Annotated in this window: 35 protein-coding genes (1 of these 35 running past the window's edge); 22 read left to right on the top strand and 13 right to left on the bottom strand. The window is 71.6% G+C overall.

What is annotated here, in order from left to right; genetic code table 11:
* Positions 1-56: 56 nt before the first annotated feature.
* The gene (locus MYF83_RS31805) at positions 57-836 is read right to left on the bottom strand and encodes a class I SAM-dependent methyltransferase (protein WP_248964449.1); all 780 of its coding nucleotides are present in this window, start codon (positions 834-836) and stop codon (positions 57-59) included.
* 99 nt (positions 837-935) lie between these two features.
* On the opposite strand from MYF83_RS31805, the gene MYF83_RS31800 reads away from it, so the two are divergent.
* On the top strand, positions 936-1,526 hold the full coding sequence (locus tag MYF83_RS31800) for a copper resistance CopC family protein (RefSeq protein ID WP_248964448.1): 591 nt from the start codon (positions 936-938) through the stop codon (positions 1,524-1,526).
* Positions 1,523-2,629, top strand: a complete 1,107-nt coding sequence (locus MYF83_RS31795) for a CopD family protein (protein WP_248964447.1) — start codon at positions 1,523-1,525, stop codon at positions 2,627-2,629. Before MYF83_RS31800 ends, MYF83_RS31795 begins: the two co-directional genes overlap by 4 nt.
* A 153-nt stretch (positions 2,630-2,782) precedes the next feature.
* Here MYF83_RS31795 and MYF83_RS31790 read toward each other — a convergent pair whose 3' ends face one another.
* On the bottom strand, positions 2,783-3,949 hold the full coding sequence (locus MYF83_RS31790; protein ID WP_248964446.1) for a hypothetical protein: 1,167 nt from the start codon (positions 3,947-3,949) through the stop codon (positions 2,783-2,785).
* A 123-nt stretch (positions 3,950-4,072) separates the two neighbouring features.
* Here MYF83_RS31790 and MYF83_RS31785 point away from each other — a divergent pair, with 123 nt between their 5' ends.
* The 3 genes from MYF83_RS31785 (at position 4,073) to MYF83_RS31775 (ending at position 9,184) form a co-directional block, all read left to right on the top strand.
* Positions 4,073-6,673, top strand: coding sequence for an alpha/beta fold hydrolase (locus tag MYF83_RS31785; protein WP_248964445.1), 2,601 nt, complete (start codon positions 4,073-4,075; stop codon positions 6,671-6,673).
* Positions 6,670-7,524 (top strand): ABC transporter permease, encoded by an 855-nt coding sequence (locus MYF83_RS31780; RefSeq protein WP_248964444.1) that lies wholly within the window; start codon positions 6,670-6,672, stop codon positions 7,522-7,524. The genes MYF83_RS31785 and MYF83_RS31780 overlap by 4 nt, the downstream gene beginning before the upstream one ends.
* A 415-nt stretch (positions 7,525-7,939) precedes the next feature.
* Positions 7,940-9,184, top strand: a complete 1,245-nt coding sequence (locus tag MYF83_RS31775) for a hypothetical protein (protein ID WP_248964443.1) — start codon at positions 7,940-7,942, stop codon at positions 9,182-9,184.
* Positions 9,185-9,256: 72 nt separating this feature from the next.
* Here the strand turns inward: MYF83_RS31775 and MYF83_RS31770 are convergent, their stop codons facing one another.
* Complete coding sequence (locus MYF83_RS31770) at positions 9,257-9,424, bottom strand: hypothetical protein (RefSeq protein ID WP_248964442.1); 168 nt, start codon at positions 9,422-9,424, stop codon at positions 9,257-9,259.
* A gap of 239 nt (positions 9,425-9,663) precedes the next feature.
* On the opposite strand from MYF83_RS31770, the gene MYF83_RS31765 reads away from it, so the two are divergent.
* The gene (locus tag MYF83_RS31765; protein WP_248964441.1) at positions 9,664-11,775 is read left to right on the top strand and encodes an ATP-binding protein; all 2,112 of its coding nucleotides are present in this window, start codon (positions 9,664-9,666) and stop codon (positions 11,773-11,775) included.
* A 51-nt stretch (positions 11,776-11,826) separates the two neighbouring features.
* Here the strand turns inward: MYF83_RS31765 and MYF83_RS31760 are convergent, their stop codons facing one another.
* Positions 11,827-12,825: a 4-epi-cubebol synthase gene (locus tag MYF83_RS31760; protein WP_248964440.1), complete on the bottom strand. Its 999-nt coding sequence runs from the start codon at positions 12,823-12,825 to the stop codon at positions 11,827-11,829.
* Between the two features lie 62 nt (positions 12,826-12,887).
* On the bottom strand, positions 12,888-13,232 hold the full coding sequence (locus MYF83_RS31755; protein WP_248964450.1) for an ankyrin repeat domain-containing protein: 345 nt from the start codon (positions 13,230-13,232) through the stop codon (positions 12,888-12,890).
* A 175-nt stretch (positions 13,233-13,407) separates the two neighbouring features.
* On the opposite strand from MYF83_RS31755, the gene MYF83_RS31750 reads away from it, so the two are divergent.
* Positions 13,408-14,313 carry a proteasome assembly chaperone family protein gene (locus MYF83_RS31750; RefSeq protein ID WP_248964439.1) on the top strand — a complete coding sequence of 302 codons (906 nt, stop codon included), beginning with the start codon at positions 13,408-13,410 and terminating at the stop codon, positions 14,311-14,313.
* The gene (locus MYF83_RS31745) at positions 14,310-15,383 is read left to right on the top strand and encodes a Gfo/Idh/MocA family oxidoreductase (RefSeq protein ID WP_248964438.1); all 1,074 of its coding nucleotides are present in this window, start codon (positions 14,310-14,312) and stop codon (positions 15,381-15,383) included. The genes MYF83_RS31750 and MYF83_RS31745 overlap by 4 nt, the downstream gene beginning before the upstream one ends.
* On the opposite strand, the gene MYF83_RS31740 is transcribed toward MYF83_RS31745, so the two are convergent.
* Positions 15,360-16,151 (bottom strand): tyrosine-protein phosphatase, encoded by a 792-nt coding sequence (locus MYF83_RS31740; RefSeq protein WP_308201528.1) that lies wholly within the window; start codon positions 16,149-16,151, stop codon positions 15,360-15,362. The genes MYF83_RS31745 and MYF83_RS31740 overlap by 24 nt on opposite strands.
* Positions 16,152-16,370: 219 nt before the next feature.
* Between MYF83_RS31740 and MYF83_RS31735 the strand changes: the two genes are divergently transcribed.
* From MYF83_RS31735 to MYF83_RS31710, 6 genes are all read left to right on the top strand, one after another.
* A complete protein-coding gene (locus tag MYF83_RS31735; RefSeq protein WP_248964436.1) occupies positions 16,371-17,246 on the top strand; it encodes a hypothetical protein in 876 nt (291 codons plus the stop codon).
* 269 nt (positions 17,247-17,515) lie between these two features.
* On the top strand, positions 17,516-19,174 hold the full coding sequence (locus MYF83_RS31730; protein ID WP_248964435.1) for an ABC transporter ATP-binding protein: 1,659 nt from the start codon (positions 17,516-17,518) through the stop codon (positions 19,172-19,174).
* Entirely contained in the window at positions 19,171-19,734 is a 564-nt protein-coding gene (locus MYF83_RS31725) for an ECF transporter S component (protein ID WP_248964434.1), read from the top strand. Before MYF83_RS31730 ends, MYF83_RS31725 begins: the two co-directional genes overlap by 4 nt.
* Positions 19,735-19,738: 4 nt before the next feature.
* Positions 19,739-20,560 carry an energy-coupling factor transporter transmembrane component T family protein gene (locus MYF83_RS31720; protein WP_248964433.1) on the top strand — a complete coding sequence of 274 codons (822 nt, stop codon included), beginning with the start codon at positions 19,739-19,741 and terminating at the stop codon, positions 20,558-20,560.
* Complete coding sequence (locus tag MYF83_RS31715; RefSeq protein WP_248964432.1) at positions 20,548-21,873, top strand: amidohydrolase family protein; 1,326 nt, start codon at positions 20,548-20,550, stop codon at positions 21,871-21,873. The genes MYF83_RS31720 and MYF83_RS31715 overlap by 13 nt, the downstream gene beginning before the upstream one ends.
* Before the next feature lie 79 nt (positions 21,874-21,952).
* On the top strand, positions 21,953-23,926 hold the full coding sequence (locus MYF83_RS31710) for a sensor histidine kinase (protein WP_248964431.1): 1,974 nt from the start codon (positions 21,953-21,955) through the stop codon (positions 23,924-23,926).
* Positions 23,927-23,961: 35 nt separating this feature from the next.
* Here the strand turns inward: MYF83_RS31710 and MYF83_RS31705 are convergent, their stop codons facing one another.
* The 4 genes from MYF83_RS31705 to ppgK form a co-directional block, all read right to left on the bottom strand.
* Positions 23,962-24,636, bottom strand: coding sequence for an HAD family hydrolase (locus tag MYF83_RS31705; protein WP_248964430.1), 675 nt, complete (start codon positions 24,634-24,636; stop codon positions 23,962-23,964).
* Positions 24,637-24,947: 311 nt separating this feature from the next.
* On the bottom strand, positions 24,948-28,838 hold the full coding sequence (gene hrpA / locus MYF83_RS31700; protein WP_248964429.1) for an ATP-dependent RNA helicase HrpA: 3,891 nt from the start codon (positions 28,836-28,838) through the stop codon (positions 24,948-24,950).
* Positions 28,839-28,992: 154 nt separating this feature from the next.
* Positions 28,993-29,424: an ATP-binding protein gene (locus tag MYF83_RS31695; protein ID WP_248964428.1), complete on the bottom strand. Its 432-nt coding sequence runs from the start codon at positions 29,422-29,424 to the stop codon at positions 28,993-28,995.
* 111 nt (positions 29,425-29,535) lie between these two features.
* Positions 29,536-30,276, bottom strand: coding sequence for a polyphosphate--glucose phosphotransferase (gene ppgK / locus MYF83_RS31690; RefSeq protein ID WP_248964427.1), 741 nt, complete (start codon positions 30,274-30,276; stop codon positions 29,536-29,538).
* Between the two features lie 47 nt (positions 30,277-30,323).
* Here ppgK and MYF83_RS31685 point away from each other — a divergent pair, with 47 nt between their 5' ends.
* Complete coding sequence (locus MYF83_RS31685; protein WP_248964426.1) at positions 30,324-31,250, top strand: serine hydrolase; 927 nt, start codon at positions 30,324-30,326, stop codon at positions 31,248-31,250.
* 82 nt (positions 31,251-31,332) lie between these two features.
* On the opposite strand, the gene MYF83_RS31680 is transcribed toward MYF83_RS31685, so the two are convergent.
* Both MYF83_RS31680 and MYF83_RS31675 read right to left on the bottom strand, forming a co-directional pair.
* Complete coding sequence (locus MYF83_RS31680; protein WP_248964425.1) at positions 31,333-32,994, bottom strand: pyridoxal phosphate-dependent aminotransferase; 1,662 nt, start codon at positions 32,992-32,994, stop codon at positions 31,333-31,335.
* Between the two features lie 83 nt (positions 32,995-33,077).
* Positions 33,078-34,475, bottom strand: coding sequence for a cation:dicarboxylate symporter family transporter (locus MYF83_RS31675; RefSeq protein ID WP_248964424.1), 1,398 nt, complete (start codon positions 34,473-34,475; stop codon positions 33,078-33,080).
* A gap of 186 nt (positions 34,476-34,661) precedes the next feature.
* Here MYF83_RS31675 and MYF83_RS31670 point away from each other — a divergent pair, with 186 nt between their 5' ends.
* Both MYF83_RS31670 and MYF83_RS31665 read left to right on the top strand, forming a co-directional pair.
* The gene (locus tag MYF83_RS31670) at positions 34,662-36,254 is read left to right on the top strand and encodes an ATP-binding protein (RefSeq protein WP_248964423.1); all 1,593 of its coding nucleotides are present in this window, start codon (positions 34,662-34,664) and stop codon (positions 36,252-36,254) included.
* Entirely contained in the window at positions 36,251-36,922 is a 672-nt protein-coding gene (locus MYF83_RS31665) for a response regulator (RefSeq protein ID WP_248964422.1), read from the top strand. The genes MYF83_RS31670 and MYF83_RS31665 overlap by 4 nt, the downstream gene beginning before the upstream one ends.
* 29 nt (positions 36,923-36,951) lie before the next feature.
* Here the strand turns inward: MYF83_RS31665 and MYF83_RS31660 are convergent, their stop codons facing one another.
* Positions 36,952-37,131, bottom strand: a complete 180-nt coding sequence (locus MYF83_RS31660; RefSeq protein ID WP_248964421.1) for a DUF2795 domain-containing protein — start codon at positions 37,129-37,131, stop codon at positions 36,952-36,954.
* 522 nt (positions 37,132-37,653) lie between these two features.
* On the opposite strand from MYF83_RS31660, the gene lanKC reads away from it, so the two are divergent.
* From lanKC to MYF83_RS31635, 5 genes are all read left to right on the top strand, one after another.
* On the top strand, positions 37,654-40,287 hold the full coding sequence (lanKC, locus tag MYF83_RS31655; protein WP_248964420.1) for a class III lanthionine synthetase LanKC: 2,634 nt from the start codon (positions 37,654-37,656) through the stop codon (positions 40,285-40,287).
* Positions 40,288-40,292: 5 nt separating this feature from the next.
* Positions 40,293-40,421 carry a SapB/AmfS family lanthipeptide gene (locus MYF83_RS31650; protein WP_248964419.1) on the top strand — a complete coding sequence of 43 codons (129 nt, stop codon included), beginning with the start codon at positions 40,293-40,295 and terminating at the stop codon, positions 40,419-40,421.
* Positions 40,422-40,456: 35 nt separating this feature from the next.
* Positions 40,457-40,582 carry a SapB/AmfS family lanthipeptide gene (locus tag MYF83_RS31645; RefSeq protein WP_248964418.1) on the top strand — a complete coding sequence of 42 codons (126 nt, stop codon included), beginning with the start codon at positions 40,457-40,459 and terminating at the stop codon, positions 40,580-40,582.
* A gap of 100 nt (positions 40,583-40,682) precedes the next feature.
* Positions 40,683-42,449 (top strand): ABC transporter ATP-binding protein, encoded by a 1,767-nt coding sequence (locus MYF83_RS31640; RefSeq protein ID WP_248964417.1) that lies wholly within the window; start codon positions 40,683-40,685, stop codon positions 42,447-42,449.
* Positions 42,446-43,336, top strand: partial view of an ATP-binding cassette domain-containing protein gene (locus MYF83_RS31635; protein ID WP_248964416.1) — the 5' portion only. It continues 822 nt past the right edge of the window; only the first 891 of its 1,713 coding nucleotides appear in the window; it begins with the start codon at positions 42,446-42,448; its stop codon lies off the right edge, out of view. The genes MYF83_RS31640 and MYF83_RS31635 overlap by 4 nt, the downstream gene beginning before the upstream one ends.

Genomic DNA, 43,336 nt, shown 5'->3' with positions numbered 1-43,336 from the left:
CCCCTCAGCCCACCCCCCCGACCAGCTCACGCCCCGCAGCCCTCAGCTGGGGAAGTTCAGGGTCTGCGGGCGACAAGGACCTCGGTGGTGATCTGTTCCTCCCAGACCTCGCCGGGGTTGGCCTCGGCCAGGGCCTGGCCGAGGGCCTCGACGAAGCGGGGGAGCCGGTCTCCGAGGCGCGCGGGCGTGGAGTAGGAGAACGAGAGCTGCAGCCCGATCACGCTCTCGGTGTCGCGCCGCACCGTGCGGTGGAACGACGCCGTGGTGATGTCGCAGAACGGCGACTCGGCCAGCACGTCGTCGTGGTGCCGCCCCGACTGCTGGAAGGACTCCTTGCTCATGCGCGTCTCCAGCTCGAAGCCGTGCCGCACGGCCTGCGCCACCGGCTCCCACGGCGGATCCCGGGGGTCGTGGCCCGGCCCGAGGAGGACGACGGCTCCGCCGGGCGGGAGCATGGCGTCCAGGTCGGCGAGAACCCGGGCGCGCTCCATCCAGTGGAACGACCGCCCCATGACCGTGTGGTCGACGCGCCCGAGCGGCAGGTCCCTGAGGCGGCTGGAGTCGCCCTTCAGCCACTGGACGTTGGCGGGGCCGTGGCGCGCGCCTTCCGCGAGCATGTCGTCGCTCGGGTCGACGGCGAGGACCGCGCCGGCGAACCGCGCGAGGGGAATGGCCAGCGTGCCGGGTCCGCAGCCGAGGTCGAGCACTCGGGAACGCTTGCCAAGGCCTAGCTCGCGCGCCACATGGCCGATGACCTCGTCACCGTAATCGTTGCGGTATCGGCGGTAATGCGCAGCCGCACCGTCGAACAGCAGCCCAGGCTCCACATCGGCCATGCTACGACGACCTCGTCGCAGGGCCCTCGGACACCTCCCGGGGCGTGCAGGTGGCACGATGGCAGCGTCTGATGCAAGCGAAGGAAAGGTCATATCCCGGTGAGGCGACTACTCACGGTCCTGCTGGTGGCCTGTGCGACGCTGGCCGTGGCGGTCGCACCCGCCTTGGCGCACAACGTGCTGACGGGCAGCGACCCCAAGGACGGGGCCCGGCTCGCCTCGCTGCCGGGCCGCGCGACGCTGACCTTCGATCAGCCGGTCCGGGCGGATTTCGCCCATATGGCGCTGACCGGCCCCGACGGCACCGTCGCCAAGCTGAGCGTGGAGGTCGTGGACACCAAGGTGATGGCCGCGCTGCCGGTCCCGGGCGTGGCCGGGGTGTACATCATCGGCTACCAGATCGTGTCCAACGACGGTCACCCGGTGAGCGGCAAGATCACCTTCACCGTCACCGGCCCGGCCGGCCAGACCCCCGCCACGACGCCCCCGACCGCCGCCCCGTCGGCCTCTGACGGAGCGGCGCCACCACCTGCCACCGGGCCGGGTTCGCGGTCGCTCTCCACGGCCCAGGTCCCCGCGAGCGGCGGAGGCTGGGTGTGGGGCCTGCTCGTGGTCGCGCTGCTGCTCTCCGGTCTCGGCATCCTGGTCGTCGCCCGCCACGGACGCCCGGCGAGGGGGTCCGGCGCGTGAGCACCACGGACGAGACCACCGGCGAGATCGCCGAGGCACCGGACACAGCGCCGAGCCCGGCCGCTCAGGCCGGCCTCGAGGGAATGGCGGGCTCGGAGGCGCCGTCCAGCGGGGCCCGGGAGCGGTGGCTGCCCGTGTGGGGGATGGGCGGGGCGGCGCTCGTGGCTCTGCTGGTCGCGACGTGGTGGACCTCGCCGGAGAGTGTGCCCGGGATCGCGCTCCCGGGGCCGCTGGTCGAGTACGGCCTGCCGGTCACCCGCCTCGTCCTGGACCTGTGCGCCCTCGCCGCCATCGGGCTCAGCCTGCTGCCGAGGCTGCTCGGCTTCGAGGACCCCGGCCGTTCCGAGCCCGTCCTGTCGAAGGCCCGCGCGTGGGCGGTGCTGGCGGCGTTCGGGTGGGCGATCGCGGCGCTGGTGGCCATGGTGCTCAGCGCGGCCGAGGTCACCCCCGGCCAGGCGCCAGATCCGGCGGCCTATGTCGAGGCGATCGGCGCGGGACAGGGCCTGGTGATCAGCGCCGCGTGCGCGCTGGTCTACACGTGCTTCGGCCTGCTGGCCGTGCGCTTCGGCGAGAAGGTGCCCGCGGAGCTGCGGGTCGTCGTCGCGGTGTTCGGCCTGCTGCCGCTGCCGGTCAGCGGGCACGCCTCCAACTGGTACTGGCACGACCTGAGCATGGTCTCGATGGAGCTGCACGTCGTCGGAGCGTCGCTGTGGACCGGCGGGCTGGTGGCCCTGGCCGTGCTGCTGGCGCGGCGGCGCGACCTGCTGGCCCGGGCCCTGCCGAGGTTCTCGCGCCTGGCCGCCGTGGCGCTGGTGGTGGTCGGCCTGTCCGGGCTCTTCAGCGGCCTGGTGGAGCTGGCGCTCTCGCCGACCACCCGGCTGCCCGGGTCGCTGTTCACCACGCACTACGGGCAGCTCGTGGTCGCCAAGATCGTTTGCGTGGGGGCGATCGCCCTCCTCGCGGCCAACATCCGCTGGCGCCTGCTGCCGGGCGTGGCGCAGCGCAAGGCGACGGCGTTCGCGGCCTGGGCGGTGCTGGAGGTCGCGGTGATGGGCGTGGCCTACGGGGTGGCGGTAGCGCTCACCCGGGCCCCGGTCGCCTGACCGGCGCCGGCCCGCGCGGCGCTCGGCCGGTCTCCGCGTCCCGGCCACCGTCCGGCGCCCTTCACTCCTTCGACGCCACGCGCCCGGCTCCACTGGAGAAGCGGGACGCCGCAGGCCCGGCTCCGTTGGAGAACCGGGCCCGGAGGATGACTCTCAGGGAGTGACGGGTGCGCTGACGGGGACGGAGGCCGCGGTCTCCGGCCGGCCCGAGTGCCTGCGGCGGTACCACTCCATGCCGTACCAGGCCGCGCCGAGGACGACGGCGGTGACCGGCGCGGAGGCCACCAGGAAGGGCGGGGCCTCCAGCAGGCGGTCCTGCAGGGCGAGCCCGCCGTACACTCCCCCGGTGACCAGGACGGCGCCGAGCGCGGCCCGTGCCGCCGGAATCCGGATCATGAACGCCACGTCGACGCAGACGGCGGCGGCGAGCAGGAAGAACGGCACCGCCGACGGCGGGAAGTCCGCGGCGACCAGCAGCGGCCAGATGACGGCCCGGTAGCCGACGTACACCCCGGCGACCGCGGTGGCGGTCCACCTGCGGCCGACCAGCGCGCGGGCCAGCACGAGCACCAGCACTGCCGCGATGCCGAACCACATGGGGTACACCCAGCTCGGGACGGGCAGCGAGAACTGCTCCACCATGCCCCGGTCGACGGGCCGTTTCATCTGATTGGCGGCGAACTGGATCAGGCTCGGCTCGGCGTACGGCTGCCCCCGGTCCCAGGAGGCGAGCTCCAGCACGCCGTACTCCTGGTGCTCGCTCGGGAAGAGCGTGTTCTCCAGGAAGAAGACGAATAGCGCGCCGAGGACGATCGAGCGTCGCCTGCCCTCGGGGGCGTAGAGGTACCACCCGCGGATCACTCCGGCGATCATGAACGCCGTGCCGATGTACAGCAGCATGTGCGAAGGGCTCCACGAGGTGATGTCGACGCCGTTCACCCTGTGGTTGATCAGGTCGATGGGCACCGCGATGAGGAACATCCCGGTGCCCCACTGGATCAGCCGCTGCGCGATGCGGTCCACGCCGTACCCGGTGTAGCTGTGCACGATCACCAGGGCGACCACGATGGCCGTGCCGGCGCTGTTGAGCAGGTGGGGAGGCGCCAGGTCGTCGCGCAGCCACTTGAAGTGCCACGACACGTCCCAGGAGGCCCCGAGGACCTTCAGGACGAAGGCCCCGATCCATCCGAAGTACAGGACGCGGAACAGGTCCGGTGGCGTCTCGCGGCCCGCCTCACCCCGTGTCCAGTAGGGAAGGGCCCATTGGACCGCCTGGGCGGCCTTGGCCTTGATGCCTGCGTTACCTGCGCCTTGCTTCACGTCAAGAATGATGCCGGTCCGCCGACATGCTCCGCAATCGGGAGTTACCCCGAGATAACCCGCGATCCACCTCGGGCTCGGTGTCTCAGCGATCTCTCAGCGGCAGGTCAGTAGGCTCTCGCCATGAAGGTTCGGGGGAGACGACCGGTGGCGTTGATCGTCGTGGCGCTGCTGGCGCTGGGCGCGGTGGTGTGGGCCGCGTGGCCGTCACCGCCGCCGGTGCGGGCGATCGACCAGATGATCCCGGTCGTCGACGGCCCGGCCGATGACCAGCGGGTGACGCTGGACACCACGTTCTTCCCGCCCGCAGGCGGCGGCAAGGCGCCCGCCGTGCTCCTCGCCCATGGGTTCGGCGGCAGCAAGCAGAGCGTGCGCGACCAGGCCGAACGGCTGGCGCAGGCGGGGTACGCCGTGCTCACCTGGTCGGCCAGGGGCTTCGGCGCCTCCACCGGGCAGATCGCGCTCAACTCCCCCGACTACGAGGTCAAGGACGTCAAGCAGCTGATCGACTGGGTGGCCCGGCGGCCCGAGGTGCTGCTCGACGCGGCGGGAGACCCCCGCCTCGGCGTCGCGGGCGGCTCCTACGGCGGGGCCATCACGCTGATGGCCGCCGCCTACGACGGCAGGATCGACGCCATCGTGCCGCAGATCACCTGGTACGACCTGGCCGACGCGCTGTTCCCCGGCGCGTCGGGCGAGGGCCCGGAGAAGGGCGTCTTCAAGCGCATGTGGGCCGGCCTGTTCTTCAGCAGGGCCGTGGACTCCCCCCTCGCCCCGGGCGCGGGCGCCCAGGGGCTCCTCGCCGGCTCCAGCGGGCCGGGATCGGCCGGATCAAGCGGGCAATCCAGCGGCGGCCGGAACGCGACCGGGTCCACCGGCCCGGTCGCCGGGGCCCAGGAGGTCCAGTGCGGGCGGTTCCTGCCGGCGATCTGCCAGATGTACCAGCAGGTGGCCGAGACCGGCCGCGCCACCCCCGCCGCCGTCGAGACCCTCCGCAGGTCGAGCCCCATCTCGGTGCCGGGGAAGATCCGCGTGCCGGCGCTGCTCATCCAGGGCGAGTACGACTCGCTGTTCCCCCTCGCCCACGCGGACGCCAACGCCAAGGCCATCGCGGCGACCGGCGCCCCCGTGGAGGTCGCCTGGTTCGCCGGCGGCCACGACGGCGGCGACGGCGAGCCCGACTGGGTGGCCGACCGCACGATCGGCTGGTTCGACCACTGGCTCAAGAAGGACGGCGGCTCACTCGGGGACGCCTTCACCGTGACCCGCGACGGCGGGCGCGACCCCGGCACGCGCCGTCCCGTCCTGGTCCACGCCGGCACCGGGAGCTATCCCGGCCTGTCGGGCACGGCGCGCACGTCGGTCCCGCTGGCGGGTCCCGACCAGCAGGTGGCCAGCCCGCCGGGCGGCTCACCGGCCTCCATCTCGACCGTGCCGGGCATGGGGAGCCTGCTGAGCGGCCTCGGCGGGGGCGGTCTGGCCATCGACATGCCGGGCCAGGCCGCCGCCTTCGAGTCCGCGCCGCTCTCCGCGCCGCTGGAGGTCACCGGCACGCCGGTGGTCGACGTCAGGGTGCACGGCGAGGGCGAGGTCACGCTGTTCGCCAAGCTCTACGACGTGGGCGGGCAGCTCCCGGCGCTGCCGCAGGGGCTGGTGGCCCCCTTCCGGGTCACGGCGACCCAGGCCGGGACCACCGTCTCGGTCACCCTTCCGGCCATCGACCACCGCTTCGACGCCGGGCACCGGCTTCGCCTCGTGCTGAGCACCACGGACATGGGCTACGCCTCCCCCGCGGCGCCCGCCGTCCACCGCGTCGGGCTCGCCTCGCCCGCGCTCACCGTGCCCACCGACCCGTCGCTGCGGGCCGCCGGCCCCGGCCTGAGCTGGTGGACCTGGGCCCTTCCGCTCGCCGCGGTGGTCGTCGCCGCCGCGCTCCTGCTCCTCGGGCGCGCCCGCCGCGCGGACGTGCCGGATCCGGAGCTGGCGGAGGTGCCGCTGCGGATCACCGGGCTGACCAAGAGGTACCGCGACGGCGAGCTCGCCGTCGACGGCCTGTCGTTCCAGGTGGACAAGGGCCGGGTCCTCGGCCTGCTCGGGCCGAACGGCGCGGGCAAGACGACCACCATGCGCATGATGATGGGCCTGATCCATCCCGACGCGGGCGAGATCCGCATCTTCGGGCACCGGGTGACGCCCGGAGCGCCGGTGCTCTCGCGCCTCGGCTCGTTCGTCGAGGGGCCCGGTTTCCTGCCCCACCTGTCCGGCAGGGAGAACCTCGAGCTCTACTGGCGGGCGACCGGGCGACCGAAGGGCGACGCCCACCTGGAGGAGGCGCTGGAGATCGCCGGGCTCGGCGCGGCGCTCGAGCGGGCGGTGCGCACCTACTCCCAGGGCATGCGCCAGCGACTGGCCATCGCCCAGGCAATGCTCGGCCTGCCCGACCTGCTCGTGCTGGACGAGCCCACGAACGGCCTGGACCCGCCGCAGATCGCCGAGATGCGCCGGGTCCTGATCCGCTACGCCGCGGCCGGCCGGACGGTGATCGTCTCCAGCCACATGCTGGCGGAGGTCGAGCAGACCTGCGACCACGTGGTCGTGATGCACCGCGGCCGGCTGGTCACCACCGGGCCGGTCAGCGACCTGCTCGTAGGCGCGGCGCCGTCCAATGGCTCGAAGGGACGTCTCGAGGACGTCTTCCTTGACCTGATCGGAGACAAGGCGTGACATCCGGACTGTCCACGGGCGCCGCGTACGCTCCCGGGCGCACGCTGCCGTTGCGGGTGGAGATCGTGCGCCAGCTCAAGCGGCGCCGCACGCTGGTGATGTTCGGCCTGCTGCTGGCGCTGCCGTGGATCCTGGTCGTGGCCTTCTCGCTCGGCCCGGCGCCGGCGCAGCAGAACTCCCTGCGGCTGTCCGACCTGGCCACCCAGGGCGGTCTGAACTTCGCGGCGTTCACCCTGTCGGTGTCGGCCTCGCTGCTGCTGGTGGTGGCGGTGGCGCTGTTCTGCGGGGACACCGTGGCGAGCGAGGCGAGCTGGTCGTCCCTGCGCTACCTGCTGGCGGCCCCGGTGCCGCGTGACCGGTTGCTGCGGCAGAAGCTGGTCGTCGCCCTCGGATTCTCGGCCACGGCGGTCATCGTGCTGCCGCTGATGGCGCTGCTAGCCGGCACGGTGACCTTCGGCTGGAACGACGTCCGGCTGCCGGGCACCGGGGAGGTGATCGGGGCTTCGGCCGTGCTGCCGCGGTTCGGCATCGTCATCGGGTACGCCCTGGTGAGCCAGCTGGTCGTCGCGGCTCTGGCGTTCCTGCTGTCGGTCAGCACCGACTCGCCGCTGGGCGCGGTCGGCGGCGCGGTCGGGCTGGTCATCGTGAGCAACATCCTGCAGGCGGTGGAGGCGCTCGGCGTGGTGCGGGAGTTCCTGCCGACCTTCTGGAGCACCGCCTGGCTGGACGCGCTGGTCCCCGAGCTCGACTGGAGCGGCATGACCAAGGGCGCGGCCCTGTCGGTGACCTACGCCTCGATCCTGATCGCCGTGGCCTTCCGCCGCTTCCGCCGCAAGGACGTGGTCTCCTGACCGGCACGGCGTCCCGGTGCCCGGCCGGCCCGACAAATACCCCAAATGGGAAATATATCAATTAACGGCCACATTTCGGATGGTGTGGCGGGAGAGTGGAATTCAGACCTCGCCCGGTCACACCAGTCAGGAAATCCTGTGACCGCCACGCGCCGGGACCATCATGCGATGCGATCGGACGACCTGTCCCCTACTTCCGGACATTGGTCGCAGGTCACTCATCCCTGGGGCAGGTGAGCAAGGTGACTTTCCGGAGACGAATGTCCGTTTCGGCGAACAAGTTCGGCGACATTCTGGAATGATCCTCTCGGTAATCCTGTCGGACATCGAGAACGACGGACAGAGACTGATGCCCCCCTTCGAGCAGATAACTACTTTCGCATCCGAACATCCGGGTCAAACGGCCATCATCTGTGTGTCCGCCCTGGTCGTTCTGGTCCTCGCGTCCTTCACCCTTCGCGCCGCCTACCGGGCGGCTGCCCGCGCCTACCGCCGGTTCGCCGAGAACCGCCCGGCGGAGGACATCCTCACCATCGTCGCCGCCAGCATCGCCACGGGGGTGTCCGCGCAGGGCATGTGGCGGTTCTCCGGCGACGTGCTCGGCTTCGACGGCCCACTGCGGCTCCTGCTGTTCGCGTTCATCGAAGTCGCGGTGATCACCAGCGCGGTGCGCGCCCGCCGCAACATGCGGGAGAACTACTCGGCCGGCATCGACGGCATCGCCGTGTGGGCGCTGACGAGCCTGTCCGCAGTGCTGTCCAGCCTGGACGCCCGCAGCCTGGCCGAGGCGATCTTCCGGCTGGCCGCGCCGCTGGTCGCCGCGTGGCTGTGGGAGCGCGGCATGGCCATCGAGCGGGTCCGCCTGACGGGCCGCTCGCGCATCAAGTGGCGGATCACCCCCGAACGCGCCATGGTCCGGCTCGGGCTGGCGGAGGTCAGCGACCGCACCGCCAGCGAGGTCGACGCCCACCGGAGGCTGACCCGCGTGGCCCTGGCCGCCAAGCGCGCCCGCGCGCTGCGCGAGGCCGGCGCCTCCGACCGCAAGATGCGCGTGGCGCTCGCCAGGCTCGACCGCATGATGGACCAGGCGGTCGAGCACACCGGCCTCGCGGTGGACGCCGACCGCCAGGAGGCGCTCCTGTCGCAGATCGGCGCGCTGTACAACACGAACGCGCTCATCGACCTGCGTCCCCCGGTGCCGTGGGCCCCCGAGCCCGAGGAGGAGAGGCGGCACGCCCTGCCGGTGGGCCCCTCCCCGGTCGCGGCCTACATCGCCGACGACGACGAGGAGGCCGAGATGGTGGAGCCCGACTCGGTCCCGCCGGTGGTCGACACGGCCCAGCGAGCCGCGCTCATGCGTGCCGCCCGCTCCTACTGGGACAACCAGATCGAACGCAAGATCGTCCCACGGGCCGCCGACATCGCCAGGGAGATCGGCATCTCGACCGCCACGGCCAGGGAGTACCGCGCGCTGTGGAAGCTGGAGCCGCGCGCCCACGCGCTGATCGAGACGGCCTACAACGAGCACGGCATCGTCGACACCGGGACCTTCCCCGCCATCGTGGTGCCGGACAACCCGGACAAGCCCGAGCGGCCGGACCGCGAGCGGGTGCTCTCCATGAACGGCTCGGCTCCGTCGGCCGACCCGGTCGGCGCCTGACGGGCGTGCCCGCCGCGCCGGCGGCGTGACGAGGGCTCCGCGGGCATGCCCGCGGAGCCCTGACGACGGATGTCAGTCCCAGTGCGGCGGGCGCTCCTCCAGCAACCGGGACACGTCGTCGGACGAGCGCCACTCGCCCCAACCGAGGTCGGTGTCGTCGCTCGTCTGGTCAGGCAGCACCGGCAGTCCCTCTTCTGAGAGGTCCACCGGACGCAGATCATCCGGCTCATGCGCAGTCACGGCACAATGCTACGCGCCCGCGGGGTAATGCGATCGTCACCCCCGCAACACGTCCCTCGTCCCCGAGAGTGGCGTCCCGGGTGGACATCTGTTCCCCCGCGGTGGAGGCTCGGACGTACGTCTGTCCCCCTGAGATCAGATCTGGGGCGTACATCTGCGGCACAAAGGACAGCTAACGGCTCGCGCGGGTACGATGCGGAAGCAGGCAGCACGCCGGAACGACCCCCGTGAGGCGGCCCATGGCAACCCCGGCAGGATGGCGCAGAGAGGGAAATCTCCCCGCGGAGCTCACCAGCTTCGTCGGAAGGGAACGTCTGCTGGCCACCATCAGGCAGCGCCTCCAGGAGTCCCGCCTCGTCACGGTGACGGGCATCGGCGGAGTCGGCAAGTCGCGCACCGCCCTGCGCATCGCCCACCAGGTCGCCCCCCAGTTCACCGACGGCGTCTGGTACGTCGACCTGTCCCGGCTGCAGGATCCCGGCATGGTGCCGCACGCCGTCAACGCGGCGCTCGGCATCGCCGACCAGTCCGCCCGCCCGGAGGTGGAGACGCTCACCGAGTGGCTGACGCCGCGCAACCTGCTGGTCGTCGTGGACTCCTGCGAGCATCTCCTCGTCCCGTGCGCCGAGTTGGTGGAGCAGTTGCTGCGCGACGCCCCTCACGTGCGGGTGCTGGCCACCAGCAGGCAGTCGCTCAGCGTGCAGGGCGAGCAGACGATCCCGGTCGCCCCGCTGCTGGTGCCGGGAGACGACAGCTCGGAGAGCCCGTTCGTCAACGAGTCGATCCAGCTCTTCGCCGAGCGCGCCTCCGCGGTCGTGCCCGGCTTCACGGTGGACGAGGACAACATCGCGGCGGTGTCGGAGCTGTGCCGGCGGCTCGACGGCATCCCGCTGGCCATCGAGCTCGCCTCCGTCCGCCTCCGGGCGCTGTCGGTCGAGCAGATCCTGACGCTGCTGACCGACCGCTTCAGCCTCCTCGCGGGGGCCAGCCGCACGGCGCTGCCCCGCCACCAGACGCTGCGGGCGGCCATCGGCTGGAGCCACGAGCTGTGCGAGCCCGCGGAGCGGCTGCTGTGGGCCCGCCTGTCCATCTTCTCCGGCGACTTCGAACTGGAGGCCGCCCGTTACGTCTGCGCCAGCGAGGACCTTCCCGCCGAGAGCGTCATGGACCTGGTCTCGGGCCTGGTGGAGAAGTCGATCCTGCTGAGCAGCAATGAGCGCGCGGGGGTCCGCTACCGCCTGATCGACACCCTGCGCCACTACGGCAAGGAGTGGCTGGACAAGCTCGGCGAGACCGACTGGGTCCGCCGCCGCCACCGCGACTACTACCTGCAGCTCGCCGAGCGGGGCGATCATGCCTGGTCCGGTCCCCGCCAGGTCTACTGGTTCGGGCGGATGCGGCAGGAGCACGACAACATCCGGGCCGCGCTGGACTACTGCCTGCACGACCCGGCCGAGGCGCGCACGGGTCTGGAGCTGCTGTCCTCCCTGTGGTTCATGTGGGTCGCCTGCGGCTTCGCCCGCGAAGGGCGGCTCTACCTGGAACGGGCGCTGCACGCCAGCCCTCAGCCGAGCAAGGAGCGCTGCAAGGCGCTGTGGGTGCTCGCCTACGTCCGAAGCGCCCAGGGGGACACCACCGGCGCGCTGGACGCGGCGGAGCAGTGCGCCACGGACGCCGTGCGCGTGGGCGACTCGATCGCGGTCATCCTGGCGACGAAGATGCAGGGCACCGCCGCGTTCCTCCAGGGTGACCTGCACAAGGCGACCGCGCTGCTCGGCGTGGCGATCGAGTTCCACCGCAGCGGGCGAGAGCTGAACCCCGGCCTGCTTCCCGCGATCGTCGAGCTGGCGGTCGTGCTCACCCAGCAGAACGAGCTGACCGAGGCCGAGTCGCTGCTGCGCGACTGCCGCCAGCTGTGCTCGGAGCGCGGCGAGCTGTGGCTGCGCTCGTACGCGGTGTGGGCGACCTCGGCGATCGAGCGGATGACCGGGCGCAGGGAAGACGCCGTGCTGAGCGCGCAGGAGTCGCTGCGGATCAAGCGGCACTTCCACGACGTGCTGGGCGCCGTCCTCGCGATGGAGACGCTGTCCCAGCTCGCCGTCGAGCAGGGCGACCCGTCCCGGGGGGCGCGCATCCTCGGCGCGGCGCAGGCGAACTGGCGGATGTTCGGGCTGCCGCAGTTCGGCTCGCCGTTCTTCAGCACCGAGCACGAGCAGTGCGTCAAGGAGTGCAAGCGGATGCTCGGCGAGGACGTCTATCTCACGACCTACCAGCAGGGCACCCGGATGAACTTCGAGGAGGCCGTCAGCTACACCATGGGCGAGATCGACCCGGGCGAGACGCCGGCCTAGGGGTCCCGGCCCGGGTGCACCGCCCGCCTGCGGGAGGCGGGCCGGCTCGCTTCAGTTCTGTTCGGGATGGCCGGTGCCGGTGAGCAGGAAATCCCGCCAGGCGTGGGTGTACCTGCTGCTGGTCAGGGAGTAGGCGACGCTCCCGCTGATCCAGTGCTCCAGGCCGCGGACGTAGGCGGCGACGGCGGTGGAGTGCAGGGCCTCCAGCGCGGCGCGAAGGGCCACCATCCGCATGATGGCCGCGTCGCGCATCCTGCCGATGTGGTTCATCGACTGCTGGATCGAGCGGTGCCGGTGCCTGGCCAGCACGTTGACGAGGTTGTTGCGCGCGTTGACGCCGTTCCTCTCCTTGGCGTACGAGAGCAGGTCGTTGTCCCAGACGACCACGTCGTTGGCGCTCTCGGTGATCGCCCGCAGGTCGGGGTGGCGCCACTCGTCGGGGGTCAAGGGGTGCCCGGTCGCGAGGTCGATCAGCGCGAAGACCGTCAGCATGGCGCCGGTCCTGCGCCGCATGAAGATGTAGTCCCCGTAGGTGGGGACCACGGCGTCCTCGCGGTTGGCGGCCTCCCACACCTGCGCGAACAGGTAGTCCTTGGTCACGGTGCGCCAGCGGTCGAGCTGGTCGGCGTTCCCCGCGGCGCGGACGCGTCCCTTGATGTCGAGCATGGCGAGGGCGAAGGGGTTCTCCACGCGCAGGCCTGGCTGGAGATCGTCGTCCAGGACGGTGAGCAGTTGCGGCAGCGCGCGGGCGATCTCCGCGGCGCGCCGGTCGGACTCGCAGAACGCGTCGTCGAAGGCGAACAGCCAGACGCACCAGTCGGTCACCAGGCGGAGCATGTCGTGGCCGGCGTAGGGGTAGGTGCGGGCGCCGAGCCAGCCGTATCCCGCCTCGCGGTAACGGTCCAGCTCGGACGGATCTTCGATCATCCTCCCGGCGACGAGCCAGGAGAAGGTCTCCTTATCGACCTGGTCGGCGTACGGGCTGACCAGACTGGGGAACGGACACGACAAAGACGGAAGAAGGAGCTTGGACGGCGTTAAATCAGCCATCTCCACATCATGGCAACAAAAACTTCGCATAACTACAGCGCGATACCGAGTGATGTGGAACGTTATTTTTCCTTGTGCGCGAACCATTCCAGGAATTCGGCGTGGCCGAACATCTTGGCCGTGTCGAACGCGGAGGGAGTGCCCTGGCCAGGGTCGGCCCCCGCCTCGAGCAGCGCGCGCACCACCTCGGGCTCCTTCTTGAACACCGCTCCCGCGAGCGGCGTCTGCCCCCGGTCGTTGGCCCTGCCGGGATCGGCGCCCCGCGAGGCCAGCGCCCGGACCGTGCCCGCGTGGCCGTGGTAGGCGGCGAGCATCAGCAACGTGTCGCCCTTGTCGTTGCAGAGGTCGGCCGGCACCCCCGCGTCGACGTAGGCGCACAGCAGCTCTGTCTCGCCCGACCTGGCCATCTGGAACAGCCGGGTGGCGAGTTCCTCGACGTCCGCGTCGTCCCGCACGCCCTCTATTGTGCAACGCCGGGGTGCGACCGGACGACGGGCGGGTAGCCGTCCACTCGCCCGGCGGAATCGACGGGACATCCCATAGGTTCTCTGTTGAGAGACGAAAGAAAGGCTGGGACCCAAGGTGTTCGACCCGACGGATCTTTACCGGCTCGGCGGTGACGTCCCTGAGCTGACCGATCCGGTGCTGCTCTACCACTTCGAGGGGTTCGTGGACGCCGGAAGCGCAGGACGGCTCGCCGTCGGCCACCTGCTCGCCGAGCTGGAGCACCGGGTCGTGGCGACGTTCGACGTGGACCGCCTCCTGGACTACCGGTCGCGGCGCCCGCTGATGACCTTCGACACCGACCGCTGGACGGAGTGCGAGTCCCCCGAGCTCGCGGTCCACCTCGCCAACGACGCGGCGGGCACCCCGTTCCTCCTGATGAGCGGCCCGGAGCCCGACCGTGAGTGGGAGCTGTTCACCGAGGCGGTCGGCACCCTGGTCACCAGGCTGAACGTCGGCAAGCTGGTCACCGTGCACGGCATCCCGATGGCCGCGCCGCACACCCGTCCCCTGGGCCTGACCGCCCATGGGACAAGGCCCGACCTGGTCACCGGCCCGGGCAGCCCGTTCGGCAGGATCCAGGTGCCCGGCAGCGCCGCAGCGCTGCTGGAGCTGCGGCTCGGCGCCCGGGGCCACGACGCGCTCGGGTACGCCGTGCACGTCCCGCACTACCTCGCCCAGGCGGAGTATCCCCGGGCGGCGGTGACGGCCCTCGAGGCCGTGAGCCGGGGCACCGGCCTGGTGTTCCCCCTGGACGGCCTGCGCGACGCCGCCGAGAAGACGACGGCCGAGATCGAGGAGCAGATCATCGGCTCGGCCGAGCTGTCGACGGCCATCCACGGCCTGGAACAGCAGTACGACGCGTTCAACGCGGGCGCCGAGCGCGAGAACCTCATGGCCGAGACCACTCCCATGCCGACGGGGGACGAGCTGGCCGCGCAGTTCGAGCGCTTCCTCGCCGAGCGGGACGAGAAAGACTCGTGATCAAGGTAGGCCTGATCGGGTACGGCCCGGCCGGCGCGTTCTTCCACGCGCCCCTGATCGCGGCCACGCCCGGTCTGCGGCTCGACGCCGTCGTGACGCGTGATCCGGAGCGGGCGGCCCGCGTCCGGAGCGAGCATCCCGGCGTGCGGGTCGTCCCCTCCGCCGAGGACCTGCTCGGCCGTGACCTCGGCCTGGTGGTCGTCGCCTCGCCCAACCGCACCCACGTCCCGCTCGCCCGACTGGCCCTGTCGGCCGGGGTCCCGGTCGTGGTGGACAAGCCGCTGGCCGCCACCGCCGCCGAGGCCGTCGAGCTGGCGCGGCTGGCACGCGATCGCGGCCTGATGCTGACGGTGTTCCAGAACCGCCGCTGGGACGGCGACTTCCGCACGCTGGGCACTCTGGACCTCGGCGAGGTCCACCGGTTCGAGTCGCGGTTCGAGCGCTGGCGGCCGGTGCCCAAGGGCGGCTGGCGGGAGAACGGCGGCCCCGACGAGCTGGGCGGCCTGCTGTACGACCTGGGCAGCCATCTGGTCGACCAGGCGCTGCGCTATCTCGGCCCGGTGACCGGCGTGTACGCCGAGGCCGACGTCCGGCGGGCCGGGGTGGGCGCGGACGACGACGCGTTCATCGCGCTGACCCACGCGAACGGCGCGCGCTCCCACCTGTGGATGAGCGCGGTGACGGCCCAGCTCGGGCCGAGGTTCCGCGTGCTCGGATCTCGCGGCGCGTACGTCAAGTGGGGCCTTGACCCTCAGGAGGACAGGCTGCGCGCGGGCGAACGCCCGGGCGGCCCCGGCTGGGGCGCCGAGCCCGCCGAGCGCTGGGGGGTGCTGGGCGTGGACGGCGACGGCCGCAGGGTCGAGACCGTGCCCGGGGCCTACCAGGAGTTCTACGCCGGCGTCGCGGGCGCCCTCACCGGCGGCGGGCCGCCGCCGGTGGATCCGCTGGAGGTCGCCGAGGCCCTCGCCGTGCTGGAGGCCGCGCGCGCCTCGGCGGCCGAGGGCCGCGTCGTCGCGCCGGCCTCGCCCGCCGCGTCCGGGCTGGACTCAGTCGAGCAGGCGGGAGCGTAGCGCGGCGGCGTCCTCATCGGTCCAGCCGTTCGCCGTGAGCCACCCGAGCGGCCCCTGGTCCCTTTCCTCGAGCATCTGGAGGAAGTGGTCCATGTACGCGGGGCGCGGCAGGTGGCTGTCGGCCGGACGCGAGTCCAGGTCGTCGCGGTAGGTGTCGCTGCTGCGCAGCCGGGCCAGAATGGCCTCCATCCGCTCGCCGGTCGCCGCGTAGTCGGCGACGATGGCCTCGCGGGTCACCCCGGCCACCGACAGCGCCAGGGCGCATACCACGCCCGTGCGGTCCTTGCCCGCCGCGCAGTGGACGACGGCCGCGCCTTCGCCGTACGCGAGGACGCGCAGGGCGGCGAGCACCGAGTCGGGCCGGTCGAGCAGGTAGGCGTAGTAGAAGCCGAGGACCCTGACCTCGGCGCGGTCCTGCCTGTCCTGCCAGGGGAGCACGCGGTCGGCCTCGATGCGGGTCGGCGCGCCGACGGCCCTCCCGTTGTCGTCCAGGCCAGCCGTGTCGGCCTCGACGTCGGTGTGCCGGCCGCCCTCGGGGAACAGGGTCAGGTGATGGATGTTCACCTCGGGCACCTCGGTCAGCGGACCGGGCCCTTCCAGGTCGACCTCGGCGTGGGAGCGAAGGTCGATCACATCCCTGAGCTTCAGCTCGCCGACGAGCCTTCCGATGTCGGCGCCCGTCAGGCCCTGGAGGTTGTCCGAGCGCAGCACCCGCCCGAATCTGGTCGTCGCGCCGTCGACCGTGGGGAGACCACCGAGGTCTCGCACGTTGACGGCTCCGTCAAGAGCTATCCACCTCGTTAGATCATTCATCACTTCTAACCCTATATGCCTTATGTCCACACGAAGAGGGCAGCGGGGGGCACAGTGTCAAAAGACATGTCCGTTACGTGGCGGCTGCCATCGTGACGCCGGCCCGCACGTGATGTAAATGAGCGAGCCCTCCCTGGGCTCCGCCCGCTCACCGCCTTCCCCGAAGGAGGTCATGTGGACCCACGGACGCCCCTTCCCCGTCTCGTCCTCGACCCGGCCCTGCCCCCAGAGATCGCCCGCATCCTGCGGACCAGCCCCGAGGCGCTCAAGGCCGTGCGCGCCGGGGTGACACCCCCGCCGCCGGGCCCGAGCCCGGCCCTCATCGGCACCGTCGCGATCTTCCTGCTGCTCGCCCTGGCGCTGACCGGCCCCTGGGGCATGGTGACGCTCGTCGCCATCGTCACCGGCCTCGGCGGCGCCCAGGCGCTGACCGGCGACCCCAAGGTGCGCGACGCCCGCCGCCGGCTGCGCGTGGCCTCCCGGCACGCCGGCCGGTACATCCTGCCCGAAGACCTCGACCAGGAGTGCCGCGACCTGCTGGCCCGGACCCAGGACGCCGTCGATGAGGTGCTGAACTCGCAGGTGGACGGCGCCGGCCTGCTGGACTCCATCGCCAACTCGGTGATGCTCCCCGCGGAGGTCTGGCGGCTCGGCGTGCGGCTGGCCGACCTCACCCGGACCCGCCGGGAGCACGAGGAGATCGTGCCCCGGGACCTGCCGGCCGACATCGCCGAGGTCTTCACTCCCTACGACGAGGTGTTCGACCGGGTGCGCGGCTCGCTCGCCGCGCGCGTGGAGAGCCTGGAGGAGTACGCCCGCGAGGTGCGCAGGGCCGACGCGGTCTACCGGGCCTACCGGCAACTCGGGGTGCTGCGGGAGCGCACCCCGGACTACGAGCGGCTGCTGGCGGAGACGGTCGAGGACCGGCTCGCCGTCCCGCACATCGAGGGCCTGAACGGGCAGGCCCAGCAGGTTGAGCTGGTCTTCCGCAGGAGCATCGACGAGGCCCGGCGGGCCGGCACCCACCTGCTCTCGCTCACGGCCGCATAGCGGGCACGGCCCGGCGGCCTTTTCCGCACCGGCGGAAGCGACGCCGGACCGCGCGCTTGGAAACCGCCGCGTAACCTCCCGCCCCGAGGGTTTACACGAATGTAATTCAGTCATCCGAAAGGCGATGATTCGGCCAGGCCGCGAAAAATCCCGCTTTTCATCAATAATTGCGCTGGGGTGATGATCTCCCCTTTAATCTCCTCTGGACAAAGGTCCGGCACGCGCTTCCGAGGCGCCCCGGTACGCCGGAAGGAGAAGGGTGATCCGTCATGACCGCGCTCATCGAGGTCCGTGACGCGAGCGTCCGCTACCTTTCGACCGGCCAGACCGCGCTGCGCGGGACGGGCCTCACCGTCGGGCCCGGGGACCTCACGCTGGTCAGCGGGCCGTCCGGCTGCGGCAAGAGCACCCTGCTGCGCCTTGTCAACGGGCTGATCCCGCACTCCTACCGCGCCGAGGTCACCGGAGAGGTGCTCGTGGGCGGGCGGCCCGTGGCCGGTCAGACGATACGTGAGGTCTCCAGCGTCGTCGGCACGATGCTGCAGGACCCGCGCAAGCAGATCGTCGGCACGACCGTGGCCGCGGAGATCGCCTTCGGCCCGGAGAACCTCGGCCTCCCCCGCGAGGAGATCCGCCTGCGGATCGACGAGGTCGCCCGCCGGGTCGGCATCTCCCACCTGCTGGACCGCGCGACCGCGAGCCTCAGTGGCGGCGAGCTGCAGATGGTCGCCTTCGCGGGCGTGCTGGCGATGCGCCCGAAGGTCGTCATCGTGGACGAGCCGCTGGCCAACCTGGACCCCGCGGCGAGCCTGCGCCTGATGGCCGAGATCAGGAGGTTCACCGACGAGGGCGGCGCCGCCGTCGTCGTCGAGCACCGCATCGAGGAGATCCTGCCGTTCGGGCCGACCGAGGTGCTCTACCTGGAGGAGGGCGCGCCCCGCTACCAGGGCCCGGTCGAGGGGTTCCTCCAGGTGGCGCCGGTCGGCCACGTCAAGCTGCCCTTCGCCACCCTGGTGTCGCGCGCCGCCGAGCTCCCCACCGTGCCGATGATCCGCCGGTCCGTGCCCGAGACCAGCACCCCGCGCCTTTCGTACCAGGGGGTGAGCCTCGGGTACGGCGAGCGCACCGTGCTGTCGGACATCGACCTCGCCCTCGGTTCCTGCGAGCGGGTGGCGGTGCTCGGCCCCAACGGAGCGGGCAAGTCGACCCTGCTGCGCGCCGCCGTGACGCTGGTCACCGCCTCGCGCGGCGAGGTCCTCGTGGACGGCTCCCCCATCGCCGAGCGGTCGGTCCTCAGCCTGGCCACGACCTTCGGCTACGTGTTCCAGAACCCCGGCCAGGCGCTGTTCAGCGCCACCGTCGGCCAGGAGCTCGCGTTCGGCCCGCGCAACCTCGGCATGAGCCCCGAGGAGATCGCCGCTGAGTCGGAGAAGGCCCTGCGGGCCGTGCTCCTCGACGGCGAGAAGGACATCATGGACCGGCCGCCGCGCACGCTGTCCTTCGGCCAGCAGCGCCGCCTCACCGTGGCCCTCGCCCTCGCCATGCGGCCGCGCACGCTGATCCTCGACGAGCCCACGGCCGGGCAGGACCTGCACACCACCACCGAGTTCATGGGCCACTCCCTGGCCGCGCGCAGCGTGGAGAGCGTCTACTTCATCACCCACGACGTCGACCTCGCCCTCACCTACGCCGACAGGATCATCGTCGTGGACCAGGGCGGCGTGGCCGCCGACGCCTCCCCCGCCGAGCTGGCCAGGGACACCGGCATCTGGTCGCGGGCCGGCCTCGCGGCCACCAGCCTGGTGCGCGCCGTCCGCGACCACCTCCCTGACGCGGGATCGATCCCCCATCCTTTCGATCTCGCCCGCCGTGTTTCACTCCTTGCCCCTTCCACCCCCTCCCCCAAGGAAGGAACCACCCCCTCATGAGTACGGACGCAACCACCCCGCGAGAGCCTGTCTTATCCCTTTCCTCCAGGACGGTCGTCTTCGGCGCCGTCGGCGCGGCGCTGTACGGCGTGCTCGGCCTGTTCAGCTTCCTCATCCCCGGCACGCAGGCCGTCACGGTCCGCCCCGCCTTCGCCCTCGTGCCGTTCTTCGGCAAGCGCTTCGGCGTCGTCGCCGGGTTCTTCGTCGGGCTGGTCGGCAACGCCATCATCGACCTGATCTCCGGCTACGGCCTCACGTACTGGAACTGGAGCGTCGCCAACGGCCTGGTCGGCGCGGTCGCCGCACTGATCTTCCTGTACCTGCCGCCGATCGCCAGCGAGGCGGTGCGGCTGGTCGTGACCGCCCTCGGAGCGCTGCTGGCCACCGCCATCGGCCTGCTCTTCGTGGTCACCGACCTCTGGGTGCAGAGCATCGACCTCAAGACCGTCTTCACGCTGAACTACCTGCCCGCCCTGCTGGCGGACGGCATCGCCGTCGTCATCCTCACCCCGGCGCTGGACGCCATCTGGGAGCCGCTGTCCAAGCGGACCGGACGGTAACAGGGTGGACGTCACGCCGCGTTACCTGGGCGCGGGTTCTTTCCTGAGCCGCCGCGATCCGCGGGTGCTCCTGCTGGTTCCCGTGCTCTATCTCGTGGCCGTGGCGGGGATCGACGACCTCCGCGCCGTGCTCCTGTGCACCGCGGTCGCCCTGGTCTACTACCGCGCCGCGGGCATCCCGTGGCGCGGTGTCCGGGCCAACTGGGTGTTCATGCTGACCATCACCACGATTCTGGTCGTGGTGAACAGCATCCTGACCTCGGCGGAGACCCGTGTGGACGGGAACGCCGAGGTCCTGTTCACCGCCCCGATCACCCACACGGCCATCACCTGGACCACCCTGTCGTACGCGTCGACCATCCTCGTGCGCTACATCTCCCTGGCCATGGTCGGCTTCCCCGTGGCGTTCAACATCGCGCCCTCCGACCTCGGGGTGGCGTTCGCGCGGCTCGGGCTGTCACAGCGGCTGGCCTACGGGGTGGACCTGACCTTCCGGTTCCTGCCCTCCACCTGGGCGAGCCTGCACGAGACCGTGGACGCCCAGCGGATCAGGGGGTACGAACACAGCCGCAGCCGCAACCCGGTGAAGAAGCTGCTGGCGCTGCGGCCGGTGGTCATCCCGCTGACGGTGAACGCCCTGATGGACGCGGAGGACACCGTGAACGCCATGGATCTGCGGGGATTCGGCGGCCGGCATCGCACCTGGATGCGCGAGCTGGCCTTCGACCGCATCGACCGCCTGATCCTCGCCGGCTTCGCCGCCATGGCCGCCGTCATGGTCACCGCCAAGATCCTCGGACTGACGGGCACCGTATGGGTGCCGTGATCCATTCGGCGCCGCTCCTGCTCCCCATCTCCCGCCCGCCGATCCGCGACGGCGCCGTGGCCGTACGGGCGGGCAGGGTGCTCGCGGTGGGGCACCGGCGGGAGATCCTGACCGGCCACCCGGGCGGGCAGGAGCTGCGCTGGCCCGGGATGATCGTCGCGGGGCTGGTCAACGCGCACACCCACCTGCAGTTCACCCGCATGGCGCAGGTCGGCGCGCGCGTGTACGACTCCTTCGAGGAGTGGTCGAACGCCTTCGACGCGGTCTACTTCTCCTCCGGGGGAGCCGACTGGGCGGCGAGCGCCCGCGAGGGCGCCCTCCTGTCGCTCCGGCACGGCACGACGGCGGTCGCGGACGTCGTGACCGACATCGAGGCGATGCCCGTGCCGAACCAGACGGGCCTGGGCGGCATCTCCTACCTGGAGGTGCTGGGCGACACCGACGCCAGCTGGGCCGAGACCGGGCGCGACCACCTGACCTCGACGGTGCGCGAGCTCAGCGGCACCATGGACGCCCCCGGCGGGGGGATGATCGGCATCTCGCCGCACGCCCCCTACACGCTGGACACCGGTGTGCTCGCCGACCTCGGCGTCCTGGCCCGCAGGTTCGGCCTGCGCCAGCACATCCACCTGCTGGAGTCGGTTCACGAGCGCGAGTACACCGTCTCGGGCACCGGGCCGATCGCCCGGCTGGTCCGCGACCTCGGGTTCGACTTCGAGATCCTGCGCGCGGGCGGCACCGGCCACGGTCCGGTCGCCTTCCTGGACGCGCTCGGACTGCTCGGCCCGAACTGCCACGTCGCCCACGGCGTCCATCTCGACGCCGAGGAGCGGGCGCTGCTGCGCGAACGCGGAGTGAGCGTGGCGCTGTGCCCGCGGTCCAACCGCACCCTCGGCCTGGACGGGCCGCCGGTCGCGGCGCTGCTGGAGGAGGGCGGCCCGATCGCCGTCGGCACCGACTCGCTGGCCTCCAGCCCGTCGCTGGACCTGCTGGAGGACGTGCGCGTGCTCCAGGCGCTGGCCCGGGAGCAGGGGTACCGGGCCGCGGACCTCCCGCGCCGCCTGGTGGAGGCGGCCACGGCCGGCGGCGCCCGCGCGCTCGGCCTGTCCGACGGCCCCGGCCGGATCGGCGTGCTGGAGCCGGGCGCGCGGTGCGATTTCGCCGTCTTCGCCCTCGACCCCGGCGAGCGCGACCCGTACCAGGCGCTGATCGAGGACGGGCCGGGCAGGTGCGCCGCCACGGTCACAGGCGGTGACCAGGCCGGTCGCGTACACCTCCCGAAGTCCACCCCGGAGACCCGTCATGGGTGCTAACCTCGCTGCGATCTTCACGAAAGTGCGCGCGATATCACCCCGAAGTACCTTACGTAGGCCTCACGCTAGGCGCGGAGACATGGCCCCTCAAAATCGCACTATTCGGTTCAAGTTGTACTCGCTGCTCAGCCTGCCGATCGTGGCGCTCATCGTGCTCTGGGTCTTCATGACCGGGAACCTCGTGGGCGACTTCTTCGACCTGCGCAGAGCGGTCACGCTGTTCGACCAGGTGGCCACCCCGGCCGGTGTCCTGGCCGCGCACGTGCAACAGGAGCGCCAGCTGTCGGCCATCCTGCTCAGCGGCGACTCACCCGACGGGGGGCGCCTGTCGGCCACGCGCGCGGAGACCGACCGGGCCGTGGTGCTGTTCCACCAGCGCGCCACCTCCCTGGAGGCCCAGTCGGCGACCGGCCCCGAGGTGACCGCCGGCCTCGCGGAGCTGGAAAGGCAGATCCACCGGCTGGGCGCGCTGCGGCAGGGCGTCGACGGCCGCGCGACGAACCGCCTGAAGTCGATCCAGGAATACACCAAGATCCAGGATTCGCTCTACCAGATGTACGACCAGCTCGTCACCGTGCCGGACCTCGCGCTGTACCGGAAGGCCAACGGGTTGCAGACCGTCGTCAGGTCCCGCGAGCTGCTGTCCCAGGAGGACGCCCTGCTATCCGGGGCCATCCTGCAGAACACGCTGAGCGACGAGGAGCAGCGCACCTTCGCCCAGATGGTCGCGGGACGCCGGCTGCTGCTCGACCGAGGGCTCGAGGCCCTGGACACCGAGCTGCGCCGCCCGCTCGACGACCTGCTGGCCTCCGCCGACTACAAGCGGCTGACCACCATGGAGAACCAGGTGATCACCCAGGGCGGGGCTCCCCAGCAGGCCGCCGCCTGGCAGCCGCTCGCCGGCACGCTCGGCTCGCGCATCGACCAGCTCGTCACCGGCCGCGCCAAGCTGCTCAACGAGCGCACCGACGCCACCGCCTCGGGGATCATCGCGGAGGTCGTCGTCGCGGCCGGGCTCGGCCTCGTCGCGATCCTCATGGCCGTGGTGCTGTCCGCCCGGCTCGGACGCGGGCTCGCCGGGGAGCTGGCCCACCTGCGCAGCGCGGCCATCGACCTGGCCGACGTACGCCTCCCCCGGGTCGTGGCCAAGCTGCGCGACAGCGAGCCGGTGGACGTCGAGAGCGAGGCGCCGCCGATCCTGGTCACCGGCACCACCCTGGAGGTGCGGGACGTCGCCCAGGCGTTCTCGACCGTACGCCGCACCGCCGTCGAGGCCGCCGTCGGCCAGGCCGACCTGCGCAAGGGCGTCAGCCTGGTCTTCCGCAACCTGGCGCGGCGCAACCAGTCGCTGCTCCACCGCCAGCTCACCCAGCTCGACGCCATGCAGCGCAAGACCAGCGCGCCCGACGCCCTGGCCGACCTGTTCCGGCTCGACCACCTGACCACCCGGATGCGCCGCCAGGCGGAGGGCCTGATCATCCTGTCCGGCGCGCCCGCCGGACGGGCGTGGCGCAAGCCCGTGCCCATGCACGACGTCGTCCGCGGGGCGGTCGCGGAGGTCGAGGACTACACGCGCGTCACCGTGATGCCGATGTCGGACGCCGCGCTGATCGGCACGGCCGTCGCCGACGTGATCCACATGCTGGCGGAGCTGATCGAGAACGCCACGGTCTTCTCTCCGCCCAGCACGCGGGTGAACATCCGGGGAGAGCTCGTGGGCCGGGGGTTCGCCGTCGAGGTGGAGGACCGCGGCCTCGGGATGAACGACGAGGACCGCGCCGAGCTCAACCACCGCCTGGTCAACCCGCCGGAGTTCGACCTGGCCGACAGTGACCGGCTCGGCCTGTTCGTCGTCAGCCAGCTGGCCGACCGGCACAACGCCAAGGTGACGCTGCGCCGCTCGCCGTACGGAGGCACCACCGCCGTCGTGCTCCTGCCGCACGACCTGATCATCTCCGACGTCGACGAGGACCTGCCGCCCGACCCCGACCACGACCTGGACGACCGGCCCGCCACCGCGGAGCGGGCGCCCGGCCCGGGCTGGCGGATGTGACCCTCAGGCGGCGTCCGGACAGGCGGGTGTGACCCTCAGGCGGCGTCCGGGCCGCCGGCACGGCCCTCGGTGAGCAGGACCGCGAGCTGGGGCAGGCCGTCTACGATCATGTCCGCCAGGGCGGCCTCCGGACGCTCGGCGTGCAGGTGCCCCCAGGGGCCGCGGCGGAGCAACGCGGTGCGCATCCCCGCATCACGGGCCGGGATGACGTCGTTGTCGAGCCGGTCCCCGACGTAGAGGATCTCGCCCGGCTCGCGGCCGGCGACCGCGGCGACCTTGGCGAAGAAGGCCGGGTGGGGCTTGCTGACCCCCCACCCGTCGGAGGTGTGGACGGAGTCGACCGGCAGGTCCATGGCGGCGAGCGCGGCGTATGCCTGCGGCGGCTGGTTGCCCGCGATGATCAGCTGGTAGCCCGCCTCGCGGAGCGCGGCCAGGCCGGGGCGCACGTCGGGGTAGAGGTCGCCGCCGTCGAAGTTCTCCCGCAGGCCGTCCGGGTCGTCACGCCGCCAGGCCTCGATCTCGGCGTAGGGGTCGATGCCGGGCCGTACCGCCTGGAAGGCGTCCGTGTGCGGGCGGTCCAGCGCCGCCATCCCGCCGAGGACCCCGAGCATGGTGAACCGCGAGACCCCCAGCCGGTCGGCCCACCGAGTCCAGATGCGCGTCTCGTCGATCAACGTCTCTCCGACGTCGAAGACCACTGCCCGGATCACGACTCTCCTCCCATATGCGTGCTGTTCGACCTTACTTGCCCTGTGCCCCTTATCTCCCCCGCAAAGACGGGTGGCGCGGCGAGCCGGGCCCGCCGCGCCCCCGGTCGCTCCACGACCGGCCCGGAGGATGCCAGGCGCATGATGAGGCTCGCGCCGAGGATGCCGGACGCCTCGCTTGTCTTTTCAATCATCGATACGCGACACTTGCGATACTGATCGTGTTCGTTCGAACACGAAGAGGCAGGAAATGGTCATGACATCGCGAAGGTCGCACCCCACACGATCTCGACACGGGCTATTTCTGGCGTGAATCAGGCGGTGAGCTGGGCCAGGGCCTTGTGGACGCGCTTGTCGGAGACCGGGTACGGGGTGCCGAGCGTCTGGGCGAAGTAGCTGACCCTCAGCTCCTCGAGCATCCAGCGGACGTCGGTGACGGCCTGCTCCGACCTTCGCGCCGGGGGCAGCCTGTCCACCGTCTCCTCATACGCCAGGCGTATCTCGTCGAGCTTGAGCATCAGCTCACGGTCGCGGTAGGGGTCGTCGGGGAGCTTGGTCAGCCGCCGCTCGACCGCCCGCAGGTAGCGCTGCAGGTCGGGAAGGCGCTTGTAGCCGGTCGCGGTCACGAAGCCGGGGAAGACGAGCGTCGACAGGTGCTCGTCGATCTCCTCCAGGACGTCCTGCGGGTCCTTCATCGGGCCGAGGGTGTTGCGCACGCCCTGCCAGATCACCAGGATGCGCTCGACCCTGGCCACGACCTCGGAGGTGGTGTCGAACAGCTCGGCGCGCACGTGGTCGTGGACGCGCGCGAAGTCGGCCGCGTTCCATGCCGGGCCGCCCGACTCGGCGATGAGCTTGTCGGCCGCGCAGCTGACGCAGTCTTCGAACAGCTCGGCGGCGTCGCGGTGCGGGCTGTGGCTCAGCGCGAGCTTCTGCTGGGTGGTCAGCCCGCGCAGGATGGCCTTGGCGGGCGAGGTGACGTTCAGCAGGACGAGCCGCCGCATGCCCGCCCACATCGCGGAGCGCTGCTCGGCCTCGGTCTCGAAGACGCGGATCGCGACGCTGTCGCGCTCGTCGACCAGTGCCGGGTAGGCCTTGACCCGGCCGTGCTCGAACAGCCGGGGCAGCTCGCCGAACGTCCAGGAGCGCAGCCCGGTGCGTTCGAGGTTCCCGCCCACCCGGGCGAGCGTGGCGCGCAGCTTGGGCGCCAGCCGCCGTTTCAGGGCCGGCAGGTCCTTGTCCTCCGCGACCGTGCGCTTGTGCTCGTCGACCACGCGGTAGGTGACGCGCAGGTGCTCGGGCAGGCGATCGGGCTCGAAGGCGTCCGGCGGCACCCGCACGCCGGTGAGCCCGGACAGCTCGCGCGCCACCGCCTCGACGAGCGGCTCCCTGCCGGGCGTCACCCGCTCGAGCACGGCCTTGGCGAAGTTGGGCGCCGGGACGAAGTTGCGCCGGAGGGGCTTGGGCAGCGACCGGATCAGCTCGGTGACCAGCTCCTCGCGAAGGCCCGGGATCTGCCAGTCGAAGCCGTCGCCCTCGACCTGGTTGAGCACCTGGAGGGGGACGTGCACGGTCACGCCGTCGGCGTCGGCCCCCGGCTCGAACTGGTAGGTGAGCCGCATCCGCTGGCCGCCCTGCCGCCAGGCGTCGGGGTAGGCCTCCTGCAGGTCTCCGGCGTCCGCGCCCTTGTTGATGAGCATGTCGGCGGAGAAGGTCAGCAGGTCGGGCTCGCTCTGCCGCTTGCTCTTCCACCAGCTGTCGAAGTGGGCGGCCGACACGACGGTGTCGGGCACCCGCTTGTCGTAGAAGTCGAACAGCGTCTCGTCGTCGACCAGGATGTCGCGGCGGCGGGCGCGGTTCTCCAGCTCCTCGATCTCCGACAGCAGCCGGCGGTTCTCCTTCAGGAAGCGGTGGTGGGTGTCCCAGTCGCCCTCGACCAGGCCGTGCCGGATGAACAGCTCCCGGGACAGCTCGGGGTCCACCGAGCCGTAGTTGATCTTACGGTCCACGACGATCGGCACGCCGTACAGCGTGACCTTCTCGTACGCCATGACGGCGCCCTGGTTCTTCTCCCAGTGGGGCTCGCTGTAGGTGCGCTTGACCAGGTGCTGGGCGAGCGGCTCGACCCACTCGGGCTCGATCTTGGCGACGACCCGCGCCCACAGCCGGGAGGTCTCCACCAGCTCGCCGGCCATCACCCAGTGCGGCTGCTTCCTGAACAGGGCCGAGCCCGGGAAGATCGCGAACCGGGCGTTGCGCGCCCCGATGTACTCGCGGGAAGACCGCCGTCGCGGGCCGGGGTCGTTCTTGTCGGCCTTCTCGACGTCCATCAGCCCGATGTGGGACAGCATGCCGGCGAGCAGGGAGACGTGGATCTGGTACGGGTCGGCGCGCGTGGTGTTGGGCGTGACGCCGAGGCCCTTGGCCACCTGCTTGAGCTGGCTGTAGATGTCCTGCCACTCGCGCACGCGCAGGTAGTTGAGGAAGTCGGCCTTGCACATCCGCCGGAACTGGCTGGAGGACAGCTCTCTCTGCTGCTCGCGCAGGTAGTCCCACAGCTTCAGATAAGTCAGGAAATCAGACTCTTTGTCGGCGAAGCGGGCGTGCTTCTGGTCTGCCTGGGCCTGCTTGTCGGCGGGACGCTCGCGCGGGTCCTGGATGGACAGCGCCGAGGCGATCACCATGACCTCGTCGGCGCAGCCGTTGCCGTCGGCGGCCAGGACCATGCGCGCGAGCCGGGGGTCCACCGGGAGCTGGGCGAGCTTGCCGCCGATCGCCGTGAGCTTCTTGTGCTCGTCGAAGGCGCCGAGCTCCTGCAGCAGGTTGACGCCGTCCTTCACCTGCCGCTGGTCCGGCGGCTCGACGAACGGGAAGGCCGCGATGTCGCCCAGGCCGAGCGAGGTCATCTGCAGGATGACCGAGGCCAGGTTGGTCCTGAGGATCTCAGGGTCGGTGAACTCGGGCCGGCCGAGGAAGTCCTCCTCGGAGTACAGCCGGACGCACACGCCGTCGGAGGTGCGGCCGCAGCGCCCCTTGCGCTGGTTGGCGGACGCCTGCGAGATCGACTCGATCGGCAGTCGCTGCACCTTCAGGCGGTGGCTGTAGCGCGAGAGGCGGGCGAACCCCGGGTCGACGACGTACTTGATGCCGGGGACGGTGAGCGAGGTCTCGGCGACGTTGGTCGCCAGGACGACCCTGCGCCCCCGGTGGGCCTGGAAGACGCGGTGCTGCTCGCCCGCCGACAGGCGAGCGTACAGCGGCAGGACCTCCTCCTTGCGGCCCTTGAGCGCCTCGGCGGTGTCCCTGATCTCGCGCTCGCCGCTCAGGAAGACCAGGATGTCGCCAGGGCCCTCGGCGCACAGCTCGTCGACCGCGTCGACGATCGCCTGCGCCTGGTCCTCCTGTTCCTCCCTGATCGGCCGGTAGCGCACCTCGACGGGATAGGTGCGGCCGGACACCTCGACGATCGGGGCGTCCCCGAAGTGCCGGGAGAAGCGCTCAGGGTCGATGGTCGCCGAGGTGATGATCACCTTGAGGTCGGGCCGCTTCGGCAGGAGCTGCTTCAGATAGCCCAGCAGGAAGTCGATGTTGAGGCTGCGCTCGTGCGCCTCGTCGATGATCAGCGTGTCGTACCGCGACAGGAGCCGGTCGCGCTGCATCTCGGCCAGCAGGATGCCGTCGGTCATCAGCTTGACGAGCGTGCCCTCGCCGGACTGGTCGGTGAAGCGAACCTTGTAGCCGACGGCGTCGCCGAGCGGGGTGCCGAGCTCCTCGGCGATGCGCTCGGCCACCGTGCGCGCCGCGATGCGGCGCGGCTGGGTGTGACCGATCTGTCCCCTGACCCCCCGGCCGAGCTCCAGGCAGATCTTCGGGATCTGCGTCGTCTTGCCCGAGCCCGTCTCCCCGGCGACGATGACCACCTGATGGTCCCGTACGGCCTCGAGGATGTCGTCCTTGCGCTGGCTGACCGGCAGGCTCGCCGGATAGGTGATCTCGGGGACGAGCGCCCGGCGGGCGTCGACCCGGGCCTCGGCGGCGCCGATCTCGGTGGCGACCTGGTCGGCGATCGCCCGCAGGGCCTTGCCGTCGCGGACGCGCCGCGCGCCGTCGAGGCGGCGGCGCAGCCGCAGCTCGTCGCGCAGCATCAGCGCGGGCAGGCGTTCACGAAGATCGGTCAGGGGCGATTTCAACGAAGACGTTCCCATGGTCGCTTTCCGGGCCGTCTCGTCAGACGACCGCCACCGGCAAGGATAAGCAACCTTCCCCCGGTCTTCGCCAACGGTTTACGCCGGGCCCTCCCCGCCAGGCCCTTCCCAGCGGGCCCGGCGGGCCTTCCCCCGGGGCCCTCGCGCCGCCGACTCAGTGGGCGCGAAGCAGCTCACCGGGGGAATCATGGACGTACCGGAGCGCCTTCTCCAAGCAGACGATCGCCCCATGGAGGGGACGGTTGATGAAGCGGACGTCGTCGGCCAGCGCCCGCATGATCTGCAACCCGCGCCCGTTCTCGGCCATCGGAGAGCGCGTGTCGACCTTGTCGGGGTCGAACCCCCTTCCGGTGTCAAGGACCGTGATGAGGAACTTGTCCGCCACGAGCTGCGCGGTCACGGTGTACTCGTCGGTCTCCGTGGCGTGCCTGATCACGTTCGAGCACGCCTCGCTGAGCATCAGCTGAATGTCCTCCTTGATCTGCGGCTCGACACCGAGGATCTCCAGCTCCGCACCAAGTATCTGCCGGGTGACGGACACGCTCGCTGCATCGCGCGGCAAGCGCAATGCGATGGTCACCTCCACGATTCCTCCTTCCGGCTCACCTTGTTAAAGGTGCCCTCAGGGGCAAGGGCAAACACGGAAAGAGCAAGGTGATGTGATCGGCGCCGGTGGCCACATCCGGCCATGGCACCCTCACGGACGCCCCCCGGCGGCCAGGGCGGCCCCGATGATGCCCGCCTCGTTCAGCAGGATCGCCGGCACGACCGGGGTCCCCGCCAGCTCGATGTAGGGCAGGAACTTCTCCGCCTTCTTGCTGACCCCGCCGCCGACGACGATCAGCGCCGGGGACAGCAGCGCCTGGATGCGCTCCAGGTACTCCTGCACCCGGCCGGCCCACTTCTCCCAGCTCAGGTCGTGCGCCTCGCGCGCGTGGTCGGAGGCCCGGTGCTCGGCCTCGTGGCCGTCGATCTCGATGTGCCCGAACTCGGTGTTGGGGATCAGAACGCCGTCCATGAGCAGGGCGCTGCCGATCCCGGTGCCGAAGGTCAGCACCACCACGAGCCCTCCACGGCCACGACCGGCCCCGAACCTCGCCTCGGCGATGCCCGCCGCGTCGGCGTCGTTGAGCACGGTGACCTCCAGGCCGGTCGCGTCCGCGAACAGCTTGCGCGCGTCCAGGCCGATCCAGGCGCGGTCCACGTTCGCCGCGGTCCTGGTGATCCCCTCCACCACGACCCCAGGGAAGGTCACCCCGACCGGTCCCTTCCACGCGAAGTGGTCCACGATCCGCCGTACGACGCCGGCGACGGCCTCCGGTTCGGACGGGTCGGGCGTCGGGATGCGCAGGCGCTCCTGCGACAGCGCCCCTGTCGTGGTGTCCACGGGGGCACCCTTGATGCCCGATCCGCCGATGTCGATTCCCAGCACGTTCATGTCACTCCTCATCAGCCCCTGCGACCCTTATTACCGGTATCGTGCGCATGATGCCGTACTTGCTCAGGGCGCCGCTGGCGATGGCCCTCTCCGCCCTGCTCGCAGCGACCTGTGTGCCCGCGCCACCGGCCGCCGCGGCGAGCGCCCGGGAGGTGGTGCTCGCGCCGCGCGTCCCGGCCGGCACGACGGCGAGCTACATGGTGTTCGACCGGACGACGGGCAAGGCGACGCTCGCGTACAAGGTGCACAGCCGCTTCAGGTCGGCATCGGTGGTCAAGATCCTCATCGCGCTCGACTACCTGGAGTCGCGCAAGGCGGGCACCTCCATCCCGGCCGCCGACCGCGACCTGCTCAAGCGCATGCTGCGCTCCAGCGACGACGACGCGGCCACCGCGTTCTGGCGGCGTGGCGGCCAGCGGGCGATCGTCGACCGCGTGGTGCGCCGCATCGGCCTGAAGGACAGCGGTCCGCCGCCCGCGTCCAGGCCGGGCTTCTGGGGCTACACGGCGCTCAGCGCCTCCGACGTGGTGCTGACCTACCGCTACCTGCTCGACAAGGCCCGGCCGGAGGTCCGCGACCTCATCCTCGGCCACCTGCGGCACGCCACGCGGTGCGCCACCGACCACTTCGACCAGTATTTCGGCATCCCGAGCGCCGTCCCCCGGCCGTGGGCGGTCAAGCAAGGGTGGTCCGGCTACGGCTCCACCCCCGCCGTGAGATGCGGCGCCACGCGCGCGAGCACCTCCCCCGCGAGCACCTCCGCCACGGGCGTCTCCGCCGCGACCGGCGCGGCGGGCCGGCCGCCGGTGAACCTCGCCCGCCCGGTGCTCCATACGACCGGGCTGACCGGCGAGGGCGACCGTCTGATCGTCGTGGTGCTCACCCTCCAGCCGGCGGGGGCCTCCTTCGCCGGCTCCGCCGCACGGCTGACCGCGCTGACCAGGGACGTCCACCGCGCCGGTCGCCCGCGCTGAGGGTCCGCCGCGCCCTCAGAGGGCGAGCGGCCCGCGCCGGGCCGGCAGCCGCGGTGCCGGCGTCGCACGGCGAGGCCGCCGGTCAGGATCTGCGGCCGTCGTACCGGCGAGTCCGGTCGGACACGGCGTTGAAGGGGGCGGTGTTCTCGTCGAACGTCCACCTCGCCGTCGTGTCGAGCGGGTCCAGGCGCCCGTGGCGCGGATCGTCGCTGCCGACCACGAACGGGTCGGGCTCGTAGGAGGAGGAGCCGGAGTAGCCGTCCCTGCGCTGATAGGAGGCGGATCCCGCCGAGGGGTCCCTCTGATAGGAGTCCCTCTGGTAGGAGGCACCGTTCTGGTAGGAGGGCGGTGTGATCGTGGAGGGCTCCGTCAGGTAGGCGACGGGCTCCTTCGCGGACGGCGACGCCGGCGTCGCGTAGGACTCTCCCCGCGAGGAGTTCGCCGCGTACGGCGACGGCGAGGTGTAGGAGGGGGACGCCGCGTACGGGGACGAGTCGTAGGAGGAGGGCGACTCGTACCGGGAGGGCGCGCTCGAGGCGGGCGGCTCGTACCGGGACGGGGCGCTCTGGGAGGCCTGCGCCGGCCGGGAGGGCGCCGCGCCGATCGCGGCGGTGGCCCTGCCGTTGCCGACGGAGAACAGGTAGGAGTGCATCCCGTCGATCAGGCGCTCGACGTCCACCCTCGGCCGGACGACCAGGCGCAGGAACCGGCTGCTGGAGCCGAGCTTGTTGCCGCATTCGCGGACGAACACGTTGTGCGCCGAGAACAGGTGGTCGCGTAGCGCCTTGCCGTCCTTGCCCTCCGGCAGCCTCACCATCAGGAAGTTGCCCTGCGAGGGGTACACCGTGACCCCTGGCAGCGTCGAGAGCTGCTGGAACATCGACCGGCGGTCCGCGGCCAGCAGCCGCAGGCTGTCCTGGTATTCGCGCATGTGCTCCTTGAGCATGAAGACGACCGACTCCGCGAAGGAGTTGAGGTTCCACTTGGGCAGCATGCGGCGGACCTTCGCGGCGAGCGCGGGGTTGGCGACCAGGTAGCCGAAGCGGATGCCGTGGAGCCCGAAGTTCTTGCCGAGGCTCTTCAGCACGATCACGTTCGGCCGGATCACCGCCTCGTCGGCGACGCTGGTGTGGGCCTCGGCGTCCACGAAGTCGATGAACGACTCGTCCACGACGACCAGGTCCAGATCGGACAGGGTGTCGAGGAGCTCGATGACCTGCGCGCGCGACACGTAGCCGCCGTCGGGGTTGTTGGGGTTGCAGATCACCGCGACCCGCGACCCCCGCCGCCGGATGAACCGGACGTAGGCCTCGATGTCCAGAGCGAAGCCCTGGTCCTCCGGCAGCGGGTACATGTCGACGCGCTTGCCGGTCTCCATGGGCTGGTCCGTCCAGCGGCCGAAGGTGGGGATGGGGATGGCGAGGCTCTCATGGACGAGCAGGTGGTCGATCCAGGTGATCAGCTCGGTGGACCCGTTGCCCATGACGACCGTCTGCGGCTTCAGCCCCAGCACCGAGCAGAGTTCGGCGGCGATGGTGTCGGCGTCGCTCGGGTAGTACTTCAGGATGGTGGTGATGTTCCTCCCGAGGAGTTCGAACACCTCCGGCGTGGGGAAGTAGGGGTTGCAGGGGATGCAGAAGTCCACCGGAGCACCTTGGAGCCCGGACGTCCCGCGCAGCAGCGAGAAGTACGACGGGCTGTGCGCCTCAGCGCGCAGCAGGTTGAGATCGGTGGAACCGGCCAACGGTGGCCTCCTCCATGACGGCGGACGTCCGCGGGATGCGACGCCAGGAGGTACGCGGCACGGCCGTGGCCGGTTCACCTGCTTCAGCGCACCGGCACGGGCTCCGGGGCGACCTCGCCCGACCCCTGCCCACCGCCGGGGCCCTGCTCCTCGCCGGGCTCGTCGTCGACGTCGTCGACGTCGTCGACGAACGTCGCCTCGTCGAACGGATCGCCCCCGGACAGCACCACTTCGGCGCGTTCCCGGTCGAAGTCCCGTACCCAGGTGCCGATCAGCACGGTGGCCACCGCGTTGCCGGCGAAGTTCGTCAGCGCGCGGGCCTCGGACATGAACCGGTCGATGCCGACGATCAGGCCCACGCCGTCGACCAGGCCCGGCCGGTGCGACTGGAGGCCGCCGGCCAGCGTCGCGAGGCCGGCGCCGGTGACCCCCGCCGCGCCCTTCGAGGCGATGATCATGAACACGAGCAGGGAGATCTGCTCCCCGACCGACAGAGGAGCCCCGGTCGCCTGCGCGACGAACAGCGTCGCCATGGTGAGGTAGATGGCGGTCCCGTCGAGGTTGAAGGAGTATCCCGTGGGCACGGTGATGCCGGCCACCGCGCGGCTCACGCCGAGGTGCTCCATCTTGGCTATCAGGCGCGGCAGCGCGGACTCCGAGGAGGACGTCGAGAGGATCAGCAGGAACTCCCTGCCGAGGTAGCGGAACAGCGTGAGCGCGTTGATCCGGGCGACCAGCCACAGCATCGGCCCGAGCACCAGGCCCACGAACAGCAGGCAGGTGAGGTAGAAGGCGCCCATGAGGGCCGCGAGGCTGCGCAGAGCGTCGGATCCGCCCGCGCCGGCCACCGCCGCCATCGCGCCGAACGCGCCCACCGGGGCCGCCCACATGATCATCGCCAGGACGCGGAAGACGAGCCGCTGGATGTGCTCCAAACCCCGGAGGATGGGAGCGGCCTTCGCGCCCATCCTCTGCAGCGCGAAGCCGGTGAGGAGCGCGACCAGCAGCGTCTGCAGCACCTGGGTGCTGGTGAACGCCGACAGGAACGTGGTCGGGATGATGCCGAGCAGGAACGAGGTGGTGTCGCTCTCGCCGCCCTTGGCCGCCTGCTCCTCGGCCGCCTTGCGCAGCTCGTCGGTGAGCTGCAGCCCATCGCCGGGATGGAGCAGGTTGCCGACGATCAGGCCGATCACCAGGGCGACCGTGGACATGGCCAGGAAGTAGCCGATGGCCAGGCCGCCCACCTTGCCGACCTTCGCGGCCTGGGCGACCGATCCGACCCCGAGGACGATCGTGCAGAAGATGATCGGGCTGATCATCATTTTGATCAGCGCCACGAAGGCCGTGCCGAGTGGCTTGAGCGCGACGCCCGCCTCCGGGGCCAGCAGCCCTACCGCGATCCCCGCGAGTACCGCGACGACGACCGCCAGATACAGATAGCGGGTAGGGTCCCGGCGCGCCGGGGTTGATGCTGTGGTCACGCGACGCTCCTAGTCTTTCGTATGTTCGCCCGTGCGGGCGGAAAGGTGAGTCTTCGGTCGAGTGACTATGCGCCGTCGGAGTGATCTGGGTCACTATTGCGTACATTACGTACATTGCCGCGTCGCGGACCCGGTGCCCCACCACCGCGCCACGCGGACCGGTGAACCTCTGGAAAGGTGGAGCGCGTGACGGCGATCCTCTCCGGGCCGAGACGATGGAGCCTGGCGCGGCAGATGCTGGCCCTCCAGATCGTCGTCGTCGGGATCACCGTGGCGGGCGGCACCCTCCTCGCCGTCTGGCACACGAGCCGGCTGCTCACCCACCAGGCCGCGAGGACGAGCCGCACGGCCGCGATCAGCGTCGCGGACTCCCCCGCCGTGCTCGCCGCCCTGGACGACCCCGATCCCTCGGCCGTCCTCCAGCCGTACGCCGAGCGCGTGCGCAGGGAGGCGGGGATGGACTTCATCACGATCATGGACAGGGAGGGGCGCAGGTACACCCATCCCAATCCGCTGAGGATCGGCGGGCGGTTCCTCGGCACCACCGCGCCCGCTCTGGCGGGGCGCACCTTCACCGAGATCTACACCGGCACGCTCGGCCCCTCGGTGCGGGCCGTCACGCCCGTCCGGGACGCGGCCGGGCGGGTGCGCGCCCTGGTGAGCGCGGGCATCACCATCGACAAGATCAGCGCCCAGTCGCGCGACCAGATCGTGGCCGCGCTGCTGACCGGGCTGGTGGGCCTGTCGGCGGCGAGCGCGGGCACCTACCTGGTCGGCACGCGCCTGCGCCGGGAGACCCACGGCCTGCGCTCGGCGGAGCTGCGGCGCATGTACGAGTACCACAACGCGATCCTGCACGCGGTCCGCGAAGGCCTGCTCCTGGTCGACGGCGACCACCGGCTGGCGCTGGCCAACGACGGGGCGCGCGAGCTGCTCGCACTGCCCCCCGACGCGGAGGGAAGGGACATCGCCGGCCTCCTGCCGCCCTCGCTGGCCGAGTCGCTGGCCTCCGGCGAGGACCGGTCCGACGAGATCCACCTGACCGGCGACCGGGTGCTCGTGGTCAGCGCCGCCTCGGTCCGCTCGGGCGCACGGACGCTCGGCACCGTCGTGACGCTGCGCGACCACACCGAGCTGCAGGCGCTCACCGGGCAGCTCGACGCCGAACGCGGCTTCGCCGAGTCGCTCCGCTCGGCCGCCCACGAGGCCGCCAACCGGCTGCACACCGTGGTCACGCTGGTCGAGCTCGGCCGTGCCGAGCAGGCCGTCGCCTTCGCCACGGCGGAGCTGAAGACCGCCCAGCAGCTCACCGACCGGGTCGTCGGCGCCGTGCGCGAGCCCGTGCTCGCGGCGCTGCTCCTCGGCAAGACCGCCGAGGCCGCCGAGCGCGGGGTGGAGCTCTCGATCAGCCCGGACAGCGGGCTGGACGACGTCAGCCTCGACGCCCGCGACCTGGTGACCATCCTCGGCAACCTCATCGACAACGCCGTGGAGGCCGCCATGGCCGGCGCGGCCCCCGCCCGCGTGCGCGTCCACCTGCGCGACGAGAACGGCGGGTTCCTGCTCCGGGTGTCCGACAGCGGTCCAGGGCTGGAGGCGCGTGCCGCGAAGGAGGCCTTCCGGCGAGGATGGACGACCAAGGGCGACGGCCGGGGCCTCGGGCTCGCCATGGTCGGCCAGGCGGTCCGCCGCCTCGGCGGGACGATCGAGGTCGGCCACGGCGACGCGGGTGCCGTGTTCACCGTGCGCCTCCCGCTGGAGAGGGTCGCGTCGCCGTGATCTCGGTTCTGATCGTCGAGGACGAGGAGCTCACCGCCGAGGCCAACCGGCTCTACGTCGAGCGGATGCCGGGTTTCCAGGTGGCCGGTACCGCCCGGTCGGGCGGGGAGGCCCTGCGGTTCCTGCGGCGCCACCCGGCGGACCTGGTGCTGCTCGACCTGTACCTGCCCGACATGCACGGGCTCGACGTGTGCCGGGCGCTGCGGGCGGCCGGCGTCTTCTGCGACGTCATCGCCGTCACCTCCGCCCGAGACCTTTCGGTGGTCCGGTCGGCGGTGTCGGTCGGGGTCGTGCAGTACCTGCTCAAGCCGTTCACCTTCGCCGCGCTCAGCGAGAAGCTGACCCGGTACGCCGAGTTCCGCTCCTCGATGGACGGCTCGGGCGAGGTCAGCGGCCAGGGAGAGGTGGACAGGGTGCTGTCGGCCCTCAGGGGGACGGGCCGCACGCCGCTGCCCAAGGGGATGACCGAGGCCACCCTGGCGGCGGTGGCGGGCGAGCTGCGCAGGGCCCCCGGCGGGATGTCGGCCCAGGCGGTCGGCTCGGCGATCGGCGTGTCGCGGGTGACGGCCCGGCGCTATCTGGAACATCTCATCGACACCGGCGGCGTGCGCCGCGTCCCGCGCTACGGCGGGCTGGGACGGCCCGAGCTGCTCTACGAGATCATCTGAGCCGTCCTCGCGTCGCCGTCCGGACTTGGTCAGCTCCTTGCTGACGCCGTCGGGGCCCTCGTACTCCTTGTCGGGGAGGCGCTGGAGGGCCCCCTCGTCTGCTCGTCCGCGCCCTTCTTCTTGGCGTGCTGGACGAGCTGCTCCTTGGTCGCCGGGTAGTCAACTCCGGACAGGAATTTCCGCACGTGGATGAAGTCCGCCTGCACCATGATTCCTCCTTTGCCGCGAGGTAGCTCCTGTTCCTCACTACACATGGAGAAACTCCGCATTACACGTCGATAGCGGGCGATGTTCGAATCTTTGCCCCGCATTCCAGAATCGCATTCTAGGCGGCTGCTACCCTCATTCTTCATCACGAACCCTCTGCCGACCGAAACAACCGTATGTAGTGGACAAAAAGGGACAGAGTGTCGTAAATGCGGAGCCATACCCTGGTCGGCGCGCACACGCGAGCGGATCGCCTCGCCATTTGAGAACGGGCTTCTTCCCAGGCCAGGACTTCGTCTCACAGGGGCACATCCGTCGAACCACGTCAACATCGGATTTTTCGTCAAGTCAGCTTCATTGTTGGCCAACACAAGATTCACAGGTCATGCTCCACGACTGTGACAGTTATCACGACCCGAACAGTGACACTGGCATATGACAGCTATGGGACCGGTCACTAGCGACGGATGGGGCTATCCGTAACTCTCCTCTTAGTGCGTCGAGCGACGAGAGGGGTGTGGGACATGATCGACCGATATGAGATTTATTGCCTAGCCGATCCCCTGTTTTACGACACCCTTGACAACCAGCGGGCGAAGTATCCTGACTTTCCCATAGCGAGCAGAGATGTGCCGTCCGGCTGGCAGCATCGCGCGACCGACACCTGGCTGCACTACGGGCCCGAGGAGCGGTCGCTGCCCCTCCAGGGCTGGAAGATCCACCTCTCGGCGTGTCTCGAGGACGCCGAGAAGGCGCTGGAAGCGGCCTGGGACTACTGCGTCGGCCGGCGGCTCAGCTTCAAGTTCCTGCGCGGGCCGCGCGTCGTCATGATGCTCAACTCCAAGTACGCCGACCGCGGCAGCAGCGGAAAGCTGGTGACGATCTACCCGGCGGACCAGGGCGAGCTGGAGCTCGTGCTCAAGGAGCTGGACGAGCTCCTGCGCGGCGTCCGCGGCCCCTACATCCTGAGCGATCTGCGCTACGGCGAGGGGCCCCTGTTCGTCCGCTACGGCGGCTTCGCCGAGCGCTACTGCCTGACCGGAAACCGTGACCGGGTGCTCGCGATCGAGAACGCGGAAGGCACCCTCGTGCCGGACCGGCGGGGGCCCTCGTTCTCGCCGCCGTCCTGGGTGACCCTGCCGGACTTCCTCCAGCCCCACCTCGAGGCCCGCAACTCGGTCACCCTCGCCGGCCTGCCGTACGAGATCGAGAAGGTGCTGCACTTCTCCAACGGCGGCGGGGTGTACCAGGCGCGCGACACCCGAACGGACGGCAAGGTCATTCTGAAGGAGGCCAGGCCGCACGCCGGGCTCGACGCCGCCGGCCGCGACGCGGTCGCCCGCCTGCGGCACGAGGCGGACATCCTGCGCCGCCTCCAAGGGCTGGACGTGGTCCCCGAGCTGCACGACTACTTCACCCTCGGCGAGCACCATTTCCTCGTCCAGGAGTTCGTCGACGGGACGACCCTGAGCCAGGAGTCGGTGCACAGGCATCCCCTGACCCGCGCCACCATCACCCCCGAGGACGCCGCCGCCTACACCGAATGGGCGCTCGGCATGCTGGACCGCGTCGACCGGGCGGTGGCCGCGCTGCACGAGCGCGGGGTCGTCTTCGGCGACCTGCACCCCTTCAACGTCCTGGTCGAGGGCGGCCGCGTCGTGCTGATCGACTTCGAGGTGGCCAGCCTGGCCGAGAAGAAGGCGCGGCCGACCCTCGCCCACCCCGGCTTCTGCCCTCCTGCGGACCGGCTCGGCGTGGAGGCCGACCGCTACGCCCTCGGCTGCATGCGCCTGAACCTGTTCGCCCCGATGTCCACGGTGCTGATCCCGCTGCACCGGGCCAAGGTCACCCACCTCGCCGAGCTGGTGTGCGACACCTTCCCGGTGCCGCGCCCCTACGTCGAGGAGGCGGTGCGCACCATCCTCGGGAAGGCCACGGCCACGCGCGCCGCCTCCCCGGCGCGGGACGACGTCGCGAGCGCGATGCGCGATCTGCCCATCCCCGGCCGCGCCTCCTGGACGGCGATCAGGGACGCGGCGTGCCGCGCCGTCCTGGCCTCGGCGACCCCGGGGCGCGACGACCGGCTCTTCCCCGGCGACGCGGCGCAGTTCCAGCCGGGCGGCGGGCTCAACCTCGCCAACGGCGCCGCGGGCGTGCTCTACGCGCTGGCCGCGACGGGCGCCGGCCGGTTCCCCGAGCACGAGACCTGGCTCCGCGAGCGCGCCATGGCCCCCGCACCCGGGACCGGCCTCGGCTTCTACGACGGGCTGCACGGCGTGGCCTACGCCTTCGAGGCGCTCGGCCGCCGGCAGGACGCCCTGGAGCTGGTGACCCTGTGCCTGCGGGAGAAATGGGACCAGCTCGGCCAGAGCCTGTACTCCGGCCTGTCAGGCATCGGGCTGAACCTGCTCCACCTCGCCCGGGCCACGGGCGAGCGCGAGCCGGCGGAGGCCGCCCTGCGCGTCGTCGACATGGTCGCCGGTCGCCTCGGGACCGTCGAGAGCGTGCCCGAGATCAGCGGCGGCGGCAACCCGCACGCCGGGCTGATGCGCGGCTCGTCGGGTCCCGCGCTGCTGTTCCTGCGCGCGTACGAGACGACCGGCGACAGCGCGCTGCTGGAGCACGCGAGCGTCGCGCTGCGGCAGGACCTGCGCCGCTGCGCCAAGCGCGACGACGGGCAACTGCAGGTCCAGCAGGGCTGGCGGACCAACCCCTACCTGGACGAGGGCTCGGCCGGCATCGGGGTCGTCCTGCGCCGCTACCTCTCGCACCGCGACGACGAGGCCTTCCGGCAGGCGCTGGACGACATCGGCCCGGTCGCCACCTTGGACTACTACGTGCAGCCTGGCCTGTTCGCCGGCCGGGCCGGCATGATCGCGGCCCTCGCCCTCGGGCTGCGGCCCGGCATCGACCGGGAGGCTCCCGAGGTCGCCGGCCAGATCGCGCGCCTCGGCTGGCACGCCATGCCCTACGGCGGCGGGCTCGCCTTCCCCGGCAACCAGTTGCTGCGGCTCTCGATGGACCTCGCGACCGGCACGGCCGGCGTGGTCCTCGCGCTCGGCACCGTGCTGCACGACCGGCCGGTGACCGTGCCCCTCATCTCCCCGCCCGGCAACCCCGCCGGACCGGTGGACCCGACGAGCGACGGAAGGAGGTGACGATCATGGCGCTTCTCGACCTGCAGGAGATGGAGATCCCCGGCGGCCACGGCGGCGGCGGTGGCGGCAGCCAGCTCAGCCTGCTGGGGTGCACCCCCCACGAGAACAGCAGCCTCAGCATCCTCTGCGGCTGAAAACCCCGGTACGAAACGAAAGGGCGTGACCTCGAATGGCGCTTCTCGACCTGCAGGACATGGAGATCCCCGGCGGCCACGGCGGCGGCGGCGGCAGCCAGCTGAGCCTCGTGGGGTGCACCCCCCACGAGAACAGCAGCCTGAGCATCCTCTGCGGCTGACATCTGGCGGCTGATATCTGAGCCAAGTGCCTGGGGCGGCCCTCATCCGGCCGCTCCAGGCCTGTCCATTCCCGGAACGGACGGAAGGGAAACCTTGGCCATGTCGGACGGGCTTCTCTTCGAGGTGCTCCGCCGCAGCGGCCGGTGGCCCGCCGTGTACGCCGTCACCGCGCTCGCCGGCGCCGTGGCCGACCTGCTGCTCCCCAGCGCTCTGGGCCGGGCGGTGGACGTCCTCGTCGCTCCCGGCGGCGAGGCCGGCGGCATCCTGCTGTACTGCGTCTTCCTCGTCGTCACGGTGGTGGCGTGCGACGCCGTGGCCGTCCTCGCGGCCGGGACGGGCGGCGCCCAGGCCTCGCGCCTGCTGCGCATGCGGGTCGTACGGCACGTCCTCGGCACCGGCCCCGCCATCTCGCGGCGCTTCTCCGCCGGAGACCTGGTCACCCGCGCCGGCTCCAACGCCGAGGAGGTCGGAGCCGCCCCCGAGGCGATCATCACCGCCGGGGCCCTGCTCGTGCCGGCGGCCGGCTCCCTGGTCGCGCTGGCGCTCATCGACCTCTGGCCGGCGGTGGCCTTCGCGGTGGGCCTGGCCCTGATCGGGCTCGTCCTGCGCGCGTTCCTGCGGCGGTCGACGGCCGTCGCGACGGGCTACCAGGAGGCGCAGAGCGACATCGCGTCGCGGCTGATCGACGCGCTGTCCGGGGCCCGGACCATCGCCGCCGCCGGCACCGAGGACCTGGAGGCGCGGCGCGTGCTCGCGCCCCTGCCGCGCCTGCACGCCCACGGCATGGCCCTTTGGCGGGTCAACGCCCGCGCCGGCGTCCAGGCGGCCATCGTCGTCCCGCTGCTGCAGATCACTGTGATCGGCGTGAGCGGGTTCCGGCTCGCCGCCGGAGAGATGAGCGTCGGCGACCTGTTCGCGGCGGCGCGCTACGCGGTGCTGGGCGCCGGCATCGGCTCGGCGCTGGGCTACCTCAACCGGCTGGGCCGCGCCCGCTCGGCGGCCCGGCGCGTCCGGGAGGTGCTCGACCGTCCCGCCGTCGCGTACGGGGACGAGGAGCTGCCCGCGGCGCAGGGCGCCCATGCGGCCCGGGGAAGGCTGGAGCTGCGGGGCGTCACCGTGTGCGCCGAGGGGCGGCCCGTGCTGCGCGGCATCGACCTGACCGTGCCGGGAGGCGCGGCGGTTGCGGTGGTCGGCAGGTCGGGCAGCGGCAAGTCGCTCCTGGCGGCCGTCGCCGGGCGGCTGGTGGACCCCGGCCGGGGCGAGGTGCTGCTCGACGGGGTGCCGTTGCGCCGGCTCGGCCGCGCCGCGCTGCGGGAGGCCGTCGGCTACGCCTTCGAGCGGCCCGTCCTCTTCGGCGCGACGCTGGCCGAGGCGATCGCCGTCGGACGGCCGCCGGGCGTGGCGAGGACCGCCGCCCGGGCGGCCTCGGCCGACCCGTTCATCCGCAGGCTTCCCCGCGCGTACGACACCCCGATCGACGAGGCCCCCATGTCGGGGGGCGAGCGCCAGCGCGTCGGGCTGGCGAGGGCCTTCGCGCACGGGGGCCGGCTGCTGATCCTGGACGACGCCACCTCCAGCCTGGACACCGTCACCGAATACCAGGTGGCCCGGGCCCTCACCGAGGAGCTGCGCGACCGCACGAGGGTGATCGTCGCGCACCGGGCCGCGACGGCGGCGCGCGCGGACCTGGTCGTCTGGCTGGAGGACGGGCGGATCAGGGGACACGGCCCGCACGAGGCGCTGTGGCGCGACCCCGCCTACCGGGCGGTCTTCCAGGTCGCCGGGCCCTCCCCGGCCGGCGCCCCGGCCGCCGCCCTAGGGCCGCCGCGTGCGGCCGGGCCCGTCCCGGTCGCGGAGCGGGCATGAGGGTCCGCGACCTGCTGTGGCGGGCGGTGCGCGAGCGGCCGCGCCACCTGGTGCGGCTGCTCGGCTGGTCGTTCGCCGAGGCGGCGCCGTCGTTCGCCTCCGGGCAGGCCATCGCGCACGCGCTGGACGACGGGTTCGCCGCCGGCCGCCCGCTGACCGGCCTGGCGTGGCTGGTCGTGCTGGCCGCGGCCTGGCTGGCCGCGGCGCTCGGCGCGCGGCAGGTGCTGCTGGCGATCGCGGGGATCGTCGAGCCGTTCCGTGACGAGTTGCTGCGCCGTGTCGTGGAGGGGACGCTGCACCGGGCCGCCGCCTCCGGCCTGCGGACGGACAGCGCCGCGGTGGCGCGGATGAACCGTCAGGTGGAGCTCGCCAGGGACTCACTCGGCGCCGTGATCGCCGTGGTCAGGTCGTTCCTGTTCTCGGTGGTGGGGGTGCTGCTCGGCGTGATGACGCTGATGGGCTCCGTGCTGCCGCTGGTGCTCCTGCCGTTGGTGGCGGGACTCGCGCTGTTCCTGATGTCGCTGCCGGCGATGGCGCGCGCGCAGCGGGAGGCCATTCTGGCCGAGGAGCGGACGGCGGCGTCCCTGGCCGCCATGGTGGACGGCCTCCGGGACGTCACCGCGTGCGGGGCGGAGGACCGGGTGGCCGCCGGCGTCGGCCGGGACGTGGAGCGCCAGGCGCGGGCCACCGGGGCGCTCGCCCGGCTGACCGCCGTCCGCACGGTGTCGCTCGCCGTGGGCGGATGGCTGCCCATCCTCATGGTGCTGGCCGCCACGCCCGCACTGGTGCGCCAGGGCGCGACGGCCGGGATCATCCTCGGCACGCTCACCTACGTGGCGCAGTCCCTGACGCCCGCGCTCGGCAGCCTCGTGCAGGGGGTCGGGGTC

Source organism: Sphaerisporangium perillae (assembly GCF_023276435.1).
Taxonomy (GTDB): domain Bacteria; phylum Actinomycetota; class Actinomycetes; order Streptosporangiales; family Streptosporangiaceae; genus Sphaerisporangium; species Sphaerisporangium perillae.
This window is presented reverse-complemented; position numbering and strand designations above follow the sequence as displayed.

What these genes read in the sequence shown, in the direction of transcription:
- MYF83_RS31710 (WP_248964431.1), top strand. Translation starts at nt 21,953, where the DNA reads ATGGCCCCTCAAAATCGCACTATTCGGTTCAAGTTGTACTCGCTGCTC.
- lanKC (WP_248964420.1), top strand. Translation starts at nt 37,654, where the DNA reads ATGATCGACCGATATGAGATTTATTGCCTAGCCGATCCCCTGTTTTAC.
- MYF83_RS31805 (WP_248964449.1), bottom strand. Translation starts at nt 836, where the DNA reads ATGGCCGATGTGGAGCCTGGGCTGCTGTTCGACGGTGCGGCTGCGCAT.
- MYF83_RS31725 (WP_248964434.1), top strand. Translation starts at nt 19,171, where the DNA reads ATGAGTACGGACGCAACCACCCCGCGAGAGCCTGTCTTATCCCTTTCC.
- MYF83_RS31685 (WP_248964426.1), top strand. Translation starts at nt 30,324, where the DNA reads ATGATGCCGTACTTGCTCAGGGCGCCGCTGGCGATGGCCCTCTCCGCC.
- MYF83_RS31755 (WP_248964450.1), bottom strand. Translation starts at nt 13,232, where the DNA reads ATGGCCAGGTCGGGCGAGACAGAGCTGCTGTGCGCCTACGTCGACGCG.
- MYF83_RS31640 (WP_248964417.1), top strand. Translation starts at nt 40,683, where the DNA reads ATGTCGGACGGGCTTCTCTTCGAGGTGCTCCGCCGCAGCGGCCGGTGG.
- hrpA (WP_248964429.1), bottom strand. Translation starts at nt 28,838, where the DNA reads ATGGGAACGTCTTCGTTGAAATCGCCCCTGACCGATCTTCGTGAACGC.
- MYF83_RS31715 (WP_248964432.1), top strand. Translation starts at nt 20,548, where the DNA reads ATGGGTGCCGTGATCCATTCGGCGCCGCTCCTGCTCCCCATCTCCCGC.
- MYF83_RS31660 (WP_248964421.1), bottom strand. Translation starts at nt 37,131, where the DNA reads ATGGTGCAGGCGGACTTCATCCACGTGCGGAAATTCCTGTCCGGAGTT.
- MYF83_RS31760 (WP_248964440.1), bottom strand. Translation starts at nt 12,825, where the DNA reads ATGGCTGATTTAACGCCGTCCAAGCTCCTTCTTCCGTCTTTGTCGTGT.
- MYF83_RS31765 (WP_248964441.1), top strand. Translation starts at nt 9,664, where the DNA reads ATGGCAACCCCGGCAGGATGGCGCAGAGAGGGAAATCTCCCCGCGGAG.
- MYF83_RS31650 (WP_248964419.1), top strand. Translation starts at nt 40,293, where the DNA reads ATGGCGCTTCTCGACCTGCAGGAGATGGAGATCCCCGGCGGCCACGGC.
- MYF83_RS31645 (WP_248964418.1), top strand. Translation starts at nt 40,457, where the DNA reads ATGGCGCTTCTCGACCTGCAGGACATGGAGATCCCCGGCGGCCACGGC.
- MYF83_RS31730 (WP_248964435.1), top strand. Translation starts at nt 17,516, where the DNA reads ATGACCGCGCTCATCGAGGTCCGTGACGCGAGCGTCCGCTACCTTTCG.
- ppgK (WP_248964427.1), bottom strand. Translation starts at nt 30,276, where the DNA reads ATGAACGTGCTGGGAATCGACATCGGCGGATCGGGCATCAAGGGTGCC.
- MYF83_RS31785 (WP_248964445.1), top strand. Translation starts at nt 4,073, where the DNA reads ATGAAGGTTCGGGGGAGACGACCGGTGGCGTTGATCGTCGTGGCGCTG.